The organism is Mesorhizobium sp. M0051 (genome assembly GCF_040323235.1).
Taxonomy (GTDB): domain Bacteria; phylum Pseudomonadota; class Alphaproteobacteria; order Rhizobiales; family Rhizobiaceae; genus Mesorhizobium.
Map to the genome: position 1 here is coordinate 56,301 of NZ_JAMYUT010000021.1, position 53,892 is coordinate 110,192.

At 61.1% G+C, this 53,892-nt stretch carries 63 protein-coding genes (1 of these 63 cut by a window edge); 33 read left to right on the plus strand and 30 right to left on the minus strand.

Features of this window, described 5'->3' with window-relative positions; translation table 11 throughout:
* The 6 genes from NKJ90_RS21230 to NKJ90_RS21255 all read left to right on the plus strand — a co-directional run.
* Window positions 1-345: the end of an FAD binding domain-containing protein gene (locus NKJ90_RS21230; protein ID WP_023757906.1), read on the plus strand. Its footprint begins 645 nt before the window's first position; the window shows 345 of its 990 coding nt (coding positions 646-990); its start codon lies off the left edge, out of view; it ends in the stop codon at window positions 343-345.
* An 82-nt stretch (window positions 346-427) separates the two neighbouring features.
* A complete protein-coding gene (locus NKJ90_RS21235) occupies window positions 428-898 on the plus strand; it encodes a nuclear transport factor 2 family protein (RefSeq protein WP_023757905.1) in 471 nt (156 codons plus the stop codon).
* A gap of 79 nt (window positions 899-977) precedes the next feature.
* A complete protein-coding gene (locus NKJ90_RS21240; protein WP_352486714.1) occupies window positions 978-3,305 on the plus strand; it encodes a xanthine dehydrogenase family protein molybdopterin-binding subunit in 2,328 nt (775 codons plus the stop codon).
* A 98-nt stretch (window positions 3,306-3,403) separates the two neighbouring features.
* Entirely contained in the window at window positions 3,404-4,276 is an 873-nt protein-coding gene (locus NKJ90_RS21245) for an aldose 1-epimerase family protein (protein ID WP_023757903.1), read from the plus strand.
* Between the two features lie 389 nt (window positions 4,277-4,665).
* Window positions 4,666-5,475 carry a nucleotidyltransferase family protein gene (locus NKJ90_RS21250; protein WP_023757902.1) on the plus strand — a complete coding sequence of 270 codons (810 nt, stop codon included), beginning with the start codon at window positions 4,666-4,668 and terminating at the stop codon, window positions 5,473-5,475.
* The gene (locus NKJ90_RS21255; RefSeq protein WP_023757901.1) at window positions 5,468-6,217 is read left to right on the plus strand and encodes a metallophosphoesterase family protein; all 750 of its coding nucleotides are present in this window, start codon (window positions 5,468-5,470) and stop codon (window positions 6,215-6,217) included. Before NKJ90_RS21250 ends, NKJ90_RS21255 begins: the two co-directional genes overlap by 8 nt.
* A gap of 42 nt (window positions 6,218-6,259) precedes the next feature.
* Here the strand turns inward: NKJ90_RS21255 and NKJ90_RS21260 are convergent, their stop codons facing one another.
* Window positions 6,260-6,445: a hypothetical protein gene (locus tag NKJ90_RS21260; RefSeq protein WP_023757900.1), complete on the minus strand. Its 186-nt coding sequence runs from the start codon at window positions 6,443-6,445 to the stop codon at window positions 6,260-6,262.
* Window positions 6,446-6,967: 522 nt separating this feature from the next.
* Between NKJ90_RS21260 and NKJ90_RS21265 the strand changes: the two genes are divergently transcribed.
* Complete coding sequence (locus tag NKJ90_RS21265; protein ID WP_023757899.1) at window positions 6,968-7,723, plus strand: NYN domain-containing protein; 756 nt, start codon at window positions 6,968-6,970, stop codon at window positions 7,721-7,723.
* A 50-nt stretch (window positions 7,724-7,773) separates the two neighbouring features.
* On the opposite strand, the gene NKJ90_RS21270 is transcribed toward NKJ90_RS21265, so the two are convergent.
* The 8 genes from NKJ90_RS21270 to NKJ90_RS21305 all read right to left on the minus strand — a co-directional run bounded on the left by NKJ90_RS21270 (window position 7,774) and on the right by NKJ90_RS21305 (window position 16,007).
* Window positions 7,774-7,980: a hypothetical protein gene (locus tag NKJ90_RS21270; protein WP_023757898.1), complete on the minus strand. Its 207-nt coding sequence runs from the start codon at window positions 7,978-7,980 to the stop codon at window positions 7,774-7,776.
* Between the two features lie 62 nt (window positions 7,981-8,042).
* Window positions 8,043-8,348: a DUF1236 domain-containing protein gene (locus NKJ90_RS21275; protein WP_023757897.1), complete on the minus strand. Its 306-nt coding sequence runs from the start codon at window positions 8,346-8,348 to the stop codon at window positions 8,043-8,045.
* Window positions 8,349-8,605: 257 nt separating this feature from the next.
* On the minus strand, window positions 8,606-9,097 hold the full coding sequence (locus NKJ90_RS21280) for a sarcosine oxidase subunit gamma family protein (protein WP_023757896.1): 492 nt from the start codon (window positions 9,095-9,097) through the stop codon (window positions 8,606-8,608).
* Entirely contained in the window at window positions 9,090-12,044 is a 2,955-nt protein-coding gene (locus NKJ90_RS21285; protein WP_352486717.1) for a sarcosine oxidase subunit alpha family protein, read from the minus strand. Before NKJ90_RS21285 ends, NKJ90_RS21280 begins: the two co-directional genes overlap by 8 nt.
* Window positions 12,041-12,307, minus strand: coding sequence for a sarcosine oxidase subunit delta (locus tag NKJ90_RS21290; RefSeq protein WP_031259706.1), 267 nt, complete (start codon window positions 12,305-12,307; stop codon window positions 12,041-12,043). Before NKJ90_RS21290 ends, NKJ90_RS21285 begins: the two co-directional genes overlap by 4 nt.
* 14 nt (window positions 12,308-12,321) lie before the next feature.
* The gene (locus tag NKJ90_RS21295; protein ID WP_352486719.1) at window positions 12,322-13,578 is read right to left on the minus strand and encodes a sarcosine oxidase subunit beta family protein; all 1,257 of its coding nucleotides are present in this window, start codon (window positions 13,576-13,578) and stop codon (window positions 12,322-12,324) included.
* Between the two features lie 10 nt (window positions 13,579-13,588).
* On the minus strand, window positions 13,589-14,737 hold the full coding sequence (locus NKJ90_RS21300) for a M24 family metallopeptidase (RefSeq protein WP_023757892.1): 1,149 nt from the start codon (window positions 14,735-14,737) through the stop codon (window positions 13,589-13,591).
* 79 nt (window positions 14,738-14,816) lie between these two features.
* Window positions 14,817-16,007, minus strand: a complete 1,191-nt coding sequence (locus NKJ90_RS21305) for a M24 family metallopeptidase (RefSeq protein ID WP_352486721.1) — start codon at window positions 16,005-16,007, stop codon at window positions 14,817-14,819.
* Between the two features lie 226 nt (window positions 16,008-16,233).
* Between NKJ90_RS21305 and ehuB the strand changes: the two genes are divergently transcribed.
* From ehuB to NKJ90_RS21330, 5 genes are read left to right on the plus strand one after another with little or no spacing between them, the layout of a single operon-like run.
* A complete protein-coding gene (ehuB, locus tag NKJ90_RS21310) occupies window positions 16,234-17,103 on the plus strand; it encodes an ectoine/hydroxyectoine ABC transporter substrate-binding protein EhuB (protein ID WP_023757890.1) in 870 nt (289 codons plus the stop codon).
* A 52-nt stretch (window positions 17,104-17,155) separates the two neighbouring features.
* The gene (gene ehuC, locus NKJ90_RS21315; protein WP_023757889.1) at window positions 17,156-17,884 is read left to right on the plus strand and encodes an ectoine/hydroxyectoine ABC transporter permease subunit EhuC; all 729 of its coding nucleotides are present in this window, start codon (window positions 17,156-17,158) and stop codon (window positions 17,882-17,884) included.
* Window positions 17,881-18,540, plus strand: coding sequence for an ectoine/hydroxyectoine ABC transporter permease subunit EhuD (ehuD, locus tag NKJ90_RS21320; RefSeq protein ID WP_023757888.1), 660 nt, complete (start codon window positions 17,881-17,883; stop codon window positions 18,538-18,540). The genes ehuC and ehuD overlap by 4 nt, the downstream gene beginning before the upstream one ends.
* Window positions 18,537-19,316, plus strand: a complete 780-nt coding sequence (gene ehuA, locus NKJ90_RS21325) for an ectoine/hydroxyectoine ABC transporter ATP-binding protein EhuA (protein WP_352486724.1) — start codon at window positions 18,537-18,539, stop codon at window positions 19,314-19,316. Before ehuD ends, ehuA begins: the two co-directional genes overlap by 4 nt.
* Window positions 19,313-20,035 (plus strand): GntR family transcriptional regulator, encoded by a 723-nt coding sequence (locus NKJ90_RS21330; RefSeq protein ID WP_023757886.1) that lies wholly within the window; start codon window positions 19,313-19,315, stop codon window positions 20,033-20,035. Before ehuA ends, NKJ90_RS21330 begins: the two co-directional genes overlap by 4 nt.
* 27 nt (window positions 20,036-20,062) lie before the next feature.
* Here NKJ90_RS21330 and NKJ90_RS21335 read toward each other — a convergent pair whose 3' ends face one another.
* Entirely contained in the window at window positions 20,063-21,253 is a 1,191-nt protein-coding gene (locus NKJ90_RS21335; RefSeq protein ID WP_023757885.1) for an NADH-quinone oxidoreductase subunit D, read from the minus strand.
* 64 nt (window positions 21,254-21,317) lie between these two features.
* Window positions 21,318-21,662 (minus strand): hypothetical protein, encoded by a 345-nt coding sequence (locus NKJ90_RS21340; RefSeq protein ID WP_245266442.1) that lies wholly within the window; start codon window positions 21,660-21,662, stop codon window positions 21,318-21,320.
* 215 nt (window positions 21,663-21,877) lie between these two features.
* Between NKJ90_RS21340 and NKJ90_RS21345 the strand changes: the two genes are divergently transcribed.
* Entirely contained in the window at window positions 21,878-22,138 is a 261-nt protein-coding gene (locus tag NKJ90_RS21345) for a hypothetical protein (RefSeq protein ID WP_352486727.1), read from the plus strand.
* Window positions 22,139-22,302: 164 nt separating this feature from the next.
* Complete coding sequence (locus NKJ90_RS21350) at window positions 22,303-22,503, plus strand: hypothetical protein (RefSeq protein WP_032907017.1); 201 nt, start codon at window positions 22,303-22,305, stop codon at window positions 22,501-22,503.
* Window positions 22,504-22,616: 113 nt separating this feature from the next.
* Here NKJ90_RS21350 and NKJ90_RS21355 read toward each other — a convergent pair whose 3' ends face one another.
* On the minus strand, window positions 22,617-24,491 hold the full coding sequence (locus NKJ90_RS21355) for a multicopper oxidase domain-containing protein (protein WP_023757881.1): 1,875 nt from the start codon (window positions 24,489-24,491) through the stop codon (window positions 22,617-22,619).
* A 181-nt stretch (window positions 24,492-24,672) separates the two neighbouring features.
* On the opposite strand from NKJ90_RS21355, the gene NKJ90_RS21360 reads away from it, so the two are divergent.
* A complete protein-coding gene (locus NKJ90_RS21360) occupies window positions 24,673-25,104 on the plus strand; it encodes a hypothetical protein (RefSeq protein WP_023757880.1) in 432 nt (143 codons plus the stop codon).
* 56 nt (window positions 25,105-25,160) lie between these two features.
* Here NKJ90_RS21360 and NKJ90_RS21365 read toward each other — a convergent pair whose 3' ends face one another.
* The 5 genes from NKJ90_RS21365 to NKJ90_RS21385 all read right to left on the minus strand — a co-directional run bounded on the left by NKJ90_RS21365 (window position 25,161) and on the right by NKJ90_RS21385 (window position 28,503).
* On the minus strand, window positions 25,161-25,322 hold the full coding sequence (locus NKJ90_RS21365) for a hypothetical protein (protein WP_023757879.1): 162 nt from the start codon (window positions 25,320-25,322) through the stop codon (window positions 25,161-25,163).
* 104 nt (window positions 25,323-25,426) lie between these two features.
* Complete coding sequence (locus NKJ90_RS21370) at window positions 25,427-25,894, minus strand: YbhB/YbcL family Raf kinase inhibitor-like protein (RefSeq protein WP_023757878.1); 468 nt, start codon at window positions 25,892-25,894, stop codon at window positions 25,427-25,429.
* 55 nt (window positions 25,895-25,949) lie between these two features.
* Entirely contained in the window at window positions 25,950-26,192 is a 243-nt protein-coding gene (locus NKJ90_RS21375; protein WP_023757877.1) for a hypothetical protein, read from the minus strand.
* A gap of 32 nt (window positions 26,193-26,224) precedes the next feature.
* Entirely contained in the window at window positions 26,225-26,431 is a 207-nt protein-coding gene (locus NKJ90_RS21380) for a hypothetical protein (RefSeq protein ID WP_023757876.1), read from the minus strand.
* Between the two features lie 80 nt (window positions 26,432-26,511).
* The gene (locus tag NKJ90_RS21385; RefSeq protein WP_023757875.1) at window positions 26,512-28,503 is read right to left on the minus strand and encodes a protein-L-isoaspartate(D-aspartate) O-methyltransferase; all 1,992 of its coding nucleotides are present in this window, start codon (window positions 28,501-28,503) and stop codon (window positions 26,512-26,514) included.
* Between the two features lie 325 nt (window positions 28,504-28,828).
* Here NKJ90_RS21385 and NKJ90_RS21390 point away from each other — a divergent pair, with 325 nt between their 5' ends.
* The 7 genes from NKJ90_RS21390 (at window position 28,829) to NKJ90_RS21420 (ending at window position 37,461) form a co-directional block, all read left to right on the plus strand.
* Window positions 28,829-31,240, plus strand: coding sequence for a phosphoketolase family protein (locus NKJ90_RS21390; protein ID WP_023757874.1), 2,412 nt, complete (start codon window positions 28,829-28,831; stop codon window positions 31,238-31,240).
* Window positions 31,237-32,424, plus strand: coding sequence for an acetate/propionate family kinase (locus NKJ90_RS21395; RefSeq protein ID WP_023757873.1), 1,188 nt, complete (start codon window positions 31,237-31,239; stop codon window positions 32,422-32,424). The genes NKJ90_RS21390 and NKJ90_RS21395 overlap by 4 nt, the downstream gene beginning before the upstream one ends.
* Before the next feature lie 165 nt (window positions 32,425-32,589).
* Entirely contained in the window at window positions 32,590-33,594 is a 1,005-nt protein-coding gene (locus NKJ90_RS21400) for a L,D-transpeptidase family protein (protein WP_023757872.1), read from the plus strand.
* 168 nt (window positions 33,595-33,762) lie between these two features.
* Window positions 33,763-34,830: a type III polyketide synthase gene (locus tag NKJ90_RS21405; RefSeq protein WP_023757871.1), complete on the plus strand. Its 1,068-nt coding sequence runs from the start codon at window positions 33,763-33,765 to the stop codon at window positions 34,828-34,830.
* Complete coding sequence (locus tag NKJ90_RS21410) at window positions 34,827-35,537, plus strand: methyltransferase domain-containing protein (protein ID WP_023757870.1); 711 nt, start codon at window positions 34,827-34,829, stop codon at window positions 35,535-35,537. The genes NKJ90_RS21405 and NKJ90_RS21410 overlap by 4 nt, the downstream gene beginning before the upstream one ends.
* A 2-nt stretch (window positions 35,538-35,539) precedes the next feature.
* Window positions 35,540-36,790: an NAD(P)/FAD-dependent oxidoreductase gene (locus NKJ90_RS21415; protein WP_031259700.1), complete on the plus strand. Its 1,251-nt coding sequence runs from the start codon at window positions 35,540-35,542 to the stop codon at window positions 36,788-36,790.
* Window positions 36,791-36,996: 206 nt separating this feature from the next.
* Entirely contained in the window at window positions 36,997-37,461 is a 465-nt protein-coding gene (locus tag NKJ90_RS21420; protein ID WP_023757868.1) for a DUF2231 domain-containing protein, read from the plus strand.
* Between the two features lie 117 nt (window positions 37,462-37,578).
* Here the strand turns inward: NKJ90_RS21420 and NKJ90_RS21425 are convergent, their stop codons facing one another.
* Window positions 37,579-37,743 carry a hypothetical protein gene (locus NKJ90_RS21425; RefSeq protein WP_023757867.1) on the minus strand — a complete coding sequence of 55 codons (165 nt, stop codon included), beginning with the start codon at window positions 37,741-37,743 and terminating at the stop codon, window positions 37,579-37,581.
* 229 nt (window positions 37,744-37,972) lie between these two features.
* Entirely contained in the window at window positions 37,973-38,107 is a 135-nt protein-coding gene (locus NKJ90_RS21430; protein ID WP_280948937.1) for a hypothetical protein, read from the minus strand.
* 178 nt (window positions 38,108-38,285) lie between these two features.
* Between NKJ90_RS21430 and NKJ90_RS21435 the strand changes: the two genes are divergently transcribed.
* A complete protein-coding gene (locus NKJ90_RS21435; RefSeq protein ID WP_352486733.1) occupies window positions 38,286-39,173 on the plus strand; it encodes an isocitrate lyase/PEP mutase family protein in 888 nt (295 codons plus the stop codon).
* 25 nt (window positions 39,174-39,198) lie between these two features.
* Here NKJ90_RS21435 and NKJ90_RS21440 read toward each other — a convergent pair whose 3' ends face one another.
* Window positions 39,199-39,438, minus strand: a complete 240-nt coding sequence (locus NKJ90_RS21440; protein WP_502904927.1) for a KTSC domain-containing protein — start codon at window positions 39,436-39,438, stop codon at window positions 39,199-39,201.
* A 53-nt stretch (window positions 39,439-39,491) separates the two neighbouring features.
* Window positions 39,492-39,929, minus strand: coding sequence for a GFA family protein (locus NKJ90_RS21445; protein ID WP_023757864.1), 438 nt, complete (start codon window positions 39,927-39,929; stop codon window positions 39,492-39,494).
* A 373-nt stretch (window positions 39,930-40,302) separates the two neighbouring features.
* Here NKJ90_RS21445 and NKJ90_RS21450 point away from each other — a divergent pair, with 373 nt between their 5' ends.
* Window positions 40,303-40,911, plus strand: coding sequence for an alpha-ketoglutarate-dependent dioxygenase AlkB (locus NKJ90_RS21450; RefSeq protein WP_023757863.1), 609 nt, complete (start codon window positions 40,303-40,305; stop codon window positions 40,909-40,911).
* A 54-nt stretch (window positions 40,912-40,965) separates the two neighbouring features.
* Here the strand turns inward: NKJ90_RS21450 and NKJ90_RS21455 are convergent, their stop codons facing one another.
* Together NKJ90_RS21455 and NKJ90_RS21460 are read right to left on the minus strand one after the other, a co-directional pair.
* Window positions 40,966-41,142 carry a hypothetical protein gene (locus NKJ90_RS21455; protein ID WP_023757862.1) on the minus strand — a complete coding sequence of 59 codons (177 nt, stop codon included), beginning with the start codon at window positions 41,140-41,142 and terminating at the stop codon, window positions 40,966-40,968.
* A gap of 365 nt (window positions 41,143-41,507) precedes the next feature.
* Window positions 41,508-41,741 (minus strand): hypothetical protein, encoded by a 234-nt coding sequence (locus tag NKJ90_RS21460; RefSeq protein WP_023757860.1) that lies wholly within the window; start codon window positions 41,739-41,741, stop codon window positions 41,508-41,510.
* Window positions 41,742-41,876: 135 nt separating this feature from the next.
* Between NKJ90_RS21460 and NKJ90_RS21465 the strand changes: the two genes are divergently transcribed.
* The 3 genes from NKJ90_RS21465 to NKJ90_RS21475 all read left to right on the plus strand — a co-directional run bounded on the left by NKJ90_RS21465 (window position 41,877) and on the right by NKJ90_RS21475 (window position 44,197).
* The gene (locus tag NKJ90_RS21465; RefSeq protein ID WP_023757859.1) at window positions 41,877-42,494 is read left to right on the plus strand and encodes a flavodoxin family protein; all 618 of its coding nucleotides are present in this window, start codon (window positions 41,877-41,879) and stop codon (window positions 42,492-42,494) included.
* Window positions 42,495-42,657: 163 nt separating this feature from the next.
* Window positions 42,658-42,822, plus strand: coding sequence for a DUF3309 family protein (locus NKJ90_RS21470; RefSeq protein ID WP_023757858.1), 165 nt, complete (start codon window positions 42,658-42,660; stop codon window positions 42,820-42,822).
* Window positions 42,823-42,910: 88 nt separating this feature from the next.
* Window positions 42,911-44,197, plus strand: a complete 1,287-nt coding sequence (locus NKJ90_RS21475) for an Nramp family divalent metal transporter (RefSeq protein WP_023757857.1) — start codon at window positions 42,911-42,913, stop codon at window positions 44,195-44,197.
* A gap of 35 nt (window positions 44,198-44,232) precedes the next feature.
* Here NKJ90_RS21475 and NKJ90_RS21480 read toward each other — a convergent pair whose 3' ends face one another.
* Both NKJ90_RS21480 and NKJ90_RS21485 read right to left on the minus strand, forming a co-directional pair.
* Complete coding sequence (locus tag NKJ90_RS21480) at window positions 44,233-44,946, minus strand: MgtC/SapB family protein (RefSeq protein WP_032907014.1); 714 nt, start codon at window positions 44,944-44,946, stop codon at window positions 44,233-44,235.
* Between the two features lie 126 nt (window positions 44,947-45,072).
* Window positions 45,073-45,333 carry a hypothetical protein gene (locus NKJ90_RS21485; protein ID WP_023757855.1) on the minus strand — a complete coding sequence of 87 codons (261 nt, stop codon included), beginning with the start codon at window positions 45,331-45,333 and terminating at the stop codon, window positions 45,073-45,075.
* 299 nt (window positions 45,334-45,632) lie between these two features.
* Here NKJ90_RS21485 and NKJ90_RS21490 point away from each other — a divergent pair, with 299 nt between their 5' ends.
* The 4 genes from NKJ90_RS21490 to NKJ90_RS21505 all read left to right on the plus strand — a co-directional run bounded on the left by NKJ90_RS21490 (window position 45,633) and on the right by NKJ90_RS21505 (window position 47,517).
* Window positions 45,633-45,827, plus strand: a complete 195-nt coding sequence (locus NKJ90_RS21490) for a DUF2934 domain-containing protein (protein WP_352486737.1) — start codon at window positions 45,633-45,635, stop codon at window positions 45,825-45,827.
* Between the two features lie 76 nt (window positions 45,828-45,903).
* Complete coding sequence (locus NKJ90_RS21495) at window positions 45,904-46,089, plus strand: hypothetical protein (RefSeq protein ID WP_023757853.1); 186 nt, start codon at window positions 45,904-45,906, stop codon at window positions 46,087-46,089.
* Window positions 46,086-46,982, plus strand: a complete 897-nt coding sequence (locus tag NKJ90_RS21500; protein ID WP_023757852.1) for an alpha/beta fold hydrolase — start codon at window positions 46,086-46,088, stop codon at window positions 46,980-46,982. Before NKJ90_RS21495 ends, NKJ90_RS21500 begins: the two co-directional genes overlap by 4 nt.
* A gap of 124 nt (window positions 46,983-47,106) precedes the next feature.
* Window positions 47,107-47,517 carry a DUF427 domain-containing protein gene (locus tag NKJ90_RS21505; protein ID WP_023757851.1) on the plus strand — a complete coding sequence of 137 codons (411 nt, stop codon included), beginning with the start codon at window positions 47,107-47,109 and terminating at the stop codon, window positions 47,515-47,517.
* 27 nt (window positions 47,518-47,544) lie between these two features.
* Here NKJ90_RS21505 and NKJ90_RS21510 read toward each other — a convergent pair whose 3' ends face one another.
* The gene (locus tag NKJ90_RS21510; RefSeq protein WP_023757850.1) at window positions 47,545-47,964 is read right to left on the minus strand and encodes an HD domain-containing protein; all 420 of its coding nucleotides are present in this window, start codon (window positions 47,962-47,964) and stop codon (window positions 47,545-47,547) included.
* 219 nt (window positions 47,965-48,183) lie between these two features.
* Between NKJ90_RS21510 and NKJ90_RS21515 the strand changes: the two genes are divergently transcribed.
* Window positions 48,184-48,792, plus strand: coding sequence for a cysteine hydrolase family protein (locus NKJ90_RS21515; RefSeq protein WP_023757849.1), 609 nt, complete (start codon window positions 48,184-48,186; stop codon window positions 48,790-48,792).
* Window positions 48,793-48,887: 95 nt separating this feature from the next.
* Window positions 48,888-50,150, plus strand: a complete 1,263-nt coding sequence (locus tag NKJ90_RS21520; protein WP_352486740.1) for a DUF763 domain-containing protein — start codon at window positions 48,888-48,890, stop codon at window positions 50,148-50,150.
* A gap of 22 nt (window positions 50,151-50,172) precedes the next feature.
* Here NKJ90_RS21520 and NKJ90_RS21525 read toward each other — a convergent pair whose 3' ends face one another.
* The 4 genes from NKJ90_RS21525 to NKJ90_RS21540 all read right to left on the minus strand — a co-directional run bounded on the left by NKJ90_RS21525 (window position 50,173) and on the right by NKJ90_RS21540 (window position 53,849).
* On the minus strand, window positions 50,173-50,616 hold the full coding sequence (locus NKJ90_RS21525; RefSeq protein WP_352486742.1) for a PPC domain-containing DNA-binding protein: 444 nt from the start codon (window positions 50,614-50,616) through the stop codon (window positions 50,173-50,175).
* Window positions 50,617-50,669: 53 nt separating this feature from the next.
* Window positions 50,670-50,921 (minus strand): plasmid stabilization protein, encoded by a 252-nt coding sequence (locus NKJ90_RS21530; protein WP_245266458.1) that lies wholly within the window; start codon window positions 50,919-50,921, stop codon window positions 50,670-50,672.
* A gap of 139 nt (window positions 50,922-51,060) precedes the next feature.
* On the minus strand, window positions 51,061-52,647 hold the full coding sequence (locus tag NKJ90_RS21535) for a DHA2 family efflux MFS transporter permease subunit (protein ID WP_023757846.1): 1,587 nt from the start codon (window positions 52,645-52,647) through the stop codon (window positions 51,061-51,063).
* A gap of 8 nt (window positions 52,648-52,655) precedes the next feature.
* Window positions 52,656-53,849 (minus strand): HlyD family secretion protein, encoded by a 1,194-nt coding sequence (locus tag NKJ90_RS21540; protein ID WP_352486743.1) that lies wholly within the window; start codon window positions 53,847-53,849, stop codon window positions 52,656-52,658.
* Window positions 53,850-53,892: the final 43 nt, after the last annotated feature.

Here is a 53,892-nt window from a genome sequence, read left to right on the forward strand (position 1 = left end):
GTCACCTTGCCGCCCCCTCCGCCCGGTCGGCAACTCTACCGCAAGGTGCGCGACCGCGCCTCCTATGCTTTCGCGATGGTGTCGGTGGCGGCGATCGTCGAGAAAAGTGGCGATCGCATACGCAGCGCCCGCATCGCCATGGGCGGGGTCGCGGCCAAGCCCTGGCGCGCGACCGCGGCTGAGCAAACGCTCGCCGGCTCGGTGGCGTCCGATGGCGCTTTTACCGAAGCCGCCGAAGCCGCGCTGGCCGAGGCAGTCGGGCATGGCGACAATGATTTCAAGATCCCGCTGGCCAAACGGACGCTGCGGCACACGCTTGCCGCAGCCGCGGTCGAGCGCGCGTAAGGTCATGCAGAGACGATGGCCCCGAACGGCCGTCCCTAGATGTTTGTCCCGCAGTCGACGGGCCGGTGGCAAGGAGATAGACATGAAACTCACGCGACGCGCCGTTACAGCCGCCAGTGGCGGCCTTCTCGTCGCGCCCGCCACCGCTTGGGGCGCCGCGTCAGATACTGAGCTTCGTCGCGAACTTGAAGCGGCCGTGGAAGCCTTCTTTGCCGGCTGGGCTTCCGGCGACTGGTCGGCTTTCCTCGATCGTTGCGACGAGACGATGACCTTCCAATTTCCGGTTGGTGAGCAACGGGGTAGACACGAACCGCCGAACGGCAAGCGCGCGCTCGCAGCGTGGACCGCCGCACATAAAGCGCAGGGTAACAGGATCACGGAATCGATCGTTGATCTTAAGCTCTTCGCCTCCGATTGGATCATCATTTGCGATCGCGGGAGTGGGACGATCGGCGGCGGGCCCTATACGGGCCTGCACGCGCTTTTCATGCGGGCCGGCCCGACGGGGCGGCTGATCGAGTTTCGAGAGTATTTCGGCGATATTGCTACGTGAACAGCAGCTGCGCGGCGATCACAAAGAGCCGTGCTGCGGCTATGTGAGTTTCCGAGAACTAAACATTCCAGGTGAGCCCATGCACAAGACCACGACGCTTCGCGGACAGTCCGCCGATTCGACCGGCTTTGTTTCCCGTTCAACGGTGAAATCTTCCCCTCATGTCGAATTCATCGGTCGTCCCGTCGACCGCATCGACGGGCCGTTCAAGGTGACGGGCCGCGCGACATACGCCTATGAACATCCAATCGACGGCGTAGCTTATGGCTATGTCCTCGGCGCTGCCATCGCCAAAGGTCGCATCGCGGAGATCGATATCTCGGACGCCGAAAGGGCACCGGGCGTAGTCGGCGTCATGACGCACCGAAATGCTCCGCCACAACCGGATTTTGGCCCGGCGGTGACACCGACCGTACCGGAGGTTTTCACGCGCGCCCGACCGGCGCTCAACAGTGACCGCGTACGCTACTATGACGAGCCGGTGGCGCTGGTCGTCGCGGAGACGTTCGAGGCGGCGCGCGCCGCCGCGGGACTCATCAAGGTGCGCTACGATGAGGAGGTGGGCACCTACGATCTACAAGCGCATCTCAGCGATGCCTATGCACCCAGGCGAACAAATGCCGGCCTGGCGACGGACAGCGTTGTCGGCGACTTCGAGAGCGCCTTCGCACAAGCTCCGGTCAAGGTCGATGCCACGTATCGGACGCCCTTCGAGCACCATAACCCAATGGAACCGCATGCGACGATCGCCGTCTGGTCAGGAGACGAGTTGACGATCCATACATCGGCGCAAACGCTTGCGAATTACAGGGCAGGCATTGCCACCACGCTCGGCATGCCGCCGGAGCGCGTGCGCATCGTCAGCCCCTTCGTCGGCGGAGGCTTCGGTTCCAAGTTGATTATCCATGCCGACACGGTGCTGGCAGCGCTTGCAGCGCGGGTCTTGCAGCGTCCGGTAAAGATCGCGCTTACGCGCCAGCAGATGTTCGCTAACACCGGCCATCGCGCCGAGATGATCCACCAGCTGCGTTTCGGTGCGGATAGTGACGGACGGCTCACCGGGATCTCGCATGACGTCTGGTCGGCGACGTCGAGCTTCGAGGAGTATTGCGAGCAGACGGCAGCCTTTGCCCGCTCGCTCTACGCGGCGCCGAACCGCCTCACCCGCCATCGCCTGGTTCGACTCGATATCAACCGCGGCGAATGGATGCGCTCGCCTGGCGAAGCGCCGGGCATGCTAGCCTTCGAATGCGCCATGGACGAACTCGCCGAGCGTCTCGGGCTGGATCCGATCGAGCTCAGGATCCGCAACGAGCCGACACAGGATCCGGAGCGCGGTGTGCCGTTTTCGACCCGCAACCTCGTGGCCTGCATGGAGGAGGGTGCGCGTCGCTTCGGCTGGCAGGGGCGGGATCCGGTGCCCGGCCGTACCCGGGAGGGCCGCAAGCTCATTGGCTACGGCATGGCGGCGGCGATCCGTCCGAACTACATCGGCGCGACGACGGCGCGGGTCGCGATCGACCGGGACGGCCAGGTCACGGCACGGCTCGACATGACAGATATCGGCACCGGCACCTATACGATCTTGACTCAGATCGTCGCGCAAAACCTTGGCTTGCCGCTCTCATCTGTCAAGGTGGAGCTCGGCGACAGCCTTTTCCCGCGCACTGCCGGCTCCGGCGGCTCCTGGGGCGCGACGAGTTCGGGTTCCGCGCTGCATCAGGCGTGCAGCATCCTCAAGCAGCGGATCCTGGAAGTGGCACGGTCGAGCGAAGCTTCGCCGTTCCGTGGCGTCAATGTCAGCGAGGCGAACTTCGCCCACGGCGAAGTCAGGATCGGCGAGCGTTCGGCAAGGCTGAGCGATCTCATTCGCGATATTGCCCCGGACGGGTTCGAGGCCGAAGGCTTGGTTGCCGCCGCCAATGCCACCGAAACCTACAAGGCTTATTCCCAGCACTCGCACGGCGCACATTTCGCCGAGGTCGCGGTCGATTGCGATACCGGCGAGATCCGGATGCGTCGCTTTCTGGCAGTGATTGGCGCCGGCCGCATCCTCAACCCGAAAACCGCGCGCTCGCAAATCATCGGCGGCATGAGCTGGGGCATCGGCGCCGCGCTGATGGAGGAGACAGTGCTCGATCGGCGCTACGGCCACTTCGTCAACCACGACCTTGCCGAGTATCACGTCCCGGTCAATGCCGACATCGGCGCGATGGAGGTCGTCTTCCTCGAGGAACACGATGACAAGGCCAATCCACTCGGCGCCAAGGGATTAGGCGAACTTGGTGTCTGCGGGGCGGGGGCTGCTGTCGCAAACGCCGTCTACAACGCCACCGGCGTCAGGGTGCGCGAATTTCCGATCACCCTTGACAAGGTGCTGCCTGGCTTGCCCTTGACCGCCATCTGATCAGGCAAGCACCAGAACGAAGGCGCCGACACGCTCGCCCTTGAGTCCGCGAAGGCTTTTGCTAACCTGGCTGTCCCGCCAGCAAACCGCGAGGACATATGGAACAGGACAGCCAGACGCTTCACGGCGACGGCATCTCGGCGACTGTCGTCGGGCAGGGCGCCGAACTGGTCTCTCTGCGCGATGCCGACAGCACGGAGCTTCTGTGGCAGGCCGGCCCGGAATGGCGGCGTCACTCGCCGGTGCTGTTCCCGATCGTCGGGCGGCTCAAGGGCGACCAGTTGCGCCATCGCGGCCGAACCTATCCGATGACGCAGCATGGGTTCGCGCGCGACAAGCCGTTTGCCTGGGCGCAGAGGCGGCCAGGGTCCTGCACGCTGGTTCTCACCGACGACGCCGATACCCGCGCGCACTACCCATTCGCCTTTCGCCTGGCGGTGACCTACACGTTGGACCGCCGGCAGCTCGGCGTGACCTTCGACATCACCAACACCGGCGACGAGCCGCTTCCGGCGTCGGTTGGGGCGCACCCGGCATTCAATTGGCCATTGCTGCCAGGGCTGGCCAAGACGGATTACCGGCTGACCTTTGCCGAGGACGAGACTGCGCCGATCCGCCGCCTGAAGGACGGTTTGCTGTTGCCGACGCCGCAGCCGACGCCTGTCGAGGGCAATATCCTGGCGCTCTCCGAGCGGCTGTTCGACAAGGACGCGGTCATTCTCGATCGACCTGCCAGCACCAGCGTGCGCTACGCCGCCGAGCGCGGTCCGGCGATCGAGATGTCGTGGCAAGGGGTTCAGGAGTTGGGCATCTGGTCAAAGCCGAGCGGCGCGCCGTTCCTGTGCATCGAACCCTGGCACGGTATCGCCAGCCCGGCGGACTTCGACGGCGACTTCGTCGACAAGCCGGGCCTGATGCTGATCGCGCCCGGTGGGAAGCGCGTGCTGAGCTATCAGATACGGCTGCTGTGACGTGCCGGCAGATCCAGCCACACCGGCGGTGCCCAATGCCTGACGACAGCCCCAGTTCGGCGGTGTTGGCAGCTTTTGTGCCGGCAACTTTTCACCGATAGGAATTTTTTCTTGATTCCGTGACCTCAGCTATGGTACATATTTACCTATGGTGCCGATTCGCGCCAGTGACCCGCCTTACAGGCGGGTTTTTCGTTTGATGCTCCGTCGGCCAACGCACCGGCGAAGGCTGCGAAGGAACCCGGTCACATTGAGGAGAAGGCGCGCGGCGGTCAGCGCCGACAGGACGAGAACGAATCCACTCGACTGCCCCGCCGGCGGAACCGGGTGCGGTTCACGTTGTTACTCCAGCGGGCGGTCGTTGGCCGTCGGATTGGAGTCATCATATCATGACCAATGGTCGTTCACCTGAAAACGTTCTGGTTACGCTTCCCACGATTGATGCAAAGGCCGCGCCGACACTCAACAACACCGAGGCCGAGGTGTTCTATTCGGAGGCGATCCGCGAACTCACCGGCACGGACATTCCTTTTCTTGTCGCTGGAACATACGCCTTAAGCGCCTACACGGGAGTCACCCGCCAGACCAAGGATCTCGATATCTTCTGTAAGGCGGGCGACTATGCGCGCATCCTCGCCCATTTCAAACAGCTTGGATACGCGGTCGAAATCGAAGACGATCGGTGGCTTGGAAAAGTGTTCAAGGGCACGCATTTCTTCGATGTCATATTCGGCTCCGCCAATGGCATGATGCCTGTTGGCGATCTGTGGCTGGAACACGCCCGGCAGACCGAGCTGCTGGGCAACCGGGTGAGAATTATCGGGCCGACCGAGCTCGTCTGGTCCAAATGCTTCATCCAGGACAGGGGGCGTCACGACGGAGCCGATATCGCTCATACGATTCTCAAGGCGCATGACCAGATCGACTGGCACAGGCTGCTTTCCTATCTGGAGGTTCACTGGGAGGTGCTGCTGATGCATCTGCTCAATTTCAGGTGGATCTATCCGAGCGAGCGCGATCATGTTCCGGCTTGGCTGCTCGATGAATTGCTGGACCGTCTCGCCAAGCAGCGACAATTGCCGTCTCCCAGAATGAAGATCTGCCGCGGGCGCCTGCTTTCGCAAGTCGACTACGAAATCGATGTCAAGGAATGGGGCTTTGCCGGCGTCGGCGGCGCGGGAGAATTTCGCGATGGCTGATCGCAACAGGAAGGCCACGCCGGCGGACGGCAAACGCATGCTCAAGATTGCCGCGCTAGGCGACCTGCATGTCAGGGAAGATGGCCATGCCTCTTATCGCGATCTTTTCGGCGAGATATCGCGCGAAGCCGATGTCCTCGTACTCGCGGGCGATCTCACCAATCTCGGTAAGCCTAGTGAAGCGGAGCTCCTCGCCGAGGATCTGCGCAACTGCTCGATCCCGGTGGTGGCCGTGCTCGGTAATCATGACTATGAGTCCGATGCGGCAGAAGATGTCACCAAGATCCTGCGCCAGGCGGACGTTCACCTCCTCGACGGGCAGGCGATCGAAATTGGGGATGTCGGTTTTGTCGGTGTGAAGGGGTTCGTAGGCGGTTTCGGGTCGCGCATGCTTGGCTCCTTCGGCGAACCGGCGATCAAAGCGATGGTCGCGGAAAGCGTCAGCGAAGCAATGCGGCTCGAAAATGCGATGCGGCAGGTCCGCGCGAAACGCACGATCGTGGTCCTTCACTACGCGCCGGTCGTGGAGACCGTTGCAGGAGAGCCGCCGGAGATATTCCCGTTTCTAGGCTCCTCACGTCTGGCGGAAACGATCGATCGGTTCCAGGTCAGCGCCGTCGTGCATGGCCATGCTCATCGCGGCTCCTACAAAGGTCAAACGCCTGGCGGAGCCAAGGTCTACAACGTCGCCATGCATGTGGCCAAGCCGAGCGGCCGTCCCTATGCCTTGCTCGACATCTAATGCGCGTCGGCATGTAGCCTGACCAGGTTCAATCGACCTGGTTCAATTCGCTGCGTTGATCGACTTCGCCAGCTCTTCCAGCTTCTTGGGGTCGTTGCCGTGGCGACGCACCAGTTCGCGGGCTTGCTTGGAGGGCAAATCGGTTGCGACGGCAAGCTGCCGCACCTGGAGATCGTCGATGGCAACCTGCGGCAAGGTGTTTTCGAAATCTGCTGCCTTGTCCTTCATGGCGGTTCTCCTCGCTGTCTTTCCAAGACAACGGCTTGAGAATCGGACCGGTTCCGAAAGATATGCAAAACCCGAAGGCCAAGGCCTCGTCGCGACCACCAGCATGTGCGATTCCACTGCGCAATGATCAGAGCGGTAAGGGGTTTAGCCAGGAACCATGGCGTGGTGGATGAGTTGTCCAGGCTGAACGGAGATGACCTCGATGCCCCAGCCAAGAGAACCCGATCCAAATCGCGATGTACCCATGCCGGCTCCGACGTGGAAGCCTGAGCCGATCGAGGAGCCTGAACCCGAAGGGCTGCCGGACGAAACTCCGCTGCCCAATCCGGACGAGAATGAAGAGCCTCCAGTCCAGGCGACATCTGTTCGCAAGCGCGAGACCGCAAGTCGAAGCAAGCGGACAATTGACGACAACCGCGTTCGTCTCGTACTCGGCGTCTAGGAGCCCGAAAAGAAGCAAGACCAGGCACGCAGCCGTGGTGACGCTTCAAAGCTCGGCTGATTCTTCCAAGGGGAAATTCAATGCCTGAGATCCGTTCTCCTCGTCTCGCTGTTCTTATTGATGCCGACAACGCGTCGTCCAAGATCGCTGATGGCCTGTTCGAAGAGATCGCCAAGCTCGGCGAGGCAAGTGTCCGCCGCATTTACGGCGACTTCTCCGGCGTCCGCTCCAAAGGCTGGGCCGACATCCTCTCGAAGCATGCCATCATCCCACAACAACAGTTTGCCTACACGACGGGGAAGAATGCGTCGGACATCACCCTGGTGATCGATGCAATGGACCTGCTTCACAGCGGCCGCTTCGACGGTTTCTGCCTGGTTTCGTCGGACAGCGATTTCACTCGTCTCGCGGCACGTATCCGCGAGCAGGGGATCGATGTATTTGGCTTCGGCGAACAGAAGACCCCGGAGAGTTTTCGCCAGGCTTGCCGCAAATTCGTCTACACGGAGAACCTGCTTGCAACGACGCAGACAAATAGTGAGGACACAAGCCGGGCCACAAACCCGCTTCAGTCTCCCAGCGCCGCCACGCCAATCATTTCGAAAGTCATCGCGCAGATGGAGAGCGAGGACGGTTGGGTCCCACTCGGTGCTGTCGGCACTCAACTCGCCAATTTGGCGTCGGACTTTGATCCGCGGACCTTTGGGTTCCGGAAACTAAGTGATCTCGTGCGGAAAACGAATTCTTTCGAGATCGACCATCCCGAAGGTGGATCGTTGCGAATCCGCATTAAGCCGGCGGCAGCCAGGCAGGCAAGGTCGAAAGCTCGCCGATGAGCGGGTGTCGACGTAAAGGCCTCTCGATCATGCTGGGAGCGCTTTCGCCTTCAGTCCCTGTCGGACAGCACCGCGACGCCGAAGAGCGCCGCCTTCTTGGTGATCAGTCCTTCCAGGTCCGCGTCCGACCGCTCCGTCCCCGTGCGTTCCCGCAGCGCGGCGATTGCTGCCTTCATCGATAGCAACGCGTTGCATCGCTCGTTCAGCAGTTCGTCGACAGCGGCGGCCACATCGCACGTCTCAACATGCGGCAACATTGAACTGGCTCCTTTCCTATCGGACGGCACGCCTGCTGTCGCTTGGAACGGCGGGCTTGCCGTCAGTCAATAACCTTCACAATCTTGCGTGTGCCCGGGTCGACCAGCACTGTGTGATTGCCGACGACGACATATTTGTATTTGACATCGGGAACATCGATCGACCGAAGTTCGACCGTGTCGGGCAAAGCGGAACCGACACTGAGTTCCACCCCAAGAAGATTGATCGATGCCAGCGGATGCTTATGCACATATTCGCGGATGACCGTCTGCTGTTCGGGCGTGACAATCACCTCGTCCGCGGTGGCCACGCCGATGCCGGCGAGCAGAATAAGCCCGGTGGCGGCAGGAATCAGATGACTTCTCATCGTCTTCTCCTATTCCTGGAAGGGGAGATCCGCCTTTCACTGCTTCGCAAACGGCGAACCCGTCTTTCTAACGTTCACCGAGACCCCTTGTTCCGTGAGCGACGACTAATTGATCGTGCTGTTGAGGTACCGTAGCGGCCCCTCAGCAGCCGCCATGAATCGCTCTGTGACGCGTGAAATTCGCGTGACCAAACGGCGCGGCGGCGTCGGATTCGCACAATGGGATTCTGGGGCGGGATTCTGGGGCGGTATTCAGGCTAGCCGTCGGCGAGCCAATCTTGGAGGCTGCGGGCGAAGCTTCGCGGCGCGACGAGATCGCACGAGGTCTCACTGGTGCGAATCAGGAGTACCGGCACATGGTGGAAGGAAGTCTGCACGGCCCGGCCCGGAGCGGTGGTCGGCGCGTGCCAGTCGACGGCTATGCAGGTTGAGAGAATGCTCGCGATGTCGGCCCCCGCCAGGCTGAAACGCATGCGGCCTTCGCCAAGGCAAACCGAACAGCCGAGATCGGGATCGATGGCAAGGGACGACCCTTGCGTCCCGTCGTCGAGGGCCAGCCAGAGACGGCGCGGTGCAACGCGAATGATGACAAAGTTCTTGTGACGCACCGTCTCTCCGACCGAGGCGGGAAGTTTTGTGCCGAGCGCCGCCGAGAGGCTCGATTCGAATTGCCCCAGCATTCCATCCCACCCCTCGACCTGGATGAGCGGGCAATCGGCAACGGACAGGCTGAAATCTGGGCTAGCCATGCAGCCGTTCTCCTTGCGGATCGAGGAATACCGGCGAGACGATGCGGGCACGCACCGTTTCGGCTTTCATAGGATAGACGGCCACGACCTCGCTTCCCTCCGTCGCGACATCGCCGGCAAGCAGTGCCAGCCCGACATAGTGGCCGCGTTCGGGGCTGAAGGTGACGGAGGTGATGCGCCCGCGTCCGTGGCCGTGAGCTTTCTCGCCTGGCAGGAACAGGATGGCGCCACCGCGCAGGCGCTTTCCGTCCTCGATGCATTCCAGACCGACCAGGCGTTGCCGGTCAGGCGCCAGCAGGGCAGGGCGCCGCCGCAGCACATCGCCGACAAAGCTGCTGCGCTTGCCGACCATGCGGCCAAGGCCGAGATCGTCGAGCGTCGTGCGCCCATCGATTTCAGGCCCTGCGACATGGCCTTTCTCGACACGGAGCGCACCAAGCGCCTCGACGCCGTAGGGCTTCAGGTCGAACGGCCTGCCGGCTTCGAGCAAGCGGCTCCAGAGCTGTTCACCGGCAGTTGCGCCGACGTAGATTTCATAGGCACGCTCGCCGGAATAGCTGAGGCGCACGATGCGCAGCGCGCAGCCTTCCCATTGGCTTTCGTGCAACCCCATATGCGGCAGCGCTTCGTTGGAAACGTCGAGCGACGGAAATGCCGCCCCCAGGATCGCTCGGCTCTTCGGTCCGGCGACCGACATCGCCGCCCATTCATCGCTCACCGAGGTGATGGCGACGCGCAGTTCCGGCCATGCGGTGTCGAGCAGGAACTCCAGCCTCGACAGCACGTCGGCGGCCTTGGCGGTCGACGTGGTCATGAAGAACCGGTTTTCCGCCAGCCGCGTCGTGGTGCCGTCGTCGAAGACGATGCCGTCGTCGCGCAGCATGACGCCGTAGCGAGCACGGCCGACCGGCAGTTTGGCGAAGCCGTTGGCATAGACACGGTCCAGGAATGTGGCTGCGTCGGGACCCTGGACGTCGATCTTGCCGAGGGTGGAGATGTCCATCAGGCCAGCGGCCTGGCGCACATTTCGCATTTCGGCGACGTAGGCTTCGTTCACATCGGCTCCGGACTGCTTGTAGAACCAGGGTCGCATCCAGAGGCCGACTTCCAGCATGTCGGCGCCGTTCGCCAGATGCAAGTCGTGCATCGGTGTGCGGCGGAACGGCTTGAAATGATGGCCGGTGGCGCGGCCTGCAAGGGCACCGATGGCGACCGGCGTGAAGGGTGGGCGGAAGGTCGTGGTGCCGGTCTCGGGAACCGTTGCGCCACGCAGGGCGGCCATAGCCGAGAGGGCCAGGAAATTACTGGTCTTGCCCTGGTCGGTGCCCATGCCGAGCGTCGTGTAGCGTTTCAGGTGCTCAACCGCTTCATAGCCTTCGCGATGGGCGAGTTCGACGTCCTTTGTCGTCACGTCCATCTGGAAATCGACAAAGGCTTTTCCGCCTTGGGCGGACGGGATTTCGCGAAGCATGGTCGTAATGGTCTCGCCCAGATCGAGCTTTGAAGGAGCTGATACAGGCGCCGACTTGCCACAGAAGGATGCAGCTTCAACGCCGGCACGATGACCGCCCTCGATAGCATCGGCGGTCGCATAGTTTCCCATCATTGCGCCGGCGCCGAAACGGTCGGCTGGAAAGGCGCCTGGCACGAAGCCGTCGATGTCTTCGCGATATCGAGGCTTGACGCCCAGATGCGAAGTGAGGTGCACGGTCGGCGACCAGCCTCCGGACACGCAGACCAGATCGCAGGCGGCCTCGGACTGGCCGTACGGTCCGGCGAGTGTCGCGCCCCTGACGGCACGGCCGCCATGCAGGTCGACAATGCGCGTTGCGGTCCGCACCGTGACGCCGATGCGTGCGGCTTCCGCGACAAGCGCCGTTGGCGGTGCGGCGCGCAGATCGGCAACCGTTACCTCTGCGCCGGCTGCAGCATAGTCAAAGGCAGTGCGCCAGGCGCCGTCATTGACAGCAGTGACGATGACTTTCCTGCCCGGCAGAACGGCGAAGCGGTTGAGGTAGGTCCGGGCGGCCGAGGCAAGCATGACGCCGGGCCGGTCGTTGTTCGCAAACACCATTGGACGCTCGATGGCGCCGGTTGCGAAAACGATCGAGCGGGCGCGAAGCAACGTGACTGTTTGCCGAGCTTCGCCGGTTCGCGGCGGGCCGACTTGGTCGCGTTGTTCGACCAGGCCTATGACATTGCCGTCATAGACGCCGAAAGCGCTGGTCCGCTTCATCAGCGTGACGGTGTCGAAGCTTTTCAGTTCGGCTTCGATCTGGTTCAACCATGAAGCAGCCGCGCCGTCCGACCGTTCCGCCAGAAGCTGGCCGCCAAGCAGGAAATCCTGTTCGATCAGCGCTACTCGCGCGCCGGCGGCGGCCGCAGCCCGCGCCGCCGACAATCCGGCCGGACCACCACCGACAATTGCGACATCGGCAAAGGCATGACGAACCTCGTAGCGATCTGGATCCGGTTCGGTACCGGCTCTGCCGAGGCCGGCCGCCTTGCGGATGAAGTGTTCGTAGACCTTCCAGGCGCGCCGCGTCGGACCCGTGAAGGTCTTGTAGTAGAAGCCGGCAGAAAGAAACGGCGCGAACAGGCCATTGACGCTTTGCACGTCGAAGGCCAGCGACGGCCAGCGATTCTGGCTTTCCGCAGCCATGCCTTCGCCTAGTTCCAGCGTCGTTGCCGGCAGGTTCGGCTCGCGCCTGCCCGCTGTCCCGAGCGTGACCAGTGCGTTCGGCTCCTCCGGCCCGGCGGAAAGAATGCCGCGCGGACGATGATATTTGAAGCTGCGTCCAACCAGGGTGACGCCGTTGGCAAGCAGCGCGGATGCGAGCGTGTCACCACGATATCCGGCCATCTTTTGGCCGTCGAAGCTGAATTCGACGGGATAAGAGCGGTCGATGCGACCACCGCCAGGTAACCGCTTGTTTTGGGCGTTCATGCTCGCGATGTCCTGGCGAAGGTAACGGAAGAAACGACGTGGTTGCGCGTGTCGCGCTCGACCACCAGCCACTGGCGGCAGCCGATCACGTGCTGCCAGAACTCGCGGTGGAGGCCTGCGGGGTTTTTCCGGACATAGACATAGGCGTACCAGGCTTCCGGATCGGGATCGTCATGGGTCGGACGGCTGACGGAAGCGTCGCCGCCATAGCGGAACTCGTCATGGTCACGCGGACCGCAGCAGGGGCATTCAATGCGCAGCATTTTCTTCCCGCCTCCTATTGCAGCCACGCGGAGGGGCCGGCGCCGGCCTCGTCCAGCGTGCGGCCGGTCCGGAAACGGTCGAGCCCGTAGGCCGCGATCAACGGATGCGGCTTGCCGGTTGCGATCGTGTGGGCGAAGCACCAGCCGGAAGCCGGCGTCGCCTTGAAGCCACCATAGCACCAGCCGCCGTTGAGATAGAGGCCGTCGATCGGCGTCGGGCAGATGATCGGGCTGGCATCCGGCGTCATATCCATGACGCCGCCCCAATGCCGCAGCAGACGGATGCGCGAGATGCACGGCATCAAGGCGATCGCCGCCTCCGCCACTTCGCGCACGACGCCGAGATTGCCGCGCTGGGCGTAGGAATTGTAGCCGTCGAGATTGCCGCCAAAGACCAGCCCGCCCTTATCCGACTGGCTGACATAGAAATGATCGGCGCCGTAGGCGACGACATGGTCGACCAGCGGCTTCAGCGGTCCGGTGACGAAGGCCTGCAAGACATGGCTTTCGATCGGCAGTTCAAGGCCGGCCTTGGCGCCGAGCACGGACGTATGGCCGGCGACGGCAAGCCCGACCTTGGCGGCGCCGATCCGGCCTTTCGTCGTTTCGACGCCGACGATCCGTTCGCCATCGCGAATGAAGCCCGTCACCTCGCAGTTCTGGATGATGTCTACGCCATGGCCATCGGCGGCGCGCGCATAGCCCCAGGCGACGGCGTCGTGCCGCGCCGTGCCCGCGCGACCCTGGAAGATGGCGCCATGGATCGGAAAGCGGGCTGTGTCGGAAAAATCGAGATAAGGCACCAGGCGGCGCACTTCGTCTCGATCGAGGATGTCGGCGTCGATGCCATTCAGCCGCATGACGTTGGCGCGGTGGCCGAAGCCGTCGAGCTGATCGGCCGAATGCGCGGTGACGAGTTGGCCGCGCTGCGAAAACATGACGTTGAAGTTCAGCGCCCGCGACATGCCTTCCCAGAGCTTCATCGAGAATTCGTAGAACTGGGTGTTGCCGTCGAGCAGGTAGTTGGAGCGGATGACGGTGGTGTTGCGGCCGACATTGCCACCGCCGATGTAGCCTTTCTCAAGCACGGCGACATTGCGAATACCGTGGTTCTCGGCGAGGTAGAATGCCGTGGCGAGGCCGTGACCGCCGCCGCCGATGACGATCACATCGTAGGACGGTTTGGGCTCCGCCGCCCGCCAGGCGCGCTGCCAGTTCTTCTGGCCGGACAGCGCATTGCGGAAAATCTGGAATGCCGAGTAAGGCGCCATCCGTGCGGGCCTATTGAACGATCGGGCCGGTCGGCGTGCGGGTCAGCACTTCGGCACCCGCATCGGTCAACAGCACGGTGTTGGAGACGAAGTCATCGCCACGACCGGTGCCCATCAGCCAGGACAGGATGTGGAAGCTCATCCCGGTCTCGATATCGAGATCGGAATCGTGCCGCAGCCCGGTCACCGAATTGCCACCGGTCCATGATGGCGGCTGGCCGGCGCCGACGAGATAGCCGCAGTGATGGCGGCGATAGTGGGCAAGGCCGGCCTCGTCGGCGACGGCCTGCCAGGCGGCGTAGACATCGCGCGCCTTGGCCCCGGGCCGCAGCGCCTTGACGACCGCGTCGAATGCCTTGGCGGTCACTTCGGCCATAGCGGCGTCTTCGTCGCTGATATGGCCGATGCGAACGAGCCGGCCGAGCGGCGCGTGGTAGCGCGAGATGCAGCCGGACAGTTCGACGAAGACCGGCTCACCCTTGCGATAAATGCCGTCGCCCCAGGTCGTATGCTCCTCGCCAAGCCGCGCGGCCGGGCGGATGAACGGGCCGAAGCCCGGCGCATGGCCACCGGCGCGGATCATCGCCGAAACACATTGGGCGGCGACCTCTTGCTCGGTGGCGCCGTCCGAGATCGCCGCGATCGCGGCCCCGGCGGCAGCGTCGGTCACCCTGGCAGCCTGCCGCATCAGGGCCTGTTCCTCGGCGCTCTTCACCCGCCGCATCCTGTCGACCAGACCGGAGACGTCGCTCCATCTGGCATCCACCTGCGTCTGCAGCGCCACCGCAAGCCCGTGGCTGAGGCCTGCCGTCCAGTATTCGAGACCGATCCGCTTACCGGACAAGCCGAGTTCCGCCAGCACCCGCGCGGCAAGATCCGCCGCCGTTTCGCTGTCGGAATGGCCGCGAAACTCCGCTGCCGCCACCTGTTTTTCGATCGTCACTCTCTCCATCGCACGGGTGACCAGAACGGGCTTGCCTGCGAGCGGGACGATCAGCAGGTGAGGGGCAAAATAGCCCCAGTGATCGAGGCCGGTGAGATAGAAGACGTTCTCCGGCGAGGCGAAGACCGCCGCGTCAAGTTCGCGCTCGCCCAGTGCCGCCCGGATCCTTGCCAGACGGCCCTCGATTTCGGCTTCGGAAAAGGGATTGCGGTCCATCAGGCATCCTCGTGCTTGCTGCTGCCGGCTTCGTTGTGGGCAGGGTCTCTCAAAAGGTCCGGCTTCCCGCGCGCCATAGTCAGTCGATAACGATGAGTTCGCGCGCCACGTCGCAGAGGCGTTCCCCGCCGCGATCCGTGACGACGAAGGATTCCGAGATGGCGATGCCGAAATCGTCGAGCCAAACGCCAGCCATGAAATGGAAGCACATTCCGGATTGCATTTCGGTGGTGTCGCCAGGACGAAGGCTTGCGGTGCGTTCACCCCAATCGGGCGGGTATGCCAGCCCGACCGGATAGCCGACGCGGCTTTCCTTCTTCAGTCCGTTCTTGCGCAAGACAGCCTGCCACGCCGCTTCCACTTCTTCTGCGGTGTTGCCAGGTCGGGCCTTTTCGAGACCGGCGTCGACGCCCTCGACGATTGCCCTGGCGATATCGAGGATAGCCGCCGGCGGCTTGCCGAAATGCACGGTGCGCGTTAGCGCCGCGTGATAGCGGCGGCGCACGCCGGCAATCTCCAGGATCGCAAGTCCACTGTCCGGCAGCGGCGCGTCGGACCAGGTTAGATGCGGCGTGCTGGTGCCCTCGCCAACGGGCATCAGCGGACAGATCGCGGCATAGTCGCCGCCCGCTCCGGGCACGCCCATGATCTGCGCATGATAGATTTCGGCGATGACGTGGTTCTGGGGGACGCCGGGCCGCATCTTGTCGATGGCGCGGTTCATGGCATGGGTGCAGATCGCACCGGCCTTGCGGATCAGCGCCAGTTCGGCTTCGGATTTGACCAGCCGCGCCCAATTGACGAGGTCGTGGTTGTTGGCGAAGTGCGCGTCGGGCAATCCTTGGGTGAGATGGACGTGGCAGCGCGCGGTGTAGTAATGCGCGTCCATCTCGACACCGACGCGAGCGGTTCCCCAGCCGCGCGAGCGGATCAGCTGGGCGAGCTCGTCATAGGGATGTTCGACGGGCTGCTGCACCAGCCGTTCCGAGAACGGCACGATGTTTTTCTCCGGTAGGCCAGTGGTCAGGCGCGCGCTGCGGGCATCTTGAGTCCTGCCGAACCAGATCGGCCGGTCCTCCTCCAGATGGACGAGCACGCACTGCGGAACATAAAACGACCATCCGTCATAGCCGGTCAGCCAGCACATGTTGGCGGGATCCTGACAGACGATGAGGTCGAAGCCGGCCTGTTCCATGCGTGCCTTCACGCCAGCCAGGCGCTGCGCATATTCCGCCTGCGTAAATGCCCCGAAATGGTTCGCGCTCGTCACTGGATGTCCAGCCTTCTGGATATGATCCGCCCTTGGACGGGAAAATCGCTTAAATTGTGCACAACTGGATGGCTACGTGTCGTTCTGCTGTCTAATTTTCAAAGGTTTCTGCGTCTTGGCTTGCACAATGTCTAGGGCAGTTGTATACGTCTGGTCAAGCGCGTTTCAACCTCGAAGAAGGCCGCGACGCTGGGAACCATCATCAGTTGTTCAATGGGAGAAAAGCATGTTCAAATCATCGATCTCGCGCCGTATCGTCGTGAAAGCGGCGGCCTGCCTGGCGCTCGCAGCGACTTCATTGACATCGCTGCCCGCTCATGCGGAAACCACCCTGGAGCGGGCCAAGAAGGACGGCTATATCCGCGTCGGCTTCGCCAATGAGGCGCCGTTCGGCTATGCCACGCCAGATGGTAAGCTGACTGGCGAGGCGCCCGAAGTCGCCAAGGCGGTGCTCGCCAAGATGGGCATCAAGCAGGTCGACGGCGTGCTGACCGAGTTCGGCTCGCTCATCCCTGGTCTCAAGGCCGGGCGCTTCGACATCATCGCCGCCGGCATGTTCATCACTCCCAAGCGCTGCGCCGAGATCAACTACTCCGAGCCTTCTTACGGCATCGGCGAGGCCTTGCTGGTGGCAAAGGGCAATCCGAAGGCCGTGAAGGACTTTTCGAGCTTCAAGGACAATCCCGATCTCAAGCTCGCCGTGATGGCCGGCGCGGTCGAGGGCGGCTTTGCCAAGGATGCCGGTGTCGCGGCAGGGCAGATCGTTTCCCTGCCTGACCAGTCCAGCCTCGTCGCCGCCGTCCAGTCGGGCCGTGCCGACGCCGCTGCGCTAACCGCCCTGTCTATCGCCGACATGGCCAAGAAGGCCGACGGCGTGGAATCGACGAAACCATTCGGCGAAGTTGCCGGCAAGTCGGTAAAGGGCCACGGTGGCTTCGGCTTCCGCAAGGAAGACACCGATCTGCAAGAGGCATTCAACGCCGAGCTGAAGAAATTCCTTGGCTCGCCGGAGCATATCGCACTCGTCGAGCCGCTCGGCTTCGGCAAGGACTACCTGCCGAACAAGACCACCGCCGAGCTTTGCGCCGGCAAATAAGGTCCCAACTGCTGGGCGGCGCGAAGGCGCCGCCTCTTTTTCGGAGAGGCAGATGGGAATTGGCACGCTTGTAGCGATGCTGGCGATTGCACTCGCGGTCATCGGCATCCTGGCGACACAGCAGGCCTACAGCCTGTTTCTACCCGGCTTGCTGCAGGGCGCGGTCTTGACGATCGAGATCGCCATCCTTGGCAGCCTGCTCGCGGTCATCATGGGTGTGCTTGCAGCACTCGCCCGGCTTTATGGTCCGGCGCCGCTCAGATGGCTGGCCACGGTCTATGTCGAGATATTCCGCGGCACTTCGGCGCTGGTGCAACTGTTCTGGCTGTTTTTCGTACTGCCGCAATTCGGCGTTTCGCTCGACCCATTCCCGGTCGCCGTCCTGGCGCTCGGGCTGAACGTCGGCGCCTACGGATCAGAGGTCGTACGCGGCGCGATCCTGTCTGTCGCTCGCGGCCAGTGGGAGGGATGCACGGCGTTGAATATGAGCCGTGCCCAGATGCTGCGGCGCGTGATCCTGCCGCAGGCCTTTGTGGCAATGATACCTCCCTGGGGCAATCTATTCATCGAGCTTCTCAAATCGACCTCGCTGGTCTCGCTGATCACGCTCTCCGACCTTGCCTTCAAGGCGCAGCAGATGAACCAGAATACGTTCAAGACCCTTCCAATCTTCACCCTCGTCCTGCTGATGTATCTCGTTATGTCGCTGGTCCTCACCATCGGCATGCGGCTGCTCGAAAGGCGGGCGTCGGCTGGTCTGGCGCGGGGGAAGGCAGCATGATCTGGGACTGGAATTTCACCCTCGAAATCCTGCCGGTGCTTGCGCACGCGGCGATCGTCTCGGTCGAAGCGACGCTGATCGGCTTCGTGCTTGCCGCCACACTGGGCCTGGTGCTGGCGGTCGTGCGCATCGCCATACCGCGGACCGGCTGGACGATCTCGGTTCTGGTTGAACTGATCCGCTCGACCCCACTGCTCATCCAGATATTTTTTATCTACTTCGTCTTCCCGAAATTCGGCCTCGTGCTCGACGCATTCACCGCCGGCGTGCTTGCCATCGGCATTCACTACGCCGCCTATTGTTCCGAGGTCTATCGCGCCGGTTTCGACAACATCCATCGCGGTCAGTGGGAAGCCTCGATCGCGCTCAATCTGTCGGCCTGGACGACGTTTCGCGACATCATCATCCCGCAGGCGGTTCCACCGATCGTTCCGGCACTCGGCAACTATCTCGTCGCCTTGTTCAAGGAGACGCCCTTGCTTTCCGCGATCGCCGTGATGGAGCTGATGCAGACGGCCAAGATCATCGGCTCGGAAACATTTCGCTACACCGAGCCGATCACGCTGGTCGGCCTGTTCTTCCTTGCCATGAGCCTGGTTTCAGCCGCGCTGATCCGGACTCTCGAACGCATGCTCAACCAGAGGGCCACGCGATGACGGAACAACCGATGGTCCGTTTTGACAATGTGTCGAAACGCTATGGCTCACTGACCGTCCTCGACGGGCTCAATCTTGAAATCGCGCGCGGTGAAAAGGTTTCCATCATTGGCCCTTCCGGCTCCGGCAAGACGACGGTGCTGCGAATGCTGATGACGCTGGAAACGATCAACGACGGCGTCATCTGGGTCGAAGGCGAGCCGCTGACCCACATGAAGAAGAACGGCATGCTCGTTCCCGCCGACCTTGCGCATATTCGCCGCATCAGGGCGAAGATCGGCATGGTGTTCCAATCCTTCAACCTGTTCCCGCACATGACGGCGATGGCGAACTGCATCGAGGCGCCGATGACGGTGCTTGGCATGAAACGCGCGGATGCAGAGGCGCGAGCAGCCGAATTGCTGGAACTGGTGGGGCTGGCTCAGAAGAAGGATCATTACCCGTCGCAGCTGTCCGGTGGCCAGCAGCAACGCGTCGCTATCGCCAGGGCACTGGCCATGCGACCCAAGATCATGCTGTTCGACGAGGTGACGTCGGCGCTCGACCCGGAGCTTGTCGGCGAAGTGCTGCAGGTGATAAGGCAGATCGGGCGCGAGCATGATCTGACCATGCTGATGGTGACCCATCAGATGGGCTTCGCCAAGGAGTTTTCCGATCGCGTTTGCTTCTTCTACCAAGGCAAGATTTGTGAGCAGGGGCCGCCAAACGAACTGTTCGGGGCGCCCAAAAACGAGCGGACACGGCAGTTTCTGCATGCTGTCCTGGAGGCTGGATGACGCTTGAAACGGATGCCGCGCCCACAGCCGTGACCCCGCGCCCGCTCTCGGCCCGGGAGCGGTTCGAGCGCATCTACCGGATCTTGCGCGACCGCATCTGCCTGCTGGACTATGCTCCGGGAAGCCATCTCTCCGAGGAAGAACTCGCCCAGGAATTCGAGATCAGCCGGACGCCGGTTCGGCGCGTGCTGGCGCGCCTCGAATCCGAAGGTCTTGTTCAATCCGTCCATGGCGTCGGCACGATCGTCACGGACGTCGATATCGAGGAACTCCAGCAGGTCTATCATCTGAGGCTGGAGCTGGCGCTTCTGGTCGGCAAGCTGTCGCCGATCCCGCGCAAGCCGGAAGATCTCGATCGGATAAGGGCGCTTATCGCACGCTGTGACTCCGATATCCTCAACCCCGATCAGCGCGCTTTCTTGCGCCTTAACATGGATTTCTTCTACGAACTCACCGCGATGACCGGCAACCAGCCGCTGCGCGAGATCAGCGAGCGCCTGTATTTTCAAGTCGCGCGGGTCGTCCTGAAGATGATGCCGCAATTGGGCCTTGTCGAAGAATTCACCGCCTTCCGCCGGGAGATGGAGGAAGTCCTTGCCGCTGCGGAGATCGGAGACTGGGAGTCGATCGGCCACATCAGGCGCGCCCACATCTCAATGAGCTTTCGCCGCATGATGCGTCACGCCGATGAGGCCACCGATTTCGACAATGGCATGTGATCTGCGGGCATGTGATTTGCGCACCGGTCAGCGGTCGATCTCGCCGAACACGATATCAAGTGAGCCTATGATTGCGGCGACATCGGCGATCATGTGCCCTCGGGACAGGAAATCCATCGCCTGCAGATGGGCGAAGGAAGGCGCGCGTATCTTGCATCGATAGGGAACGTTACTTCCGTTCGAAACCAGATAGACGCCGAATTCGCCCTTCGGAGCCTCGACCGCCGCATAGACCTCGCCGGCGGGCACACGATGCCCTTCCGAATAGAGTTTGAAATGCTGGATGGTTGCTTCCATCGAACGCTTCATTTTGGCACGTGGCGGCGGCGTGATCTTGTGATTGGGGATCGCCACCGGCCCCTGGCCTTGCGGCGAGCGCAACTTTTCCAGGCATTGCCTCATGATCCGGACCGACTGGCGCATTTCCTCCATCCGAACCAGGTACCGATCATAACAGTCTCCATTTTTTCCGACCGGTATGTCGAAATCCATCTCGGGATAACATTCGTATGGCTGTGCCTTGCGCAGGTCCCATGCCGCTCCCGATCCGCGTACCATCACGCCGGAGAAGCCCCACGCCCAGGCGTCATCGAGCCCAATCGCGCCGACATCGACATTGCGTTGCTTGAAAATGCGGCTGTTGGTGAGCAGGTCGTCGAGATTGTCGCAGACCTTGAGGAAGGGGTCGCAGAAATCCCAGATGTCGTCGAGAAGCTCGGAAGGCAGGTCCTGGTGCACGCCGCCGATCCTGAAATAATTCGCATGCATACGGGCGCCCGAGGCGCGCTCGTAGAAGACCATCAACTTCTCACGCTCTGCGAAACCCCAAAGCGGCGGGGTCAGTGCGCCGATGTCCATGGCCTGGGTCGTGACATTGAGGAGATGCGACAGAAGCCGGCCGATTTCGCAAAAGAGGACACGGATAAGTTGCCCACGCCTTGGCACCGATATTTCGAGCAATTTCTCGGCGGCGAGGCAGAAGGCATGCTCCTGATTCATCGGTGCGACATAGTCTAGCCGGTCGAAATAGGGCAGGGCCTGCAGATAGTTCTTGTATTCTATGAGCTTTTCCGTGCCGCGATGGAGCAGGCCGATATGTGGATCGGCTCGGTCGACGATCTCACCATCCAGTTCGAGCACCAACCGCAGGACCCCGTGGGCCGACGGATGCTGCGGTCCGAAATTGATGGTGAAGTTGCGAACAGCGGCTTCGGCCATGGCGGCTCTCCGCGACATCTGCGTTTCGTTGCTTCACGGCGTAGCCGTATGTTCGGACGGCCGATCAAGTTGTCGTTTGGATGATCAGCGTCAAAGTGCCATCACCATCGATGTTGGCGGCCACGACCTGTGAAGAGTTGAGCCCGTTGGCCCTCAGCGCCAATGTTGCCTGAGGCGATGCATCGATGGAGCTCTGCAGACGCAGCAGATCTTGCGCACTGGTCTGGGTAATCACGGCTTCCGCCTGTGCCTTGATTTCCGCAGGTAGGTCCTCGACGGCGACGATGGCGACATCGGTGAAATTCTCACCAGGAGCCCCTTGCCGGGGCGGTATCGGCTCGGGCTGGGGTTCCATCGGTGTCAGCTGTGGACCCGGCGGGTCGATGGTTTGCCCATAGAGAGGCTGCATGATGACCGCTCCCGAAAGCGCGGCAACTATCGTCAACATTCGCATGGTCGTTCCCTTGCATTCTCCGCAGGACGATTGGAGACACAACCTTTATGCCGAATGATGGTTCCGTGGGTCGGCCGCATTGGGCCAACTTCAATTGTTGTCGCATATCGGCTCAGCGGGTTTTGTACGAATCATACCATCAATTGATCTCCATCTCGGACAGGCTCAAAATGAAAGCTAACGTGGCCATGGGGAGGAGCCGCATGAGTATCGCTAGGGGAGCAATAAGGCCCGTCGGTACCGCGAGGGAATTTCTGGCGTTGGAGCTCGGAAGCGCGCGATACGGCGATATCGTCTCGGTCAAAGCGGTGATCGAGGCAATTCGCAGGGACGCGCCTTACATGCGGGATACGGATAACGAATTGATGGAGGAGATCGTCGACCTGACGCGGAAGTTGGGGTTGGCCGTCCTTTTTGATTCCCGCGAATAGGGCCGACAATTTCACGCCCATAGCTGAATCGACTTCCTTCTCTCTGCGGGAGCAAGTCTGCGCTAGCTAGTGATGAACTCACAGGGCGGTCTGCGCCACTTCGTACGAAACCGACAATTGGCTCCTGATTGAAAATGCGCAATCATTGCGAAATGGGACGCCGATTGGACGACAAACTTGATTGCAAGGCTTGCGGGACGATCCAGATGGACATTCCCGACAACGCCAAGGAGTCGACGCCAATCTATTGCAGCAATTGCGGCGCCTTCCTCGGCGAATGGGGTGAATTGCAGGACGATTTCTATCGCCAGGCTCGCGGCACCGAAGCATTCGACTTGCGCGACGGAAATATTATCAAGAAGTAGGACGCGACAATAGCAGCGTCCGGACGGTTGCTGGAGCTGGAGGTTGCTGGGTCGGTATGGGATCGCTCCTCTGTCGGCCGAGCGCACCGGTTCGGCCGTGGCCTCGGTGCCGGTTAGCTGACATCGATGATGACCATCAGTCCGCCGCCGCCCTTTTCCTCGACATTGTTGTTTGTCGTGTGATGCGGAATGTGGCAGTGGATCAGCCATTTGCCGGGCCGCTGTGCCTTCCAGACGACGTCATAGCGCTGCCCCGGCCCAACATTGATCGTGTCGGCCAGGAAGCGAGCCGAAGGGGCAAGAGTCTCGCCGTCACGGGCGGCGACCTCGAACGGTCCGCCATGGATATGCATCGGATGGACAAAGCCATTGTTGGTGCCGATGAAACGCACCTTCAGCGTTTCGCCGACCTTCATATGGATCGTATCGGTTGAAGGATACGCTTTGCCGTTGATGGTGAAGAAGTTCGGCATGCCGCCTTCCATCGGCATCGCCGGGTAGGTCAGGCCGTCGCGCACCAGCCATTCCTGGAGCTCGATAACGTAATCGTGGTCGGCCTGGATCTCGTCGGCGGGATTGGCGGGGTCGATGATCAGCGCTCCGTAGAGCCCGAGTGCCTGGGTGCGGTCGGGCTTGGCGTGCGGATGATAGAAATAGGTCCCGTGCTGTGTGGCGGTGAATTCATAGGAGTAGGTTTGCCCGGGCTCGATCGGCGCTTGGGTAATCTCGGCGGGTCCGTCCATCTGGTTCGGCAGGATCATGCCGTGCCAATGCACCGTCGTTTCCTCCGGCAGGTCGTTGGTGACATTGATGCGGACCCTGTCACCTTGGCGAATGTGGATGCGCGGCCCGGGAATCTGTCCGTTATAGGCGTAGGCATCGACCGCGACGTTGGGCAGTATCTGCCAACGGATCACTGACGGCCTGAGTTCGAACACCTTGACGCCGTTCTCCAGGCGGAACGGCAATTCCTGGCCGCCCTTGGCGGACAGATCGTAGGATGCCGTCACCCGACGCGGATCGGCTGCCGCCATGTCACGCATCGCCTCGGCCGGGGTATCGCGGCCCATGATCATGCCTCGCGGCATGATTACCCCGCCGACATCACGGGCCGACAGCGTCAGGTTCAGCCAGTTAGCCGGTGCGGCCATGCCGATCGCCAGCGCAATTACGGATACAATGCCGAGTGCCGAAACCTGCGGCGTCGTGGCGTCCGTCTTCATCTGGTGGCCACTGCTTTTGCCGCTGTGGGAGGTCTCGTTGTGGCCTGTTCCGTGCGGTTGGTGAGCAGATTTCTCTCGACTGCTCGTTCCGGTGGTCTGCCGGCGCTGCGTCATCAATCCATGCTTCAGTCCGCGCGCCACCAGCCAGACATTGGCAGGGTAGGCGAGTGTGAAGCCGGCGATGACGCCGATCGACATCACGCCCCAGAACAGCAGTTCCGTCGGCTCCATCGCGCGCATGTCGCGCCCCATCATCAGGAAGCTCATGACAGGCGCCATACCCGCCATCATGAAGTTCATCGAAATGAATTCGGGCAGGAAGCTTTTGCGCACGTTTTCCCAATAGCTGCCGCCCATCATCGACTTCATGAACAGCGACTGAAAGATGAACAGACCGAAGGCGAAGCCGGAAACATATTCGACAATGAGGTCGAGCCACATAGGAAGGCCGAGCGTCGCCGTGACGACGGCGGCGAGGATGATGCCTGTAGCATCTCCGGCAACGCAGTGAATGGTCGAGCCGACGCCCTGCTTCCACAGCGGCCTCGTGAAGTCCTCGTGCTCGCCCGGTCGCGGCTCCTTGTCGGCCAACACATAGAGCAGCAGGCCGACGGGGCCCATATAGAGGGTGACCAGGATGAACCCCCATTTCATCACCGCCGGTTCGGGATTGTTGCGGTGCTGATCTATCCCGACATAGACCGTCGAGGCAGCAGCAAGAATGAACCAGGCAACAAGAAAATAGTCGATCGGCTGGACGAGCATGGGCAAACCGCGGGCAGTGATGACCCCATCTCTTCGATGAACGCGTCCGGCGCGTTTACGATCCAGCCGGTTGAACTTGGCGGTGACGAATTCTGTCAGGCTTTTGCTCTTGTCGCAGCATCGCTGCGCGATAATTCCTCTGAAGGCGTGGGTGCATCTCCCTTTGAAACAGGAGCCGACCATGAAACATCAGACACTCGACCAACTGCATGCCGTCGCCGCCATCGAGTCCTCGGCTGCATATTCGGCAATGACACGAAACCAGCGCATCGAGCGCTGGGCTGAACTTCTCGAGCAGAATCCCGAGCGGCTCCTCGCAGCGTTTTCCGGCACCGAGCATCTGCACCCGGAAGCTCGTGCCACGGTGCGTGGCGAGGGTTCGGCAATTGCCGTCGCGTTCGAAGACTCGGTGCTGCGCGCGTCGGGCCTAAGGAATGACACCTATGGCGAAGCCAAGCGCTTCTTCGAGCTGAATGACTGGCAACTGCATGACATCGTCTGCGACTGTCACGTAGGCGCTTCCATGAAGGCGCGGTGGGCGGCAGCCCGGGTCCGCGCAACGATCGGCGGCAACAGGTTTCTCGCTTGGTTGAGGCAAAGGATCATGCACTGATCAGGGTTGGGAATCGTGCCCGTAGCCGTGCGATTCCCGCCCGCCCACCTTCCCAATCATCGCCTGTCCTGGCGATACAGCCGGTCGGTTGCGCGGTCACGCTCTTTGCTTTCGGCGGGGCCAAGGCGGCGGCGTGTCAGCAAGACATAGGCCATCAGTATGATCAGCAACAGTGGCCCGCCGGCCACGACAATCAACCACATGACGCTTTCAAACATGACGCGTCTCCTTTCCCGAACGACCGTTAAGGAGAAGAACTGTTCCGTTCACGCCGACATCGGCCACGCGATCCGGGTTCCTTCCGCCGGCTGCAAGCAACCCATCAAATCCGTTCGTATGTTCCGACGAGTTCTGCCTGCTCGATCAGATGTTTTTGTGCTTCCTGCCAGATACGCTGGACGCCGGCGCTTGCCGGAATAGCAAGGTTTGGCGTGTCGAGTGCGGCCAGCCGGAAATGATAATGATGGACGCCGTGTCCGACCGGCGGTTCAGGGCCGTCATAATAGGCGTTGCCGAAATCGTTCGTCGCCTGCCTGAGGGCCTGCGGACCCGGCTTGCCGCTTGCCGCCTCGGGAAGTTCCCGGGTGTCGGGGGATATGTTGAACACCGCCCAATGGCCGAACGTTCCGCTTGGTGCATCCGGATCCTGGACGACGAGGACAAGGCTCCTCGTATCATCAGGTACCCCCGACCACTTCAGCGGCGGAGACACGTTCTTGCCGTCCCGCGTGTATCTTTCAGGGATTTTTGCGCCTTCGGCAAAGGCGGAACTGCTGAGCGTGAGTGGCATGACTTGCTCCTGCGGAAGACAATTGCTGCGCGGATATCGGTGTATGGGGCCGACCTCAACGACCTCCCCGATGCTTGTTGTGAGAGCTTTCCTGGTTCTCTCCGCGGATGATGTTCCGATCATCGGGGTCGGCAATATCCCTCAGCTTGGGCCTGAGGTTGTCCTGCCGCGAGGCTGCGCGCTCAGCGTCGGACTTTCTCAGATCCGTCTTCGCGTCGAAGTCCTTGCCGGCATTCTTCGTATTCTCGCGCTTTTCGATTACGCGAAGGCTTTGCTCGTGGGTTTTGTTTCCGGCCATCGATAGCCTCCCTTCTCGTGCAATTCGGCACGCTACTTGTTCGTCCGCATTTTCTGCCTTGGATTGATCCCGCCGGCGGCCGTCGTGTCATTCTCGACGTCGCCTTCGATCGTGTTTTCGCCTTCAAGGTCGAGGTCATCGCCTTCCTTGATCGTGCCCTTGGAGGTTCCGATGCCCGGATTGTTCACCAGGTCGGCATCGCTCGGCTTTTTCCACTTTGGATGTCTGCTCGTGCTCATGAGACAACTCCTTCGAGGGATTCGGTTTCAAAACCCGAGGCCAGCCGAAATGTTCCGGGCCATTCGCCTTTCGCCGGCGGCTAAAGTCCGAACGGATAGGTGTCGGGAACACCAGCTCTTGCATGCTCCGGGCCAAGTGGAGTTACCGCGGTGGTTTTGTCGAACCACAAGAAGGCGTCGAATTGCTGAGGCAGCGAAACATCCGCATAGTGGCTTCGCAGTTCGGTTTCCGGCCGATAGATCACCCCGATGAAGCGCTCCAGCCTGCGCTCCAGGAGCCGCTCGCGCAGCGCCTCGTCGCGCTTCAGGTCGAGCAGAAAACGCGGAATGCGGCAGTCATGGCAAAGCCGCTCGTAGCTGTCTGCGTGTGAGGGCCGCACCTGCTTCACCTTCATTTCGCCGTCCCAGTCGGAGGCGGCGGCCACGGTGCCGGAATGCGTGCCCAGGCCGATCAGGGCTGCCCTGTCGCCGAACCGTTGCCGGCAAAGCTGGCCGATATTCAGTTCGTCCCGGACAACCCCCATTTCGGTATAACGGGCATCGCCGATATGCGAATTGTGCGCCCAGACAACCGCCTTGGAATTCGGTCCGTTGGCGTCCAGCAGATGTTCCAGCGTTTCGAACATATGCGTGTCGCGGAGGTTCCAGGATTCCGCGCCGCCATAGTACATGATCCGGTAATAGCGTTCGGCGGAGGCAATCAACCGGGCGTTCTGAGCGGCATCGAGAAAGTCGCTGCCGTCCCGTCGGGCATAGTCCAGTTGCCTGGCGAGCAGGTCTCGACATTGCTCAAGAACCGCCTGCTCGCATGCCCGGTAGCCCGAGGTCAGCGCCGCACGGCCGTAGGTGGACGGTTCATTTTGCCATGGGGTCAGGCATCCATAGCGCTCGCGCGCGATCTTTGCTGCCTGCGGATCAACCCGATCAAGATATTCGAGAACCGCAGCAATGGACCCGCTCATATTGTAGATGTCGAGACCGTAGAATCCCGCTTGCCTGGATGGCTCGAGCTTCTCGTTGTGGTCGCGCATCCAGCCGGTGAAGGCCGCGACGTCGGTGTTGCGCCACATCCAGGTCGGGAACCGCTGGAATGGCGCGCTGACACCGGCTCGTGGCTCGCGATGACGAACATAGCGGTCGATGGCCGCGGCATCGGGCCAATCAGCTTCAACCGCAACGATCGTGAAACCGTGCTTGTCGACGAGCCGGCGTGTGATCGCCGCGCGCGCCTTGTAAAACTCCGACGTGCCATGGCTTGCTTCGCCAAGCAGAACGACGCGCCGGTCGGCGAACCGATCGAACACCTCGCCAAAGGTGGGATCGTCGAAATCCGGAAGCGGTTCGGCGGCCATTGCGATCATATCGGGCAGACTGGCGGGATGCGGATGTCGGAGCGGACGACGGATCTCGGCGATCTCGCCACCTTCGGGCCAGCCTTGCTCGCCGATGAGAGGGACGAACCGCACGCCGCCAAAATCCTCCTCGCTGTAGCTTGCAGCGCCCGTTCGGGTGACCTTGAGCAGGCGTTGCGAATCCAGATCGTCACCGACCGGAATGACAAGCCTGCCGCCGACATCGAGTTGTTCCTGCAGGGCGAGCGGCGCGCCTGGTCCGCTGGCCGTCACCACGATGGCGTCGTAGGGCGCTGCTTCCGGCCAGCCCTTGGTGCCGTCGCCGGTCCTGACCTCGATGTTCTCGTAGCCAAGCCTCTCAAACCGACGCCTCGCGGTTTCAGCCAATCCGGGATGGCGCTCGATCGTGTAGACCTGTTCGACGATCCGGCTCATCACGGCCGCCGCATAGCCCGAGCCGGTGCCAATCTCCAGTACGTGGTCGCCAGCCTTGACGTCCGCCAGTTCAGTCATGAGCGCGACGATGTAGGGTTGCGAAATCGTCTGCCCGTCAGCGATGGGCAGTGGTCCGTCTTCATAAGCGAATTCTTCGAAGCCGGGATCGACGAAAGCCTCGCGCGGAACTTCCCGCATGGCCTGCAGGATCTCGCGATTGCGGATGCCACGCCGGGCGATATGCACATTGACCATCCGGTCGCGAGCACTGGGAAGATCGAGCATTTTCAGCTCCCTTGGCGGCCGCTTGTCCGCAATTGTTCAAGGATATCCTTCGACATTGGCGGGTGGGCCACTTCTTCTGCCTTCGGTGGCTCTCCCGGCTCATGCCTCTAACCGTTGAAGGGCCCCAAAGTTCCTTCTTTGTTGCAGGTGTGTTGCAGGACAAGTCCACTGACCCGGCTGGAGACGCCGACGGTTTCTTGCTTGCCCCAACGTCGCCTGGACATTCCTTCGAACGCCATCGCCAATTTGGGCTTGCTCAGGCGCGAAGTCGCTCCAGTTATCTCCAGCGAAACGATGCTGGAAAACCGATGCTGGAGACTGGGCGATGAACGACAAGGCTGCCGCGACGACGCAGGCGATCAGCCTCGAACGGATCGATCTCATGAACCGCTACTGGAGCGCCGCGAATTACATCTCGGTTGGCCAGATTTATCTGCTCGACAATCCGCTGCTGCGCCAACCCTTGAAAGCCGAGCATGTCAAGCCGCGGCTGCTCGGCCATTGGGGTACAACGCCGGGCCTCAATTTCCTCTACTTGCATCTCAACCGAATTATCCGTGAGCGTGATCTTGATGTGCTGTTTATCTGCGGTCCAGGACATGGCGGTCCGGCAATGGTCGCCAACACCTGGCTCGAGGGCACGTATAGCGAGATCTACCCCGATATCGGCCAAGGCGAAGACGGCCTGAGAAAACTGTTCCGGCAATTTTCCTTTCCAGGCGGGGTGCCAAGTCACGTGGCGCCCGAAACGCCCGGCTCCATTCATGAGGGCGGCGAACTCGGATATGCCCTGGTCCATGCTTTCGGCGCGGCCTTCGACAATCCGGATCTGGTGGTTGCCTGCGTCATTGGCGACGGCGAGGCCGAAACCGGTCCGCTCGCGGCAGCGTGGCATTCCAACAAATTCCTGAACCCGGCCTCGGACGGTGCAGTGCTGCCAATCCTTCATCTCAATGGCTACAAGATCGCCAACCCGACGATCCTCGGCCGCATGGATGACCAGGAGTTGCGCAACCTGTTCACCGGCTACGGCTACGAACCGTTCTTTGTCGAAGGCCATGAGCCGGTCGCCATGCACCAAGCGATGGCCAGGACGCTCGACAGTGTGCTCGATCGGATCCATTCCATTCAGGAACAGGCACGAGGTCCGGGACGGCCTGGCGAACGTCCGCAGTGGCCGATGATCGTCCTGCGCAGCCCCAAGGGCTGGACTGGACCGAAAGAGGTCGATGGCGAAAAAGTCGAGGGCTTCTGGCGTTCGCATCAAGTGCCGGTATCGAACGCCCGCGGCAATGACGAGCACCGCAAGATCCTCGAAACCTGGATGCGAAGCTACGAACCGGAAAAACTGTTCGATAAGGACGGACATCTGCTGCCGGAACTCGCGGCCCTTGCCCCGACAGGAACAAAGCGCATGGGCGCAACTCCGTATGCGAATGGCGGGTTGTTGAAGCGCGACCTGGCGCTGCCGGACTGGAAGAGCCTGGCGCTCGAAGTACCTCGGCCCGGAGGCGTCATTGCCGAGGCGACACGGATTTGTGGTGGCTATCTTCGCGAAGTCTTTCGCCTTAACGCCAAAGCGCGAAATTTCCGGCTTATGGGACCGGACGAGACGTCTTCCAATCGCCTTGACGATGTATTCGAGGTCACGGATCGGATCTGGATGGAGCGCATCGAACCCTACGACGTCCATCTTTCCCGCGACGGCCGGGTGATGGAAGTGCTGAGCGAGCATCTCTGCCAGGGCTGGCTGGAAGGTTATCTGCTTACAGGCCGCCACGGCTTATTCTCGTGCTACGAGGCGTTCATTCACATCGTCGACTCCATGGTCAACCAACATGCAAAATGGTTGAAGACCTCTGGCGAGCTTGCCTGGCGCAAGCCGATCGCCTCGCTCAATTACCTGCTGACCTCTCATGTCTGGCGCCAGGATCACAATGGCTTCAGTCATCAGGACCCGGGCTTTGCCGACCTTGTCGCCAACAAGAAGGCCGACACGGTCAGGCTCTATTTCCCGCCGGATGCCAACACGCTGCTGTGGATCACCGACCATTGCCTGAGAACCTACAACCGCATCAACGTCATCACCGCTGGCAAGCAGCCGACGCCGCAATGGCTGTCTATCGAAGATGCTGAAGCGCACTGCAAGGCCGGCGCGGGCATCTGGGAATGGGCCGGCACGGTTTCAAAAGGCGAGGAGCCAGATGTGGTGCTGGCCTGTGCCGGCGACGTTCCGACGCTGGAAACGCTGGCTGCGACGGACATTCTTCGCTCTGCAATCCCCGATCTGAAAATCCGCGTCGTCAACGTCGTCGACCTGATGACATTGCAGTCGAACACCGAACACCCGCATGGGCTCACCGACCAGGCTTTCGATGCGCTGTTCACCAAGACAAGGCCGGTCATCTTCGCCTATCACGGCTATCCCTATCTCATCCATCGCTTGACCTACCGTCGTGCCAATCATGACAACATGCATGTGCACGGCTTTCGTGAGGAGGGCACCACGACGACGCCGTTCGACATGGTGGTGCTCAACGAACTCGATCGCTACCATCTCGCACTTGCCGCGATCGCACGCGTGCCGGGCCTGGCCGAAAGAGCCGAAAGCCTCGCTAGCGAACTTCACGATCGACTGGTCAAGCACAAGGCCTATGTCCGCGAGCACGGCGAAGACATGCCCGAGATCCGGAAATGGAGTTGGCCGGCTGCCAACGGGGCAAAGGCTGGTCGATGAGTCAGTCGATCCTGGCGCTGAATGCCGGCTCGTCCAGCGTCAAGTTCGCGCTATACGATCTTGGCTCATCGGATGGCCAGCAGCTGGTTTCGCGCGGCACTCTGGATCTGGGCGACACGCCCAGGCTCACTGCAAAGGCGGCCGATGGGACAGTGCAGTGTGATAGGCAGTTTAACGCGGACGATCCTCATGGCGCGGGGATTGGCGAACTACTGAACCTGGTGCAGCGCGAACTTGGTGGAAGAAAACTGATCTGCACCGGCCATCGCATCGTGCATGGCGGTAACGAGTTCAGCAAACCAGTCCGCCTGACGCCCGCTACCATTGAGGCCCTGGACAGGCTGACCGCACTCGCGCCTTTGCATCAGCCTCGCAGTCTCGCGCCAGTTCGCGCGATAGCTGCATTGCAACCGGATCTGCCACAGATCGGATGTTTCGATACCGCGTTCCACCAGACGATCGATCCGCTCGTGCGGCGCTTTGCCCTGCCGCAAAAATATGAAGGGGAGGGACTGCGACGCTACGGATTTCATGGCCTCTCCTACGAATATATTGCTAGGCGGCTGAGCGAGATATCGCCCGCGCTCGCGGCAAAACGGACAATCGTTGCTCATCTCGGCAATGGGGCAAGCCTTTGCGCTCTGCACGACGGCAAGAGCGTCGATACGACGATGGGCTTTTCGGCACTGGATGGTCTTGTCATGGGTACGCGTTGCGGCGCCATCGATCCCGGCGTGCTGTTGTACTTCCTGCTGGAGAGGGGCATGGCAGCGGACGAGCTGCAGACAATGCTTTATGAGAAATCCGGACTGCTCGGCGTGTCCGGCGTTTCGGGCGACATGCGCACGTTGGAGGCAAGCAGCGACCCTCGTGCCCGCGAGGCGATCGAGCTCTTCGCCTTCCGCGCCGCGAGGGAAGCAGGAGCGCTCGCGAACACGATGGGTGGTCTCGAATGCCTCGTGTTCACCGCCGGCATCGGCGAGCGGTCATCGTCCATCCGCAAGGCGATATCCGAAAGATTGACCTGGCTCGGCGTGGCGCTCGACGAGCCGGCCAATGACGCCCACGCTGAGCTCATCAGTCGTCCGGACAGCAAGGTGGACGTGCGTGTGATTGCGACTGACGAGGAAAGCGTCATCGCGCGTCACAGCCGCGCGGTAGTAGAGGTTGGGTCCGCAACTTAGGGCGAGCAAGCTGGCTTCCACTCACTTGGCACTAGCCTTGCCGTGTCCTTCGCACGAGGTCCTTGGCAAGCAAGCCCGCCGTCATGCATCTGTCAGAAAGGGAACCAGATAGGGCGTGCCGCGTCATAGAAGTAGAGTTCTGTTGCTGTCCAGGGAGTGACATCGATGATCAGGCTCCTTCTTGTCGCCGCGGCGGCGCTCGTCCTCGCATGCGGCGGGACGGAGGCGGCCAAGCTGGACCCATCCGCTGTCAATCAGGCCCAATTCGCCGCCGGCGAGCCGACGGGCATCGATCCGACAGTTCTGAAGGCGCAGATTCTCCTGGATCGCGCCCGTTTCTCGCCGGGCCTGATCGACGGCCGGCTATCAGAGAATTTCGCCAAGGCCATTAGCGCCTTTCAGACGGCGAACGGATTCCGGGCCGACGGCAAGCTCACCCCGGAAACCTGGGACAAGCTCGTGGCAAATTCCGCCGGCCCGGTCCTGGTACCTTATGAGGTAACGCCCAAGGATATACGCGGACCCTTCACCAAGCGTATTCCGGCTCGCATGGAGAAGATGGCCCACCTGCGGCGGCTCGGCTATCACAACGCGGTGGAGAAGCTGGCGGAGCGCTTCCATATCAGCGAACAATTGCTCAGAGAGCTCAATCCGGGTGTCGGCTTCAAGAGGGCAGGCGCGACGTTGGCGGTACCGGATGTTGGCCGGGGCGATCGTCCTGACGCCGTTGCCGCTATCGAGGTCGACAAGGGCGCTCGCTTGGTGCGTGTGCTCGATCCGTCCGGCAAATGGCTCGCAGTCTATCCCGCGTCGATCGGCAGCGACGAAAAGCCGGCGCCGAGCGGCGCGGCGGAAGTCAAACGCGTGGTGCACAACCCCACCTATCACTACGATCCGGACTTCGCCTTCAAGGGAGTGAGGAGCAAGCGGCCCTTTACCATCGCTGCGGGGCCCAACAATCCCGTGGGATCGGTCTGGATCGACCTCTCAATCGAAAGCTACGGCATTCACGGCACGCCCGAACCCGGCAAGATCGGCACAACCTTCTCGCATGGCTGTATCCGGCTGACCAACTGGGATGCCGAAGACCTCGCCGCCATGGTGCAGATGGGCACGAAAGTTAACTTCAAGGACGAGATGGCGGACGCTGGCGATACGCGGCCGCAGTAGCGGTCGACAGCCGCGACACCCGTGGCAGTGCGGCCGCCCGGGATGAAATCGGCGCTATGAAGCGTTCATGGAACAACGCTCAAACCATGCGCCCTAATACTAGCGCCATTCAGCAAAGATCACTCGGGCATCCGCGCCATGCAGCGTGCGGCGCCCTGGGAGACGGAAATGCCCGCTAACGCCTATATCAACCGGATTGCGACAGCGGTTCCCGAATATGAGGTTCATAGGTTCTATCTCCGGTTCGCGGCCTCCATGATCGCCGTCCGTCACCGGAGAATTTTCGAACGGATGGCCGGCCTTGCCGGCATAGAGAGCCGCTATTCCTGCTTTGCACCTGCTCTCGACCCGGAAGGGCCATCCGCCGACCTTGGCGGAACATTCATTCGCGGCGCGTTCCCGGGAACTGCTGTGAGAATGGCGATGTTTGGCGAAGCCGCTCCTGTGCTGGCGCAAAAAGCCGTCGACGGGCTGCACCTTGGCGACGACGCGTCGCGTATCACCCATCTCATCGTCACCACCTGCACCGGATTCTCCGCGCCCGGCATCGACTTGGATCTGGTCAAACGCTGCGGCCTCCCGGATGGCATCGAACGCACGATAATCGGGTTCATGGGCTGTTACGCGGCGATCAACGGCCTCAAGCTTGCCCGCCACATCGTCAGGTCAGATCCGCGGGCCAGGATCCTGCTGGTCAATATCGAGCTCTGTACTTTGCATCTCAGGGAAAGCCCCGAACTGGAAAAGCTGCTGTCCTTCTGCCTCTGGGGCGATGGCTGCGCGGCAACTCTTGTCACCGCCGAACCGCCCGGCCTTGCACTCGACAGCTTTCATTGCATGGTAGCGGATGAGCGGCGCGACCTGATGAGATGGGATATTCGCGACCATGGCTTCGACATGGTTCTTTCCGGCCAGGTGCCGACGGCGATCCAAGAGGTATTGCGGAGCAACCATGATGCCTTTCTCGGCGACCGGCCACCGGAGGCGATCGACCTCTGGGCCGTGCACCCGGGCGGACGTTCGGTTCTCGATGCTGTCGAGAGAGCGCTGAAACTCGAGCCCGCCGCGCTGACGCCATCGCGCGAGGTGCTGCGCCGATATGGCAACATGTCGTCGGCGACGGTCATGTTCGTGATGGAAGAAATGCTGAAGGCCCCATCCGGACTGCTCGGTTGCGGTATGTCGTTCGGACCCGGACTGACGGCCGAAACCATGCTTTTTCGAACCGTGTCATGAACGCGCTCAGTCACCGCAGCCTCGTCCCGGAAATCCTCGACGGACTTGCGGCCGGCGATCCGCGGGCGCTCGCCTCGCGCCGCGACCTCCGGTGGATCAATGCGCTGATGTTTCAGGCCCCGATCATGGCGTCTTTGCTAAGGAAATTCGTGCCACGACCACCGCGCCGCATATTGGAGCTCGGCGCCGGCGACGGCACCTTCATGCTCAAGCTCGCGCAGCGAATGGCACGGCACTGGCCCGAGGTAGAGCTGACGCTGCTCGACCGCGTCAGTCTCGCCGGTGCCGGAATCCTCACCGAATTCAACAGGCTGGGATGGAGCACTGAAGTCGTCACCGCCGACGTCTTCGACTGGGCCGAAGGGAACGGGGGCGAATGGTTCGACGCGATCACCGTCAATCTCTTCCTGCATCATTTCGATGACGCCGAGCTCGTGCGTCTGTTTTCACTGCTGGCGTGGAAAGCCCCGCTGCTCCTGGCGACGGAACCGCTGAGGGCAAGGTTCCCTCTGGCCGCGACCCGTCTTCTCCCGGCGATCGGCGCCAACGACGTCACGCGACATGACGCGGCTCAGAGCGTGCGCGCTGGCTTTCGTGCTAACGAGCTTTCCGACCTCTGGCTTGCGGCCGGCGGCAGGCCACTCGAGGAGCGGCGTGCCGGTCCGTTCTCGCACGTCTTCGTCGGCGCCAGTGCGCGATCGAGATGATCATGAGACGACCATCCACCCACGATGCGATTGTCATCGGGGCCGGCCCGGCAGGCACTTCGCTGGCTTTGCTGCTGGCCCGGCGCGGGTGGTCCGTGGCGATCGTGGAAAAGAAAATGTTCCCGCGCCGCAAGGTGTGTGGCGAATACATCTCCGCAAGCAATCTGGCGCTTCTCGACCGACTGGAGGTCGGCGATGCCTGGCGCGCCAATGCCGGCCCCGAAATCCGACGCGTCGGCTTCTTTTCCGGCGCGACTTGCATCGAGGCGCCGATGCCGGGTGCAAAATATGGGCCTCCTGTAGAAGGCACCTTCGGCCGGGCGCTGGGCCGCGACATGCTGGACCATTTGCTGCTGCAGGCGGCGCGATCGGCAGGCGCGGAAATCTTCCAGCCTTGCCGCGCTGTCGCCATTGATCAGGATGGCGACATGCAAGCGGTGCGAATTCAGGCAAAAGACGAGAATTCCGGGGACGGAACGACAATCTTGCGGGCTCCGGTGGTCGTCGCCGCGCATGGTTCCTGGGAACCTGGACCGCTGCCAAGCCAGCTCGAAAAGGCCAGCCACCCGTCGGACCTGCTCGGCTTCAAGGCGCACTTCGCCGGGGCATCGCTCGCGTCTGATCTGATGCCTCTGCTGATATTTCCCGGCGGCTATGGCGGCATGGTCCTGGCGGATCATGGCCGCATGTCGATCTCTTGCTGCATAAGGCGTGACATGCTCGCGCGGCTGCGCATGAACCATGTCTCCGAACCTGATAGGCCCCGGCAGGACGGCCATCCGTCGGCGGCTGAGGCGGTCTTTCGCCATCTCATGGCTTCTTGCCGAGATGTGAGCGATGCTCTTGACCGGGCGTGCCTCGACGGTCCGTGGCTTGCAGCCGGCCCGATCCGGCCTGGCATCCGCGCCTGCTATGAAAAGGATATCTTTCGCGTCGGCAATGCCGCAGGCGAGTCTCATCCGATCATCGCCGAAGGCATCTCGATGGCACTTCAGTCCAGCTGGCTGCTGGCCGCCGAACTCGCCGGCGCGTCAAGCGGCCGGGCGGGCCGCGAAGCTGCCGGCAGACGCTACAAAGCGGCCTGGAAGAGACTGTTTTCGACTCGGGTCTACGCAGCTGCAGCCATTGCCCGAACGGCCCTCTGTCCCGGCGGCGCAGCATTGATGGGTGCGGCCGTCCGTAGTTTCCCGCAAGCGCTTACACTGGGCGCCCACATGAGCGGCAAGACCAGGGCGATCCCCGGTCTTGGATGATCCGCGCTGCGGCGCTTCGCTTGCGGTCGTGGCATTGAGCGAGCCGGGTTATGGAACATTCCGTAGCAGCCAGCGTTCTGCCTGTGGTTTCGGGTTAGGCCCCTAGCCGGCATAGACGGGCATCTTGGTCCTCTATGCGCGCCATCTTGGACATGCACTGCCGCCGGCGTGGACGCGTCGGCGCGACGTCTGTTGGAGGCATCATAATGACCCACAACCCGCACAGCACAGCCAGTGTCTCCGGCCATCCAATCCATCCCATGTTGATTCCTTTCCCGATCGCTTTTTTTGTTGCCACCTTGGTTTGCGACCTGATCTTCTGGCGAACCGCTAACCCGGGCTGGGTCACCGGTACGCTTTGGCTCCTTGGAGCGGGCCTGATAATGGCCGCCCTGGCAGCCCTTGCCGGCCTCACGGATGTCTTGGGCGATGTTCAAATTCGCAATCTTACAACGGCATGGCTTCATGCAGGCGGAAATGTACTTGTCGTCCTGATCGAACTTTACAACTGGTATTCACGATACGAGCATGGGGCGGCGGCTGTGGTGCCAACCGGCCTGATCCTCTCGCTGATAGTGGTTCTCATCCTGTTGTTTACAGGCTGGAAGGGATGGGAGATGGTCTATCGGCATCGCGTGGGCGTCGCTGACGGGTCGAACGAGTTGCGCTGAACCGGCGCGTAGCCAAGTGCCTGTTCGAACTCTCGAAGGCGCAGTTGGGAAATGTCCGCAGGCAGATGGAGGCGTTAGGACTGGACGGTGGGAGTGCGTTACTTCCTTCTGAGGCGGCTATCCTTCCGCCTTGAAGTTCTTGGCTTCCTTTTCAACCTTCGAACTGTCCTTGCCATGCTTTTGCATGAGGTCCTTGGCCTGTTTCGGCGAAACGTCGGTCGTCTCCGCCAGGCGCAATGCCTTCTTGTCCTTGCTTTCGGTCTTCGGTTTCTTGGTAGGCATAGATTCTTGAACTCCCATTGCTGATCGCGACTGCGTCAGATGCCAGGGCTGCACTCGCGATTCCCGCCCAATCGGCTTTGCCAGCATTCCGTTGGCCTCGATACGGGCACAACGGCGGGACGACGGGGAGGTTCCCCCGAGACTTCTCACAAGTCGGTTGCGGATTTGATTTCCACCGACCATTCACGCCGCCAACGGCGCTCGCAATGTCTCGAAGGTCAGTCGAACGTCAGCGAAGGTGCTCAGCGATTTCGCTGGAGACCGCCAATTCTACGTTAGCGTTGATGGTGATCTCAAACAGACGCAAACCGCCAACCGCAACGGCGCCGGTAAGCGCATCCGGCAAGGCTGCAATGTCGTTCACTGACGTGAAGCGCCGCCCTTTGCCGCCTACCGCATGCACGAGCCCAATGAAATCGGGCCTTGAGAACTGCCAACTCCGGCTGAAGTCCTTTGTTCGCCAAAGCTCCTGGAACCTCGATCTATCGATCGCGTTTCCGACCGGAGGTTCGAAAATGGTCCGGCGTCCGTCCTGGAAATCGATGATTGATCATAACGCGCCGCTGGTGTTGCCGTCGGCCGGTGACGCGCTGACGGCCCGGTTGATCGAGCGCGCCGGGTTCCCGGCCTATCAGATCGGTGGCTTCGCTATGGTCGCGGCCATGCACGCGGTGCCTGACATCGATCTCGAACAGTTCGGTGAAAAGCACGCCAGGGCGCGTGAAATCGTCGAAGCTTCCGACCTGCCGGTGCTGATCGACGGCGACGACGGCTATGGCGATGTCAAGAATGTGACGCGCACTGTCAGGAGCTACGAGGCGATCGGTGCCTCGGCCCTGTTCATCGAGGACCAGAAGCCACCAAAACGCTGCGGCCACATGCCAGGCCAGGAGGTCGTTGCGTCGGAATTCATGGAGCAAAAGATTCGCGCCGCCGTCGCGGCACGCGACGACCCGGATTTCTTCCTGCTTGCCCGTACCGATGCGCGGCAACCGCACGGGCTGCGCGACGCGATAGAGCGCGGCAAGCGCTATCTCGACGCCGGCGCCGACGGTGTTTACGTCGAGGGGCCGACCAGCGTGGAGGAACTGACACAGGTGGGCGAGGCGTTTAGGGACGTTCCACTGGCCACAAGCATCCTGGAGCGCGGCGGCCAGACCCCTTGGCAATCGCCCACCGAGTTGCATGAAATGGGCTACGACATGATCCTTTATCCGACCACGCTTTTGTTCCGCGCAGTCCATGCCGTGCAGCAGGCGCTCGACGATTTGCGGCAAGGCAAGCCGCTGGCGCCGGAAGCAAGCGTCGACCTCGCCAGCTTTGAGGACATCGTTCGCATATCAGAATGGGCCGGCATCGAGAACCGTTTCATGGGTCAACCTCACGACGGCATGATAAAGAAGATCAAGCAAAAGCTGTCCGGACAGTGACCCCCGCAAAGCCCCTTAAAGCACTTCATTTCCCGCCTGCCTCCCGTTTCACAAACCGGTGATGTTTGTGCCGGTCGCGAATGAATTCATTGAAGAAGCGGCCTTTGGATGACGCCTTTCTGAAAGCGGCGTAGGTTGCCGGGGGCACGTCCTCGTAATCATAGCGAATACCACTCGGCACAAACCAGACGGAAAGGATCCTGGTCGCGGGGTCGTAGTTCGTGTCGCGGATCACAGTCGACGGCATGTCGGCACCCGTTGTCACTCGGACAAACCCCCTCAGGATTGTCCGGTTCCACGGCGGGAGATGATACTCTGCTATCTGTCACGCGGATTGCCGAATTCCGCATTGCGCTTTCTCGAATACTGATCGATGCGCGGCAGGTCGTCGTCAACATCGACCCAAGGCAGTCGCAGGTCCCAATAGGCATGTGCCTGGGGCCGGAAACGTTCGGGATTATCGAAGAAGCCGATTGTCAGATAAAGCTCATTCGGCAGGCCATCATCGCTGTACCCTATCGAGGTCCCGCAGTCCGGGCAGAATGTCCTTACGACGCCGCGAGTCCTGGAAAAGGTTTTCGGCGTTCCCTTGAGCAGCCGGAATTGCTCGGGCCGATAGCCAACCCAGACCGTAAGCGGACTTCCAATGGCCCGCCGGCAATCGTCATCATGATCGTAGCATATCCAGAAAGGCTCACCGTGCATGACGGCGACAACCCCTCCGCAGAAGCAGGCGCCGGTCTCAAGTCGCGGCATTGGGAGACCTGGTCGCTGCTGGAGTCCGATGGGAGGGCGGTGGTGATACTGCGAATCCTCGGGCGCCAGCGCTCAGCGCATCGATTGGGAGTTCTGTTGCATTGGGCATGGTCAAGGAAACTCCGATGGACGGTCTTCGAACCGGTGAACCCGAAGGTGGTTCCAAGCACGCCAACTCCAGGTTGGTAGAAACCCAACCGTCTTGCGGCCGCTCTGTTCCATTGGACAACACAGGTGACGGCGCTCGGAGTGCGCGCGCCGACGCCGCGGGAACCGCGAGGATCGGCCCGTAGTCCAAACCGCTGACTACTCGGATGAACAGTGTTGGAAACCTGGAGGTTGCGGGATGGATTCGTTTCACCATCTAAGGACCATGTCGTCGCTGAAAACCAGGACTGCCGCTTCCGCGCGCCAAACCGATCTCTTCGGTGCTGCCGACGATCTGCCGCAGGGATTTTTCTATCAGCCCGACTTGATCACGCCGGAAGAAGAAACCGAACTCGCCCGGCAACTGCAAATCCTGCCATTCCAGGCATTTGATTTTCATGGCCATCTGGCAAACCGGCGTGTCATCGGTTTCGGCTTGCGCTACGATTACGACCGGCGTGAAGTCTTGGAGGCGCCCGCGATACCTGATTTTCTACTGCCTCTGCGCAAGAAGGTCGCGGCCTTTGCAGGCCGACCTGCCGAATCTTTCGAGCAGGTGTTGATCAACGAGTACCAGCATGGCGCTGGCATCGGTTGGCATCGCGACAAGCCACATTTCGAAGATGTGGCCGGCGTTTCGCTGCTGGCGCCGTGCAGTTTCCGCCTCCGGCGAAAGAATGGCACCAGATGGGATCGACGGACCATCGTCGTCGAGCCAAGGTCGGCCTATCTAATGACCGGTCCATCGCGCTCGGAATGGGAGCACAGCATCCCACCGCTTGCGGAGCACCGTTATTCAATCACCTTGCGGACATTGCGCCCTCGAAATCCCTGATGCCTCGCGCACTGGCTTTTCAGAATCGCGGGGCCTTGCGACGCGGTCGGATCATCACGACTCCTTGAACGCGAGCCGCTCCTGGGAACATCCCAACCGAAGGTTTGTTTGAAGCAGAAGTCCAGCTGTCAGCAAGGTGAAGAATCCGATGGCCAGTTCACAGTCAATGATGGTGGTCGCCAGGCGCCCGATCCACCAGACGCCGATGGCAGTTGCTAACGCCTGTTTCATCGGACGCTGACCTATCCAGCCAACCAGGCAACGCGGAATTGGACCATCTTGCCCGAAAACTGGGAGCTGCTCCTGCGCCAGTGGGAATATTCGCATGCAATCGCCGCCGGGCTCAATGCCTTGGCGTTGCTGATGCTTTTCATGTCGGCGCTTCGCACCGTACCGCGCTAAAGCACCAAGTCATTCTGGTCTTGTGTTCCCTTACGAAAAGCCCCACCGGCGCTGGGCCGGTGGGGCATAGTCCGAAAAGCCGACGCGATGGCTTTCCCGTCGCTGGAGTAAGGCGACTGCGACCTCAACACTCAAGGAAAGCCTAAGTTCCATTGTTTGCTAATATATCATCGCGTGAAGCCCGATTGCTTCATCTAGCTCGGTGCAAAATCCGTCGGCGCTTTCACGAATGGCTCGGGCGCCTCGATAGGCAGAAACTCACCGCAATTGGCGATCAACTGGCCATGCAGGTTCTTCGCGCCTGACAGCGTCAAACCCTCGAGATAGTCGTCGATCGACCCGAAGTCCGCGTCACCCCGGATGGCGAAAAAAGAGGAATTCGCGCGACGGGAAAAGACATGGCTCCGCAGCCGGCCAACGGTCTGCATGCCGTGTCCGTCCGCGGAACAAGGATTTACCCTTGGCGTTAAATGCCAAGCGATCCCGCAACGAGTTGCATAAACGCGCCGCCGCGTGGCAGTCGCGGCGATTGCAGCTGGCTGGGACAATGCAGGAGATCTCACATGCCACTTACAGCCTTCGCCCTCAATTGCTCGCTTAAAGCTTCGAATGACAGAGAGAAATCCTCGACGGACCGGCTGCTTGCCGATGTTCTGGCGGCGCTGGTGCCATACGGCGTCAAAGGCGAAATCGTCCGTTCTGTCGACCAGGATATCAAGCCAGGTGTGCTTTCCGATCTGGGCAAGGGCGATGATTGGCCGGAACTCAGGAAGAAAATTATGGCGGCCGACATCTTCGTGCTCGGCCTGCCAATCTGGCTCGGCCAGCCCTCGAGCATCGCCAAGCGCGTTCTGGAGCGAATGGATGCGTTTTTGGAGGAGACCGATGACAAAGGGCGCATGCCGGCAGCAGGAAAGGTAGCTTTGGTGGCCATCGTCGGCAACGAGGATGGGGCGCACCACTGCCACGCGGAATGTTTTCAAGCATTGAACGACGTCGGCTTCACCATTCCCGCCAACAGCGGGGTCTATTGGGTCGGCGAAGCCATGGAAGATGTCAACTATGTCGACTTGCCGGAAACACCGGAAAAGGTCTCTGGCACTATCGAAATGGCTGCTTCCAACGCCGCCCACCTTGCTGGATTGTTGAAAGGCCAAGGCTATCCAGGCGTCGCGGGATGACCTTGGTCAAGGCATGTTGAAACTGCCGATGACCGACATGTCAGAGCCAGTGGACCCCCGCCCGGGAACTGGAAGGCTTGTGGCGAGTTCATATCCTCAGCAGGCGGCCGCCGGTGGCTTCGGACGGCGGGAAGCTGCAAAAAGGAGAGGGAGAGGAAACGTCATGAGTCTCGGCACCATCCTCATCATCATTCTAATTCTTGCATTGCTTGGCGGCTTTAGTGGACTTGGCGGCGGGCCATTCTATGGCACCGGCTATTATGGTGGCGGCGGCCTCGGTCTGGTGCTGCTTATTGTTATTATTCTGGTCGTGCTCGGGCGCATTTAGCGTCACCTGACCCGAATGTTCGGCTCGTCGCTTTTGAGCGGGCGGCGGGCTTTGTAATGCCTGACGTAAAACGACAGCGAAGGAGAGAGTGCTGAACGCCAATGCTTCCGGTGGAGTGAGGGCGCCAAAATCGCGGCTTCTCACCGTCTTCGGGCCGGGCTTGATAACCGGAGCCTCCGACGATGATCCGAGCGGCATTGCCACCTATTCACAGGCCGGCGGGCAACTTGGCTACGGACTGGCGTGGACGATGTTGTTCAGTTATCCGCTGATGTCCGTCGTTCAGGAAATCAGTGCGCGCATTGGCCGGACCACCGGCCGGGGCATTGCCGGCAACATGCGGGTCTACTATCCAGACTGGCTTCTGCAGGCGATTGTTTGTCTTCTTCTCATCGCCAACACCATCAACATCGGCGCCGACCTTGGTGCCATGGCCGATGCGTTGCGGCTTATCGTTGGCGGTCCGCAACTCCTCTACGTCGCGCTTTTTGCGGGCATATCCGTGGTTCTTGAGATATTTCTAAAGTACAGCAGCTACGTTTCGATCCTGAAATGGCTGACCGTTTCGCTTTTTGCCTATTTCGGTACGATCCTGTTCGTGCACGTGCCATGGGGAGAAGTCGCGCGCGGACTATTCGTCCCGACATTGTCGCCAGACCCGCAATTCTGGACCACGGTCGTGGCCATTTTCGGCACTACCATCAGCCCTTATCTGTTCTTCTGGCAAGCCTCGCAGGAGGTTGAAGAAGAAAAAGCCAGTCGACGCAAGCCTCTGAAAAAGGCACCGCGGCGGTTAACCCACGCCATCAAGCGCATCCGGCTGGATACTTATGTTGGAATGGCATTCTCGAATCTGGTGGCCCTTGCCATCATAATCACCGCAGGCGCCACACTGCATGTCAGGGGCATCACCGACATAACATCCTCGAGCCAGGCAGCGGAAGCGCTGAAGCCCGTCGCCGGCCAGTTCGCGTCGATGATTTTTGCCCTCGGCATCATCGGAACCGGGCTCCTGGCAATTCCGGTCCTTGCCGGGTCGGCTGGTTATGCGCTTGGCGAGGCGCGCAAATGGCCGATCGGGCTGGAGCGCAAGCCGCTGCAGGCGAAAGCGTTCTACGCGGCGATCGCCCTGGCGACGCTCCTTGGTGCGTGTCTCGACTTTACGCCTGTCAATCCGATCAAAGCCCTCTACTGGAGCGCGGTGGTCAATGGGGTGGTCGCGGTCCCGGTGATGGTGGTGATGATGCTGATGACGGCGCGACGCGATGTGATGGGGAATGCCGTTGTCCCATTGGCCATGCGCCTGGTGGGCTGGGCAGCGACAGGCATCATGGCGCTGGCGGCCGCGGTCATGATTTTCCAATTGTTCTATTAGCAGGCATTCATGTTAGGCAGGACAATCGCAATGTGTCAGTGCGCCGGCTCGCTGACGAGACTGAATTTCTTGACTTCGCAGTGCTGGTCTAAGAGCGAAAGCAAATCTGTCGGCGGGCCGCCACGGTCCGGTCGCGTCCAGGCGATTTCAAATGAGAAGACGGGATCCTGGTGATCCGGGCGCTCCATGCCAACCAAGCGTGCCCGGTAACCCAGCGGCTTGACGAGCTCGCCGAGATCGCTCGTCTTGCCCTCCCTCCAGGCGATATCGAGTTCGGCGTGATGGTCGCGGGGAATGCGCACGTCGATCCATTTCAGCACGAGAAGTGTCAACAAGGTCAGCGCCGTCCCAGCCAACCCCAAACCGTATTGGCCGCCGCCGAACGCCAGCCCGATCGCAGTCATCACCCACAATGTGGCGGCCGTCGTGACCCCGCTGACAAGATTGCCGCGGCGAAGAATGGCGCCGCCGCCGATAAAGCCGACACCGGTCAGCACGCCAAGCGGAAAGCGCAACACGTCCATGGAGGCAAAGGAACCGGGAGTTTTGCCGACGACTCCCAGCAGCAGATTTGCCTGAGACATTGTGAGAGCGGCGGCCAGACCGACCAGAATGGTTGTCCGCAGCCCTGCCGCGTGGCCGCGCGCTTCGCGATCCAATCCTATCAGCGCGCCGGCAAGCACAGTGAAAACCAACCGTGCCGCTATATCTTGCCAATCCGGACTAAGGGGCATCGCAATGACCTGCATTCGAACCCTCGTGGGCACTCAATCCGCGGTCGCACGTTAGGTTCCAGACGCCGTGTTGCCGGCGAGCCGCGCGATCAATTGGCAGATGGGATAACGGCGCCGGGTCAGCCCCAGCGAGCAATGGATTTACGGGCGCGGATGGCGAACCGGAATCTGCACCACATTTTCCGATCCAGGCAGGTCGAACGCCATGGCCAAGCGGCGGACGGAGGCCATTTCCACGATCAGTTCTTCGATCGAGAGGTCCGGCAAACCTGTCTTCACCTTCTGCCTTACCCTGGCTGCAAGTTCATGAACCCTGACGGGGACGAAAAGCGGACTGTCGTCCAGGAGGTGGCTGATTTCGATCACCACGTCGGCGTCGATGTCTTTCGGCAATTCCCGCATGGGCGTCACCTTGATCTCGAAATGACTGTCACGTCTTTCGATCCGCGGCGATCAGGGCACTGCCCATCAGCCGATGGCGGAGGCTAGGGTACAGAGCGCAGATCAACAGCCGGATACATAAAACCGTCAGCGCTGGCATGTCACGAAAAAACGTCGGTACGGCAATAACCAAGTGCTTGTGCACGCAATCCACATGCGTCTTGTTTGAAACGCAGCGCCCGCAGTGGCTCTCTCCCCGGCAGAGAGGAACAAAAAATATCGTCCCGAATTGAGATTGATAGATTGGAGGATCGAATGTCATGGACAACAGGGAAGAGCGCATCAAACGGCGCGCCTATGAAATCTGGGAGCGCGAGGGCCGTCCGACTGGGCGCGAGCAGGAGCACTGGGATCAAGCCGTACAGGAGATAGAGGGAGAAGGTCCGGAGACTGAACGCGGCCCCGCAGTGCCTGATCCGACAGTCGGCGCCGGCTCAAAAAGCTCGAAGGACTGAAGGCTGGCCCGAGCGCCCGCCAAGGCAACCAAATTCGCCGAGCCTCGTTTGTCGATAACAGCCAGAGGAGATTTCGATGAAGAAATCCTTGTCGCTTCTGGTGTTTGCTGCTGCTCTAGCGCTTGGCGCCTGTGATAACAGCACCGAACCGACGAAAGCCAACACCGACACTATCGACAAGAACCCGCAGGTTGACCAGGATGCCAGGTCGAAGTCGACGACTGGCGGCGACCAGCCGGTTAAAGCGCCGGAGAGTAAATGAACCCCGTCTTATCTTGCGATACGCCACTGCTGCGCATCGCCTATCTCGGTGGCGGGCCAGAAAATGGTGCGCCCGTTATCCTGTTGCACGGTTGGCCGGACGACGCGACCACTTACGCGCGCATTTCGCCGGTCCTTCATGAGGCTGGCTTTCGGACGTTTTCGCCTTGGCTGCGAGGCTTTGGACGGACATCGTTCCTGTCGAATGAAACCATGCGATCCGGCGAAATTGCCGCAATGGCGCGGGATGTACTCGACTTTGCCGACGCGCTTGGCCTCAGCCGTTTTGCGGTCGTAGGGCACGACTGGGGAGCTCGGATCTCTTACCTCCTGGCCTCGATTTTTCCCGATCGCATCAGGTGCTGTGCTGCGCTGTCGCTTGGCTGGCAACCCGGCAAGCCGGCAACGCCAGCGCCCGAACAGGCGAAAGCATTTTGGTATCAATGGTTCATGGCAACAGGGCGGGGCGCCGAGTTCGTGAGAAAGAACCGCAAGGAATTCGCCAGATTCCTATGGGACAGCTGGAGCCCATTGGGCTGGTTCGACGATGCTATTTTCGATGAAGTGGCTGTATCCTTCGAAAATCCGGATTGGCCCGATGTGACGTTGCATTCCTATCGGGTTCGCTGGGGTGAGGCGGAGCCCGATCCCCGCTACGCGGAACTGGCCCGCCGGCAAACATCGGTCAAGATCATCACTGTGCCGACCTTGACGCTTCATGGTGGCGACGACCGTGTTGTGCTGACCGCATCGTCGGAAGGCCTGGAGGAGCACTTCACTGCGCCCTACAAACGAGTGGTCCTGGATGCAGTCGGGCACTTTCCGACACGTGAGGCCCCACAAGAGGTTTCGCGACTGTTGACGAGCTTTCTCGACAGTTACGGCAGGCGATAAGCCTTTGGCTCGCCGGTCTCGGCTCATCGGACAGGCTGGAACCTGATGCATCGCCGCGCATTTCGTCTCCATGGATGGCGGACCGGAACGCCGTCGCGGTCAATGGCAGCCACGGAGAATTCGGATGCAAACCTCAGGCGCAACTTCAGAGCACCATCATCGCCCACTAACCATAGAACCGTTTGCCGGCACGGTAACAGTGCGATTCTCCGACGCGATAGTCGCAGCCACGGAGCGCGCGAAGGTACTCAGGGAAGAGGGACATGAACCGGTGTTCTATATCCCTTTCGAGGACATCTATTTCGACCTTTTCGAAAAGACAAACACGACAAGCAGCTCACCTTCGAAGGGAACCGCTAGTTATTGGCGTGTCCATGCAGTTGGTGGCGCGGCCGATGATTTCATGTGGGCATACGAGACGCCGGATCCCGCAGCGCGGGCCATTGCACGTCACGGCGCATTCGATCCGAAAAAGGCACGCATCGATATCGACCCGGTGGAGGACGAACGGCACACGCCACATGTCATGGAATAGTATCGTTGAACCTCTGGCAGGCATTTGCTAGCGCTCGGAGAATTCCTCGTCGAGGATGCGCAAGGCTTCTTCGTATTTGGCTGTCGAGGCCCCAATTTGCCGTGACTGCCAGATGTTGTCTTCGAGGTCAGCGCGTTTTACCGGCAGCGCCAGCGGATTCGATGCAGCCCGCCGCACGAACATGAAATAGTCCTCGCCGTCTCTGCGCGACATGGCATCGACCGCAGAAGCAATCGACGGTCCAAAGCCGGTCTCTTCCAGCTTGGCTCGAGACCAGCCTTCGCCTTTTTCCAGGACATCATGCAGATAGGCGACGACTTTCTGATCCATAGTCTCGACAGCGTCGACGACACGTCGGCAATGCTCGATATAGGGCCGACCGGTCTTGTCGCGCTGCGCGGCGTGAACCTCTTCCGCAATCTTGGCCGCTCGATAGAAAATGCTCATCGTCGCTGTCCCGGCCGCTTGTCGAAATGCTGATAAATGGCAGCCATCGGAATTTCTTGTGAGTTCATCTCCAAGTCGGATCCATGAGGCGAAAACGCCGATGGCTGATGTCGGTTCCTGTAGCGATTGGGAACGAGTGCCGGCACGGGACGTTCTGATCCATGCCTCCGACGGCAAGGGAAGCCTCATGAAAGAATCCGACCGGGTACGGATCGCCTGATGTCGATGCCGGGTTTGACCTATGGGCCTCTGGGCGACCGCTGCATGCATGTCTGCGTCGACATGCAGCGGCTGTTTGCCGAGCCGTCACAGTGGGCAACCCCATGGATCACTCGCGTCCTCCCTCGCATTGAGAGCCTGGTCGACAAGAAGGCGCAGCAGACGGTCTTTACGCGCTTCCTGCCTGCCCAAAAGCGGGGGCAGGGGGTCGGCACATGGAAGCGCTACTACGAGCGCTGGGCCTCGATGACGATCGAAAGCATCGGCGACGAAATGATCGAACTGTTGCCGGTGTTGGCCGCTCACTGTCCGCCGGCGGCCGTCATCGACAAGCACATTTACTCGCCCTGGTTCGAAGGTCGGCTCAGGCGTTTTCTGACGGAGCGCGATATCGATACGCTGGTCGTCACTGGCGGCGAAACCGATGTATGCGTCCTCGCCACGGTGCTCGGAGCAATCGATTATGGCTATCGCGTGGTTCTCGTCACGGACGCGCTTTGCAGCTCTTCCGATGCGACGCATGACGCGCTGCTGACCGTTTATCACCAACGATTTGCGCAGCAGGTCGAGACGGTAGAGATGGAGGTGGTTCTCTCGCACTGGACTTGATGTCGCCGGCGTTCAGCCGGACAGAAGCATCGGGTGCTTCTTCGTGCGATCTGGGATACCTATCTGTCGAGGAAACGGCAGGCATAGGAACGGACGTGGCGCAACGATCGGGAAGTGCTGATCTTCCACTTCATGGTGGACGCGTGCCGAAATGGCTTGGCGATCGCATGACGCGCCTGGGCGCCGTGATGTGCGAGGCCATCATCCATCAGTACGGCCGCAACGAGTTGCTGCGCCGGTTGGCGCATCCGTTCTGGTTTCAATCGTTTGGCGCCGTCATGGGCATGGACTGGCACTCGTCCGGCATCACGACCAGCGTCGTCGGCGCCTTGAAGCGCGGTCTGACGCCGCTCTCCGGCGAACTTGGCATTCATGTCTGCGGCGGCCGCGGCACCCATTCGCGCAAAACTCCGCATGAACTCGCAATTATTGGCGAGCGCGTCGGCTTCGACGGAGCAGGTTTGGCAACCGTGAGTCGGCTTGTTGCGAAAGTGGACAGCGCTGCCGTCCAGGACGGTTTCGACCTTTATCTGCACGGGTTCATCGTCACGGATGACGGCGATTGGGTCGTGGTCCAGCAAGGCATGAACGGCGACAGCAAGTTGGCGCGCCGCTATCATTGGCTGTCCGAAGGTTTGAAGAGTTTCGTCGATCAGCCGCACACGGCCATCGAAGGCGCCAACCAAGGCGAGATCGTCAATCTGACCGACCGGCGCGCCGAAGCTTCGCGCCGCGGACAGTTGGATCTGTTGCAGGATCTCGGTCCGGATCGCATCCTCAAGGAGTTCGCCGCATTGGAGCGCGGCACGGCACCGGCACCGCAACAGCTGTTGCTGCCGCATCTGATCATGCCAGCTCATCACGATGTGCGCGAAAGCGATGTCATCATGCGTCGGCTGCATGGAAACATGGCGGCCGCTGCCGAACGCGGCCCCGAGGATTTTTCCGAGCTCCTTTTGGTACCAGGTGTTGGTGCGCGCACGGTGCGCGCACTGGCCCTTGTCGCCGAAGTGGTGCATGGCGCGCCGTGCCGTTTTTCCGATCCTGGCCGGTTCTCTCTGGCGCATGGCGGCAAGGACAGGCATCCATTCCCGGTACCTCTGAAAGTCTATGACGAGACCATCGGTGTGCTGAAGTCCGCCGTGCAAAAGGCGAAACTCGGTCATGAAGACGAAATCGGCGCCTTGAAGCGGTTGGACGACCAGTCGCGGCAGGTCGAGCGATACGTCACCGGCCCCAGCCTGAAGGAAATTGTCAGCGAAGAGTTCGACCGGTCGCATCTGCTCGGCGGTCGCAGCGTCTTTGGCTGGGAAGTTGCGCCAGACAAGATGCCCGCAGATACGAACAGGAAAGCGTGACAAGATCTCGCGAATTTGGGCGTCAGGCGTCCAGATCGATCAAAGCGACGCCGAGTTCAGGATGCTTGCGACGGCGAAGGTGGCCGGGCGCTTCCACAAGAGTAATTTCGAGCGTTGGCCGGCCGATGCCGCCAAGCAGATGTCCACCCCGGGTGGTGCCGTCGCTCAATCCGAGCACTGCGTGGACGTGAAGGCTGGGCTTGCCATCGTCGCCGAGCGCTACGTCGCCGATCGCGCTCAGGACCTCGCATTGCTCGTCGATCGGGATTCTGCGATAGGTCCTCGCATTCGGATCAAACCAGCCCACGGTCGCGCTTTCGAAAGCCCCGATGGCGGTCAAGGACGCACTGCCGACTTTCTGGTCAACCGCAAAGGCGGTCAGCGCGGCGAACGCTTCTTCGCCGGGGTCGAGCACCACGACGAATGTCCTTTGTCCGCTGATCTCGTTGACGCGCTGCGATTTCATGCACGTACTCCCATCGCCTTGGGCCTTGTCAGCCTGAATGGGCTTCGTCCAGGTCAATGAACGTGGTGTTCGGCATTCCGCTTACGTGTTGCTGCAGCCGATTCCGATCGGCTTGCGGCCGATCGTGATGCGGATGCCGTGCCGCCGCTTTTGCCGCCCTTGTGCGCCGCAGGATGGCCGGTATGTTTGCCGCGTCCGGATCCGCCTTCTTTCTTGCCGCCGCCATCGTCCTTGTTGACGGTCGCCCATGCCCGCCTTTCGGCTTCATGCCCGGAAACCCCGCGCTTTTCATAACCTTCCGCAATATGATCGGCTTTGCGTTCCTGCTAGTCGGTGTATTTCGATTTGTCACCTCGTGGCATGACTGTTCTCCCTGTTCTGTAAAGTCTGAACGGAGAGCCACCGAGAGAGTTCCAATCGAAAGATCGCAACATGCAGGCAAGGCTATCGGCTGTCGGGTTTGGGGTTTGAAGACCGCAACAGCAAGGCGAGGGGAACAAACAGTGCCGTCACGATTGCGCAGTACCGAAACACGTCGATATAGGCGAGCAATGAAGCCTGACGCGCGATCAATTGTCCGAGCCAACCGATCGCCTGCTGCTTCGCTTCGACCATCGGTGAGCCCTGAGCGACGAAGTGCTCGGTTACGTGACGCAGCATCTGTTGATAGGTTGGTGAGGATTGCACGGTGTGGCCGACAAGATTTGCCTGATGCAGTTGCGCGTTCTGGGCGAGCACCGTGTTGGACAGCGACACGCCGATGCTGCCGCCGATGTTGCGGGCAACGTTGATCAGCGCCGACGCTTGGTTTGTTTGCTGCGGAGCGAGGCCGACGTAAGCCGCCGTCGAAATCGGGATGAACAGGAACGGCAGGCCGATCATCAGGAAGATGCGCGCAAAGGCAAAGAAGCGGAAGCTGGCATCCGGAGTGAGCGACGTCATGTGCCACAAGGCGATCACCACAACGGACATGCCCATCATAATCAAATATTTGGGCTGAACGATGCCTGCGGCAAATCCGGAAATCGGCATCAGCATCAGCATGGCAATGCCGCCGGGCATCATCGAGAGGCCCGACAGGGTCGCCGTATAGTCGAAAGCGGTCTGTTGCAGCTGTGGCATCAACTGCGTCGTGCTGAACAGCACGGCGCCGACTGCCATCATCACTAGGAATGACATACCGAACTGGCGGCTGAACAGCAGACGGATGTCGACGATTGGATCGCGGTGGCGGAATTCCCAGGGGATGAGCAGCAGGAACGAGATCGCTGAAATCACTGCAAAAATCGTGATGAAACCCGATGCGAACCAATCGTTGCGCTGACCTTCGTCGAGGAAGATTTCCAGGGAGCCAAGTGCGGTGGCGACCAGGAAGAACCCAACCCAATCTATCCTGAGGCCGCCCTTCAGCCGTTCCTGGCGTTCGCGCTCGATCACCTCCGGCTCGACGAGCAGCCACTGCACCAAAGCCAGCGACATGATGCCGAAGGGCACGTTGATAAAGAAAATCCAGTGCCAGGAGAAATGGTCGGTCAGCCAGCCGCCAATGGTCGGGCCGACCGTCGGTGCGACGATGACGGCTATGCCATAAAGGGCAAAAGCTTGGGAACGTTTTTCGGGCGGAAACGTGTCGGCAAGGATGGACTGTTCACTCGGCGCCATGCCGCCGCCGCCGAGGCCCTGCAAGATCCTAAACAGGATGAGCATTTCCAGATTGGGCGCGAGGCCGCATAGCAGCGATGCGATGGTGAAGGTCGCGACGCAAAGCATGTAGTAGCGCTTCCGTCCGATCACGCTGGCCAGCCAGCCGCTGATCGGTATGATCACAGAATTCGCGACCAGATAGGTGGTGATCACCCACGTGCTTTCGTCCATCCCGGCCGCCAGGCTGCCGGCGATGTTTCGTAGCGCTACGTTGGCGATCGAGGTATCGAGCACCAGCATGAAGGTCGCGATGGAGACGACGATAGCGATCAGCCATGGATTGCGCCCACCGGCGGCGGACCGGCTTTCGCTATGGTCGCTGACCATTTCGTCGCTCATCGCACCTTGACCGCCGGCACCACCGACAGGCCCGGGCCCAGCAGCACGCCAGGTGGTTTGTCGAAGACGATCTTCACCGGCACGCGTTGCACCACCTTGACGAAATTGCCGGTGGCGTTTTCTGCCGGCAGCAGGCTGAAGGCGGTGCCGCTGCCCGCCTGGATGCTGTCGACGCGGCCATGGAAGGATCTCTCCGGATAGGTGTCGATGTCGATGTCGACCGGCTGCCCCGGCCGCATCAGATCGAGCTGAGTTTCCTTGAAGTTGGCCTTCACCCAAACCTCGTCGGGTACAAACATCATCAGCACCTGGCCGGGTTGGGCATAGGAACCGTTGGCAACCGAGATGCTGGTTGCTCGTCCGGAAACCGGTGCCGTGATAGTGGTGCGGGACAGTGTTGTGCGCGCTTGGTCCTGGCTCGCCTTGGCCTGATCGAGTTTGGCTTCGGCGCTCTTGACCTGTGCCTGCAAGACAACGATCTGGCTCTTGGCAGCAGCCACATTGGCCACAGCACTATCGAGAGCAGCCTGATCCTGGCGCAGCGTCGACGCTGCCTGCTGTGCCTGCTGTTGGGTCGCTGTGCCCTTGGCCAGAAGGTCACGGTTGCGCTGGTCCTCGGCCTTGGCGAAATCGAGTGCCGCCTGGGCCTGCGCCATCTGCTTCTGCGCTGCATCGACCTTTGCGTTTTGGGCTTCAATCTGAGCCCTCATCTCGACAATGTCGGCTTGCGCCGAGGTTACGCCGGCATCGGCTTGCTTGAGGCCGGCCTGATAGTCGCTGTCATCGATGCGCAACAGGACGTCGCCCGCCTTGACCGGTTGGTTGTCGGTCACCGCCAGGTCGGTGATACGTCCCGATATTTCGGCGCCGATGGTTATCGTGCGGGCGTCGATGAAGGCATCGTCCGTCCATTCATATTGGCGTGCGTTCAGCCACCACATGGTCATTCCCCCGGCGGCCAGCGACAGCACGATCAGGATTGTAATGGATATGTAAGGGTGCCGCCGGGGGAAGCTTTGGAGGCTGGGCTTTTGGTTATCCGCCCCCTTGTCCCGCGCTTCGCGCTCCGGAGTGCCGGGCTGCGCCGCATCGCCCTTGCGTTTTGCCGACGCATCCGATCTGGCCCTGCTCGAAGCCCCGCGCGGATCTCTGGTTTTGTCTGGTTCTTTGGTTTCGGTTTTCGCGTCCACGGGAGAACTCTCAAGCAAAGGCGCCGACCGCTTTTTTCGGGTC

Bases quoted from the DNA above. Each gene is read 5' to 3' on its own strand.
- NKJ90_RS21235 (WP_023757905.1), top strand. From the start codon at position 428: ATGAAACTCACGCGACGCGCCGTTACAGCCGCCAGTGGCGGCCTTCTC.
- NKJ90_RS21240 (WP_352486714.1), top strand. From the start codon at position 978: ATGCACAAGACCACGACGCTTCGCGGACAGTCCGCCGATTCGACCGGC.
- NKJ90_RS21245 (WP_023757903.1), top strand. From the start codon at position 3,404: ATGGAACAGGACAGCCAGACGCTTCACGGCGACGGCATCTCGGCGACT.
- NKJ90_RS21250 (WP_023757902.1), top strand. From the start codon at position 4,666: ATGACCAATGGTCGTTCACCTGAAAACGTTCTGGTTACGCTTCCCACG.
- NKJ90_RS21255 (WP_023757901.1), top strand. From the start codon at position 5,468: ATGGCTGATCGCAACAGGAAGGCCACGCCGGCGGACGGCAAACGCATG.
- NKJ90_RS21260 (WP_023757900.1), bottom strand. From the start codon at position 6,445: ATGAAGGACAAGGCAGCAGATTTCGAAAACACCTTGCCGCAGGTTGCC.
- NKJ90_RS21265 (WP_023757899.1), top strand. From the start codon at position 6,968: ATGCCTGAGATCCGTTCTCCTCGTCTCGCTGTTCTTATTGATGCCGAC.
- NKJ90_RS21270 (WP_023757898.1), bottom strand. From the start codon at position 7,980: ATGTTGCCGCATGTTGAGACGTGCGATGTGGCCGCCGCTGTCGACGAA.
- NKJ90_RS21275 (WP_023757897.1), bottom strand. From the start codon at position 8,348: ATGAGAAGTCATCTGATTCCTGCCGCCACCGGGCTTATTCTGCTCGCC.
- NKJ90_RS21280 (WP_023757896.1), bottom strand. From the start codon at position 9,097: ATGGCTAGCCCAGATTTCAGCCTGTCCGTTGCCGATTGCCCGCTCATC.
- NKJ90_RS21285 (WP_352486717.1), bottom strand. From the start codon at position 12,044: ATGAACGCCCAAAACAAGCGGTTACCTGGCGGTGGTCGCATCGACCGC.
- NKJ90_RS21290 (WP_031259706.1), bottom strand. From the start codon at position 12,307: ATGCTGCGCATTGAATGCCCCTGCTGCGGTCCGCGTGACCATGACGAG.
- NKJ90_RS21295 (WP_352486719.1), bottom strand. From the start codon at position 13,578: ATGGCGCCTTACTCGGCATTCCAGATTTTCCGCAATGCGCTGTCCGGC.
- NKJ90_RS21300 (WP_023757892.1), bottom strand. From the start codon at position 14,737: ATGGACCGCAATCCCTTTTCCGAAGCCGAAATCGAGGGCCGTCTGGCA.
- ehuB (WP_023757890.1), top strand. From the start codon at position 16,234: ATGTTCAAATCATCGATCTCGCGCCGTATCGTCGTGAAAGCGGCGGCC.
- ehuC (WP_023757889.1), top strand. From the start codon at position 17,156: ATGGGAATTGGCACGCTTGTAGCGATGCTGGCGATTGCACTCGCGGTC.
- ehuD (WP_023757888.1), top strand. From the start codon at position 17,881: ATGATCTGGGACTGGAATTTCACCCTCGAAATCCTGCCGGTGCTTGCG.
- ehuA (WP_352486724.1), top strand. From the start codon at position 18,537: ATGACGGAACAACCGATGGTCCGTTTTGACAATGTGTCGAAACGCTAT.
- NKJ90_RS21330 (WP_023757886.1), top strand. From the start codon at position 19,313: ATGACGCTTGAAACGGATGCCGCGCCCACAGCCGTGACCCCGCGCCCG.
- NKJ90_RS21335 (WP_023757885.1), bottom strand. From the start codon at position 21,253: ATGGCCGAAGCCGCTGTTCGCAACTTCACCATCAATTTCGGACCGCAG.
- NKJ90_RS21340 (WP_245266442.1), bottom strand. From the start codon at position 21,662: ATGCAGCCTCTCTATGGGCAAACCATCGACCCGCCGGGTCCACAGCTG.
- NKJ90_RS21345 (WP_352486727.1), top strand. From the start codon at position 21,878: ATGAAAGCTAACGTGGCCATGGGGAGGAGCCGCATGAGTATCGCTAGG.
- NKJ90_RS21355 (WP_023757881.1), bottom strand. From the start codon at position 24,491: ATGCTCGTCCAGCCGATCGACTATTTTCTTGTTGCCTGGTTCATTCTT.
- NKJ90_RS21360 (WP_023757880.1), top strand. From the start codon at position 24,673: ATGAAACATCAGACACTCGACCAACTGCATGCCGTCGCCGCCATCGAG.
- NKJ90_RS21365 (WP_023757879.1), bottom strand. From the start codon at position 25,322: ATGTTTGAAAGCGTCATGTGGTTGATTGTCGTGGCCGGCGGGCCACTG.
- NKJ90_RS21370 (WP_023757878.1), bottom strand. From the start codon at position 25,894: ATGCCACTCACGCTCAGCAGTTCCGCCTTTGCCGAAGGCGCAAAAATC.
- NKJ90_RS21375 (WP_023757877.1), bottom strand. From the start codon at position 26,192: ATGGCCGGAAACAAAACCCACGAGCAAAGCCTTCGCGTAATCGAAAAG.
- NKJ90_RS21380 (WP_023757876.1), bottom strand. From the start codon at position 26,431: ATGAGCACGAGCAGACATCCAAAGTGGAAAAAGCCGAGCGATGCCGAC.
- NKJ90_RS21385 (WP_023757875.1), bottom strand. From the start codon at position 28,503: ATGCTCGATCTTCCCAGTGCTCGCGACCGGATGGTCAATGTGCATATC.
- NKJ90_RS21390 (WP_023757874.1), top strand. From the start codon at position 28,829: ATGAACGACAAGGCTGCCGCGACGACGCAGGCGATCAGCCTCGAACGG.
- NKJ90_RS21395 (WP_023757873.1), top strand. From the start codon at position 31,237: ATGAGTCAGTCGATCCTGGCGCTGAATGCCGGCTCGTCCAGCGTCAAG.
- NKJ90_RS21400 (WP_023757872.1), top strand. From the start codon at position 32,590: ATGATCAGGCTCCTTCTTGTCGCCGCGGCGGCGCTCGTCCTCGCATGC.
- NKJ90_RS21405 (WP_023757871.1), top strand. From the start codon at position 33,763: ATGCCCGCTAACGCCTATATCAACCGGATTGCGACAGCGGTTCCCGAA.
- NKJ90_RS21410 (WP_023757870.1), top strand. From the start codon at position 34,827: ATGAACGCGCTCAGTCACCGCAGCCTCGTCCCGGAAATCCTCGACGGA.
- NKJ90_RS21415 (WP_031259700.1), top strand. From the start codon at position 35,540: ATGAGACGACCATCCACCCACGATGCGATTGTCATCGGGGCCGGCCCG.
- NKJ90_RS21420 (WP_023757868.1), top strand. From the start codon at position 36,997: ATGACCCACAACCCGCACAGCACAGCCAGTGTCTCCGGCCATCCAATC.
- NKJ90_RS21425 (WP_023757867.1), bottom strand. From the start codon at position 37,743: ATGCCTACCAAGAAACCGAAGACCGAAAGCAAGGACAAGAAGGCATTG.
- NKJ90_RS21435 (WP_352486733.1), top strand. From the start codon at position 38,286: ATGATTGATCATAACGCGCCGCTGGTGTTGCCGTCGGCCGGTGACGCG.
- NKJ90_RS21445 (WP_023757864.1), bottom strand. From the start codon at position 39,929: ATGCCGCGACTTGAGACCGGCGCCTGCTTCTGCGGAGGGGTTGTCGCC.
- NKJ90_RS21450 (WP_023757863.1), top strand. From the start codon at position 40,303: ATGTCGTCGCTGAAAACCAGGACTGCCGCTTCCGCGCGCCAAACCGAT.
- NKJ90_RS21455 (WP_023757862.1), bottom strand. From the start codon at position 41,142: ATGAAACAGGCGTTAGCAACTGCCATCGGCGTCTGGTGGATCGGGCGC.
- NKJ90_RS21460 (WP_023757860.1), bottom strand. From the start codon at position 41,741: ATGCAGACCGTTGGCCGGCTGCGGAGCCATGTCTTTTCCCGTCGCGCG.
- NKJ90_RS21465 (WP_023757859.1), top strand. From the start codon at position 41,877: ATGCCACTTACAGCCTTCGCCCTCAATTGCTCGCTTAAAGCTTCGAAT.
- NKJ90_RS21470 (WP_023757858.1), top strand. From the start codon at position 42,658: ATGAGTCTCGGCACCATCCTCATCATCATTCTAATTCTTGCATTGCTT.
- NKJ90_RS21480 (WP_032907014.1), bottom strand. From the start codon at position 44,946: ATGCAGGTCATTGCGATGCCCCTTAGTCCGGATTGGCAAGATATAGCG.
- NKJ90_RS21485 (WP_023757855.1), bottom strand. From the start codon at position 45,333: ATGCGGGAATTGCCGAAAGACATCGACGCCGACGTGGTGATCGAAATC.
- NKJ90_RS21490 (WP_352486737.1), top strand. From the start codon at position 45,633: ATGGACAACAGGGAAGAGCGCATCAAACGGCGCGCCTATGAAATCTGG.
- NKJ90_RS21495 (WP_023757853.1), top strand. From the start codon at position 45,904: ATGAAGAAATCCTTGTCGCTTCTGGTGTTTGCTGCTGCTCTAGCGCTT.
- NKJ90_RS21500 (WP_023757852.1), top strand. From the start codon at position 46,086: ATGAACCCCGTCTTATCTTGCGATACGCCACTGCTGCGCATCGCCTAT.
- NKJ90_RS21505 (WP_023757851.1), top strand. From the start codon at position 47,107: ATGCAAACCTCAGGCGCAACTTCAGAGCACCATCATCGCCCACTAACC.
- NKJ90_RS21510 (WP_023757850.1), bottom strand. From the start codon at position 47,964: ATGAGCATTTTCTATCGAGCGGCCAAGATTGCGGAAGAGGTTCACGCC.
- NKJ90_RS21515 (WP_023757849.1), top strand. From the start codon at position 48,184: ATGTCGATGCCGGGTTTGACCTATGGGCCTCTGGGCGACCGCTGCATG.
- NKJ90_RS21525 (WP_352486742.1), bottom strand. From the start codon at position 50,616: ATGAAATCGCAGCGCGTCAACGAGATCAGCGGACAAAGGACATTCGTC.
- NKJ90_RS21535 (WP_023757846.1), bottom strand. From the start codon at position 52,647: ATGGTCAGCGACCATAGCGAAAGCCGGTCCGCCGCCGGTGGGCGCAAT.